46 protein-coding genes and 1 pseudogene are annotated in these 54,573 nt (G+C 67.0%); 31 read left to right on the top strand and 16 right to left on the bottom strand.

The genetic code is table 11. The annotated features are described in order from the left end of the window. Window positions 1–419: 419 nt before the first annotated feature. Entirely contained in the window at window positions 420–1,679 is a 1,260-nt protein-coding gene (gene fabV, locus ACVOME_RS13310) for an enoyl-ACP reductase FabV (RefSeq protein ID WP_053520465.1), read from the top strand. Window positions 1,680–1,828: 149 nt separating this feature from the next. Here fabV and ACVOME_RS13305 read toward each other — a convergent pair whose 3' ends face one another. The 3 genes from ACVOME_RS13305 to ACVOME_RS13295 form a co-directional block, all read right to left on the bottom strand. Then, window positions 1,829–3,898, bottom strand: coding sequence for an EAL domain-containing response regulator (locus ACVOME_RS13305; protein ID WP_128988965.1), 2,070 nt, complete (start codon window positions 3,896–3,898; stop codon window positions 1,829–1,831). 91 nt (window positions 3,899–3,989) lie between these two features. Beyond that, window positions 3,990–5,174: a BaiN/RdsA family NAD(P)/FAD-dependent oxidoreductase gene (locus ACVOME_RS13300; protein WP_481505179.1), complete on the bottom strand. Its 1,185-nt coding sequence runs from the start codon at window positions 5,172–5,174 to the stop codon at window positions 3,990–3,992. Then, window positions 5,171–5,719 (bottom strand): YaeQ family protein, encoded by a 549-nt coding sequence (locus tag ACVOME_RS13295; protein WP_053517781.1) that lies wholly within the window; start codon window positions 5,717–5,719, stop codon window positions 5,171–5,173. The genes ACVOME_RS13300 and ACVOME_RS13295 overlap by 4 nt, the downstream gene beginning before the upstream one ends. Before the next feature lie 124 nt (window positions 5,720–5,843). Between ACVOME_RS13295 and ACVOME_RS13290 the strand changes: the two genes are divergently transcribed. Next, a complete protein-coding gene (locus tag ACVOME_RS13290; protein ID WP_459040449.1) occupies window positions 5,844–6,725 on the top strand; it encodes a pseudouridine synthase in 882 nt (293 codons plus the stop codon). 13 nt (window positions 6,726–6,738) lie between these two features. Here ACVOME_RS13290 and ACVOME_RS13285 read toward each other — a convergent pair whose 3' ends face one another. Then, window positions 6,739–7,230, bottom strand: coding sequence for a YaiI/YqxD family protein (locus ACVOME_RS13285; protein WP_053517778.1), 492 nt, complete (start codon window positions 7,228–7,230; stop codon window positions 6,739–6,741). Between the two features lie 303 nt (window positions 7,231–7,533). Between ACVOME_RS13285 and ACVOME_RS13280 the strand changes: the two genes are divergently transcribed. From ACVOME_RS13280 to pcaC, 15 genes are all read left to right on the top strand, one after another. Further along, window positions 7,534–7,743 (top strand): cold-shock protein, encoded by a 210-nt coding sequence (locus ACVOME_RS13280; protein ID WP_005416210.1) that lies wholly within the window; start codon window positions 7,534–7,536, stop codon window positions 7,741–7,743. A gap of 148 nt (window positions 7,744–7,891) precedes the next feature. Next, window positions 7,892–8,581, top strand: a complete 690-nt coding sequence (locus ACVOME_RS13275; RefSeq protein WP_445394558.1) for a glutathione S-transferase — start codon at window positions 7,892–7,894, stop codon at window positions 8,579–8,581. Between the two features lie 31 nt (window positions 8,582–8,612). Next, the gene (locus ACVOME_RS13270; RefSeq protein WP_053517776.1) at window positions 8,613–10,178 is read left to right on the top strand and encodes a protein adenylyltransferase SelO; all 1,566 of its coding nucleotides are present in this window, start codon (window positions 8,613–8,615) and stop codon (window positions 10,176–10,178) included. A 273-nt stretch (window positions 10,179–10,451) separates the two neighbouring features. Beyond that, window positions 10,452–11,963 carry a NosD domain-containing protein gene (locus ACVOME_RS13265; RefSeq protein ID WP_481505178.1) on the top strand — a complete coding sequence of 504 codons (1,512 nt, stop codon included), beginning with the start codon at window positions 10,452–10,454 and terminating at the stop codon, window positions 11,961–11,963. Window positions 11,964–11,985: 22 nt separating this feature from the next. Further along, the gene (locus ACVOME_RS13260; RefSeq protein ID WP_065181319.1) at window positions 11,986–13,275 is read left to right on the top strand and encodes a carbohydrate porin; all 1,290 of its coding nucleotides are present in this window, start codon (window positions 11,986–11,988) and stop codon (window positions 13,273–13,275) included. Further along, on the top strand, window positions 13,275–14,162 hold the full coding sequence (gene aroD / locus ACVOME_RS13255) for a type I 3-dehydroquinate dehydratase (protein WP_481505177.1): 888 nt from the start codon (window positions 13,275–13,277) through the stop codon (window positions 14,160–14,162). The genes ACVOME_RS13260 and aroD overlap by 1 nt, the downstream gene beginning before the upstream one ends. 53 nt (window positions 14,163–14,215) lie before the next feature. Further along, a complete protein-coding gene (locus tag ACVOME_RS13250; RefSeq protein WP_481505176.1) occupies window positions 14,216–15,532 on the top strand; it encodes an MFS transporter in 1,317 nt (438 codons plus the stop codon). 169 nt (window positions 15,533–15,701) lie between these two features. Then, entirely contained in the window at window positions 15,702–16,382 is a 681-nt protein-coding gene (locus ACVOME_RS13245) for a 3-oxoacid CoA-transferase subunit A (protein WP_053517770.1), read from the top strand. Continuing rightward, the gene (locus ACVOME_RS13240) at window positions 16,379–17,026 is read left to right on the top strand and encodes a 3-oxoacid CoA-transferase subunit B (RefSeq protein WP_053517768.1); all 648 of its coding nucleotides are present in this window, start codon (window positions 16,379–16,381) and stop codon (window positions 17,024–17,026) included. Before ACVOME_RS13245 ends, ACVOME_RS13240 begins: the two co-directional genes overlap by 4 nt. Before the next feature lies 1 nt (window position 17,027). Beyond that, window positions 17,028–18,242 carry a 3-oxoadipyl-CoA thiolase gene (pcaF, locus tag ACVOME_RS13235; protein WP_481505175.1) on the top strand — a complete coding sequence of 405 codons (1,215 nt, stop codon included), beginning with the start codon at window positions 17,028–17,030 and terminating at the stop codon, window positions 18,240–18,242. A gap of 67 nt (window positions 18,243–18,309) precedes the next feature. Then, the gene (gene pcaH, locus ACVOME_RS13230) at window positions 18,310–19,020 is read left to right on the top strand and encodes a protocatechuate 3,4-dioxygenase subunit beta (protein WP_111185630.1); all 711 of its coding nucleotides are present in this window, start codon (window positions 18,310–18,312) and stop codon (window positions 19,018–19,020) included. A gap of 4 nt (window positions 19,021–19,024) precedes the next feature. Beyond that, entirely contained in the window at window positions 19,025–19,588 is a 564-nt protein-coding gene (gene pcaG, locus ACVOME_RS13225) for a protocatechuate 3,4-dioxygenase subunit alpha (RefSeq protein ID WP_111185632.1), read from the top strand. A 90-nt stretch (window positions 19,589–19,678) separates the two neighbouring features. After that, complete coding sequence (locus ACVOME_RS13220) at window positions 19,679–21,022, top strand: 3-carboxy-cis,cis-muconate cycloisomerase (RefSeq protein WP_481505174.1); 1,344 nt, start codon at window positions 19,679–19,681, stop codon at window positions 21,020–21,022. A gap of 26 nt (window positions 21,023–21,048) precedes the next feature. Beyond that, window positions 21,049–21,834: a 3-oxoadipate enol-lactonase gene (gene pcaD / locus ACVOME_RS13215; protein WP_481505173.1), complete on the top strand. Its 786-nt coding sequence runs from the start codon at window positions 21,049–21,051 to the stop codon at window positions 21,832–21,834. 24 nt (window positions 21,835–21,858) lie between these two features. After that, entirely contained in the window at window positions 21,859–22,245 is a 387-nt protein-coding gene (pcaC, locus tag ACVOME_RS13210; protein WP_481505172.1) for a 4-carboxymuconolactone decarboxylase, read from the top strand. Window positions 22,246–22,376: 131 nt separating this feature from the next. On the opposite strand, the gene ACVOME_RS13205 is transcribed toward pcaC, so the two are convergent. After that, a complete protein-coding gene (locus tag ACVOME_RS13205; protein ID WP_193396349.1) occupies window positions 22,377–23,234 on the bottom strand; it encodes an IclR family transcriptional regulator domain-containing protein in 858 nt (285 codons plus the stop codon). Between the two features lie 101 nt (window positions 23,235–23,335). After that, window positions 23,336–25,753 (bottom strand): membrane-bound PQQ-dependent dehydrogenase, glucose/quinate/shikimate family, encoded by a 2,418-nt coding sequence (locus ACVOME_RS13200; RefSeq protein WP_459040443.1) that lies wholly within the window; start codon window positions 25,751–25,753, stop codon window positions 23,336–23,338. A 296-nt stretch (window positions 25,754–26,049) separates the two neighbouring features. Between ACVOME_RS13200 and ACVOME_RS13195 the strand changes: the two genes are divergently transcribed. Further along, a complete protein-coding gene (locus ACVOME_RS13195; protein WP_053517758.1) occupies window positions 26,050–26,589 on the top strand; it encodes an adenine phosphoribosyltransferase in 540 nt (179 codons plus the stop codon). 118 nt (window positions 26,590–26,707) lie between these two features. On the opposite strand, the gene dbpA is transcribed toward ACVOME_RS13195, so the two are convergent. Further along, window positions 26,708–28,084, bottom strand: a complete 1,377-nt coding sequence (dbpA, locus tag ACVOME_RS13190; protein WP_481505171.1) for an ATP-dependent RNA helicase DbpA — start codon at window positions 28,082–28,084, stop codon at window positions 26,708–26,710. A gap of 69 nt (window positions 28,085–28,153) precedes the next feature. Beyond that, window positions 28,154–29,233: a YeiH family protein gene (locus tag ACVOME_RS13185; protein WP_481505170.1), complete on the bottom strand. Its 1,080-nt coding sequence runs from the start codon at window positions 29,231–29,233 to the stop codon at window positions 28,154–28,156. A 101-nt stretch (window positions 29,234–29,334) separates the two neighbouring features. Here ACVOME_RS13185 and ACVOME_RS13180 point away from each other — a divergent pair, with 101 nt between their 5' ends. Both ACVOME_RS13180 and ACVOME_RS13175 read left to right on the top strand, forming a co-directional pair. Further along, window positions 29,335–30,210, top strand: a complete 876-nt coding sequence (locus tag ACVOME_RS13180; RefSeq protein ID WP_065181327.1) for a LysR family transcriptional regulator — start codon at window positions 29,335–29,337, stop codon at window positions 30,208–30,210. 51 nt (window positions 30,211–30,261) lie between these two features. Beyond that, a complete protein-coding gene (locus tag ACVOME_RS13175; RefSeq protein WP_262218411.1) occupies window positions 30,262–32,142 on the top strand; it encodes an ATP-binding cassette domain-containing protein in 1,881 nt (626 codons plus the stop codon). Window positions 32,143–32,270: 128 nt separating this feature from the next. Here the strand turns inward: ACVOME_RS13175 and ACVOME_RS13170 are convergent, their stop codons facing one another. After that, window positions 32,271–32,732: a c-type cytochrome gene (locus ACVOME_RS13170; protein WP_481505169.1), complete on the bottom strand. Its 462-nt coding sequence runs from the start codon at window positions 32,730–32,732 to the stop codon at window positions 32,271–32,273. Window positions 32,733–32,741: 9 nt separating this feature from the next. Then, window positions 32,742–33,134 (bottom strand): c-type cytochrome, encoded by a 393-nt coding sequence (locus ACVOME_RS13165; RefSeq protein WP_053517750.1) that lies wholly within the window; start codon window positions 33,132–33,134, stop codon window positions 32,742–32,744. Between the two features lie 205 nt (window positions 33,135–33,339). On the opposite strand from ACVOME_RS13165, the gene ACVOME_RS13160 reads away from it, so the two are divergent. Genes ACVOME_RS13160 through ACVOME_RS13150 form a run of 3 tightly spaced genes read left to right on the top strand, consistent with a single transcriptional unit; the run spans window position 33,340 to window position 41,077 of the window. Beyond that, entirely contained in the window at window positions 33,340–34,482 is a 1,143-nt protein-coding gene (locus ACVOME_RS13160; protein ID WP_481505168.1) for an efflux RND transporter periplasmic adaptor subunit, read from the top strand. 59 nt (window positions 34,483–34,541) lie between these two features. Continuing rightward, on the top strand, window positions 34,542–38,003 hold the full coding sequence (locus ACVOME_RS13155; protein WP_253118852.1) for an efflux RND transporter permease subunit: 3,462 nt from the start codon (window positions 34,542–34,544) through the stop codon (window positions 38,001–38,003). Then, window positions 38,000–41,077 carry an efflux RND transporter permease subunit gene (locus tag ACVOME_RS13150; protein WP_065181330.1) on the top strand — a complete coding sequence of 1,026 codons (3,078 nt, stop codon included), beginning with the start codon at window positions 38,000–38,002 and terminating at the stop codon, window positions 41,075–41,077. Before ACVOME_RS13155 ends, ACVOME_RS13150 begins: the two co-directional genes overlap by 4 nt. Window positions 41,078–41,235: 158 nt before the next feature. Here ACVOME_RS13150 and ACVOME_RS13145 read toward each other — a convergent pair. From ACVOME_RS13145 to ykgO, 6 genes and pseudogenes are all read right to left on the bottom strand, one after another. Further along, window positions 41,236–42,453: pseudogene (locus tag ACVOME_RS13145) on the bottom strand (TraB/GumN family protein); the annotation flags it as partial. Between the two features lie 4 nt (window positions 42,454–42,457). Then, the gene (locus tag ACVOME_RS13140) at window positions 42,458–42,988 is read right to left on the bottom strand and encodes a GNAT family N-acetyltransferase (RefSeq protein WP_065175046.1); all 531 of its coding nucleotides are present in this window, start codon (window positions 42,986–42,988) and stop codon (window positions 42,458–42,460) included. 13 nt (window positions 42,989–43,001) lie between these two features. After that, a complete protein-coding gene (locus ACVOME_RS13135) occupies window positions 43,002–43,889 on the bottom strand; it encodes a carbon-nitrogen hydrolase (protein WP_053517744.1) in 888 nt (295 codons plus the stop codon). A 164-nt stretch (window positions 43,890–44,053) separates the two neighbouring features. Next, complete coding sequence (locus ACVOME_RS13130; protein WP_180877199.1) at window positions 44,054–45,091, bottom strand: agmatine deiminase family protein; 1,038 nt, start codon at window positions 45,089–45,091, stop codon at window positions 44,054–44,056. Between the two features lie 39 nt (window positions 45,092–45,130). Beyond that, entirely contained in the window at window positions 45,131–45,460 is a 330-nt protein-coding gene (locus tag ACVOME_RS13125) for a hypothetical protein (RefSeq protein ID WP_053517741.1), read from the bottom strand. A gap of 146 nt (window positions 45,461–45,606) precedes the next feature. Then, a complete protein-coding gene (gene ykgO / locus ACVOME_RS13120) occupies window positions 45,607–45,732 on the bottom strand; it encodes a type B 50S ribosomal protein L36 (RefSeq protein ID WP_005409283.1) in 126 nt (41 codons plus the stop codon). A gap of 197 nt (window positions 45,733–45,929) precedes the next feature. On the opposite strand from ykgO, the gene cmk reads away from it, so the two are divergent. From cmk to galU, 8 genes are all read left to right on the top strand, one after another. Next, window positions 45,930–46,607 carry a (d)CMP kinase gene (gene cmk, locus ACVOME_RS13115; protein ID WP_481505167.1) on the top strand — a complete coding sequence of 226 codons (678 nt, stop codon included), beginning with the start codon at window positions 45,930–45,932 and terminating at the stop codon, window positions 46,605–46,607. 199 nt (window positions 46,608–46,806) lie between these two features. Continuing rightward, window positions 46,807–48,486 (top strand): 30S ribosomal protein S1, encoded by a 1,680-nt coding sequence (gene rpsA / locus ACVOME_RS13110; protein ID WP_053517739.1) that lies wholly within the window; start codon window positions 46,807–46,809, stop codon window positions 48,484–48,486. An 85-nt stretch (window positions 48,487–48,571) separates the two neighbouring features. Further along, the gene (locus tag ACVOME_RS13105; protein WP_053517737.1) at window positions 48,572–48,877 is read left to right on the top strand and encodes an integration host factor subunit beta; all 306 of its coding nucleotides are present in this window, start codon (window positions 48,572–48,574) and stop codon (window positions 48,875–48,877) included. A 77-nt stretch (window positions 48,878–48,954) separates the two neighbouring features. Next, window positions 48,955–49,239 (top strand): lipopolysaccharide assembly protein LapA domain-containing protein, encoded by a 285-nt coding sequence (locus ACVOME_RS13100; protein WP_111185656.1) that lies wholly within the window; start codon window positions 48,955–48,957, stop codon window positions 49,237–49,239. Window positions 49,240–49,245: 6 nt separating this feature from the next. Then, window positions 49,246–50,424, top strand: a complete 1,179-nt coding sequence (lapB, locus tag ACVOME_RS13095) for a lipopolysaccharide assembly protein LapB (protein WP_053517734.1) — start codon at window positions 49,246–49,248, stop codon at window positions 50,422–50,424. Between the two features lie 3 nt (window positions 50,425–50,427). Beyond that, complete coding sequence (locus ACVOME_RS13090; RefSeq protein ID WP_065181335.1) at window positions 50,428–51,417, top strand: MraY family glycosyltransferase; 990 nt, start codon at window positions 50,428–50,430, stop codon at window positions 51,415–51,417. A 3-nt stretch (window positions 51,418–51,420) separates the two neighbouring features. Then, entirely contained in the window at window positions 51,421–53,331 is a 1,911-nt protein-coding gene (locus tag ACVOME_RS13085; protein ID WP_053517731.1) for a polysaccharide biosynthesis protein, read from the top strand. Then, window positions 53,331–54,209 (top strand): UTP--glucose-1-phosphate uridylyltransferase GalU, encoded by an 879-nt coding sequence (galU, locus tag ACVOME_RS13080; RefSeq protein WP_164152923.1) that lies wholly within the window; start codon window positions 53,331–53,333, stop codon window positions 54,207–54,209. Before ACVOME_RS13085 ends, galU begins: the two co-directional genes overlap by 1 nt. Window positions 54,210–54,573 lie beyond the last annotated feature (364 nt).

Genomic DNA, 54,573 nt, shown 5'->3' with positions numbered 1-54,573 from the left:
TTCTCTAGCATGCGGGGCGCCGTCGGGTTTGCGTGTGCAACCGGTTTCGCACCCCAAGAGCATTTCCGACAGATCGCAGAAAACTGTCGAAGGCGGGGTGGGTCCGGTTGCGGGGGCGTGAGCGCCATGGATGGCGCGACCGAGCCTACATGGACGTACTTGCGGCGTCCCCCGCAACCGGACCTGCCCCGCCATCCCGCAGATAGCTCGCTTCTGACGTTGACGTTGACGTTGACGTTGACGTTGACGTTGATTCGGCAGGTGCAGGGTGCAACCCTGCAAAACAAACACCACCCTACGGCAGCGTCGGTTGTGCATTCGGCTCTCGCGCACTACGATCCTGCGGTTCGCGCGCGCAGGCGCGCCCTCCGATTCCTGCTGAGCGCCCTGCGCGCCGCATCTGCCAACCCGAGGTATCCATGGTCATCAAACCGCGCGTCCGCGGCTTCATCTGCGTCACCACCCATCCGACCGGCTGCGACGCCGCCGTCAAGCAGCAGATCGACTACATCCGCGCCCGCCCGCCGATCCAGAACGGTCCCAAGCGCGTGCTGGTGATCGGCGCCTCGACCGGCTACGGCCTGGCCGCCCGCATCACTGCCGCGTTCGGCAGCGGTGCGGCGACCCTGGGCGTGTTCTTCGAGCGTCCCGGCAGCGAGACCAAGCCGGGCACGGCGGGCTGGTACAACTCGGCGGCGTTCCACCGCTATGCCGATGAGGCGGGCCTGTATGCCAAGAGCATCAATGGTGATGCGTTCTCGGATGAAGTGAAGGCGCGCACCATCGAGATGATCAAGGCCGATCTCGGCCAGGTCGACCAGGTCGTCTACAGCCTGGCTGCGCCGCGCCGCAAGCACCCAAAGACCGGTGAAGTGATCAGTTCCACGCTGAAGCCGATCGGTGAGCCGATCACGCTGCGTGGCCTGGATACCGACAAGGAAGTGATCACCGAGACCACTTTGCAGCCGGCGACGCCGGAGGAAATCGCAGGGACCGTCGCAGTGATGGGCGGTGAAGACTGGCAGATGTGGATCGACGCGCTGGCCGATGCCGGCGTGCTGGCCAACGGCTGCACCACCACCGCCTTCACCTACGTTGGCGAAGAAATCACCCAGGCCATCTACTGGAATGGCTCGATCGGCGCTGCCAAGAAGGATCTCGACACCAAGGTGCTGGGCCTGCGCGAGAAGCTGGCGAAGATCGGCGGTGATGCCCGCGTGTCGGTGCTCAAGGCCGTGGTCACCCAGGCGAGCTCGGCCATTCCGACGATGCCGCTGTACCTGTCGCTGCTGTTCAAGGTGATGAAGGAAAAGGGCACCCACGAAGGCTGCATCGAGCAGCTGGACGTGCTCTACGACATCCTCTACGGCGGCAAGGCCGACGGCGTGGCGATCGACCGCCTGCGTCACGATCTGGTCGATGGCGATGGCCATACCGTCGCGCTGGTCGATGAAGAAGGCCGCCTGCGTGCCGACTACAAGGAAATGGCGGCAGACGTGCAGGGCAAGGTGGTTGCGCTGTGGCCGCAGGTGACCAACGAGAACCTGTATGAGATCAGCGACCTGGCCGGCTACAAGGCGGACTTCCTGCGCCTGTTCGGTTTCGGCGTTGAAGGCGTCGACTACGAGGCCGACGTCGATCCGGATGTGAAGATCAACAACCTGGTCGATATGACCTGATCGAAAAGGCCGGCGAAAGCCGGCCTTTTCGCATAGGGCGTGCCGCTAGGCTCGCCGGGCATGGCCCGGCGCTACCAGGCTCGTCGTGCATGGGCCGGCGTTACCCCGGCGCCCCTTGGTAGCGCCGGGCCATGCCCGGCGATGCGGGATCACCCGAAGTCGAAACTCATCGTCGGCAGCGCCGGACCGACGAAGTCGCCCTGCACGTAGTCCACGCCTGCACTGAACAGCAGCGTCATGGAGTTGGCATCGCTGACGAACTCGGCGATGGTGCGGATACCGGCCTCCTGCGCGCGCGCCGTGATCTGGCTGATGCGGTCGATGTTCTCGCGGGTCGCCGCCAGGTCGCTGGTGAATCCACGGTCCAGCTTGAGGAACTGCGGCTGGAAGTGGGCCAGCAGTTGGAACGAATCCAGGCCGGACCCGAACTGTTCCAGGCCGATGCGGCAGCCCAGCGGGGCCACGGCGGCCAGGAACTGCTGGGCGCTGCGCAGGTGGGTGAACACCTTCGCTTCCGGCGCATGCAGCCACAGGCGCTCGCCCGGAACCCCGTGCGCTTTCAGTTCACCACGCAGGGTGGCAATCATCTGCGGGTCGTCGAACGATTCGGGGGTGACCTTCACCAGCATCTGGGTGGCGCTGCCTTCGCGCGCGCGCTGCCCCAGCACCGTGATGGCCTTGGACACCACCCAGCGGTTGATCTCGGCCAGCAGCCCGTGTTCCTCGGCGATGCCAAGGAAAGCGGTGGGACTGAGCAGTTCACCGTTGTGCTCCAGTCGCAGATAGGCTTCATACAGCTCCAGTGGCTCGCCCTGCAGGTTCAGGACCGGCTGGTAATGCAGCTGGAAGCCGTCGCCGTCCAGGGCTTCGCGGATGCGGCCGACCCATCGCTGCACACGTTCTTCCTCGACCCGATCGACCGCGGCCGGATCGAAGATGCGACAGGTGTTGCCCAGCTCGGCGGCCGCCTGCGTGCACTCGCTGGCACGCGCCAGGACCTGGCCGATACTGGCGATCTTCTCGCCGACCTGGACACCGCCGATGCTCACGGTGACCGTGGCCGAACGCGCGCCGATGCTGAACACATGGGCGGCATATGCCTCACGGATGCGTTCGGCCAGTGCCACGGTCTGCGCATAGGGGCCGGCCTGCAGCACGGCGAAGCTGTGTTCGCCGAAGCGCGCCAGCTGCGCGTCCTCCCCCACGACATCGGCCAGCAGGGAGGCCAGCGCGCCGATGAGGGTATCGGCCGAGGCCAGCCCGATGTCCGGCATCAGCCGCGCATAGTGGTCGGGCTCGACCAGCAGCAGGCCGAACTGGCCCTCGCTGCGGCCAGCCTGGGCGACCGCACTTTCGACCTGCAGCATGAAGGTCGGCCGGTTCAGCAGGCCGGTCACCTGGTCGCGCTGGCGAAGATCCTCGACCTCTCGGGCCAGTTCCGGGTCGAACTCGATCCGGCGGCGGAACACGACCTGCAGGCAGGATTCGCCCTCATAGGTGGCTGCGGTGAATTCCATCGTTGCCGGAAACGCACTGCCATCCTGGTGGCGTGCATCGAGCTGGTACTGCGGTGGTGGCGCTTCGCCGCGGCTGAGGCTCTTCAGCAGCTGCTTGAAGTCATCAACATGCTGGGCGGCCACCATGTCCAGCAGCGAGATGCCCTCGATGTCGTCGAAATGCTCGTAGCCGAACATGTCCAGATAGGCATCGTTGGCGCGGATGTGCATGCCTTCGTGCACATAGGCGATGGGTTCGCGGGAGGAGGCAATCAGCGCGTCGCAACGGCGCTCGGTCTCGCGCATCTGTGCCTCGATGCGACGCAGCCCGCGGCGCGCCTGCAGGTCGACCCACTGGTCGCGGACCACCGCCAGCAGATGCTCCGGCCGTTGACGGAGGGCAAGGGCGCGGATGCCATGGCTGCTGGCCTGGACCAGCTCATCCTCGTCGATGCGCTCGGCCAGCAGCACCAGCGGAATGTCCTTGCCGCTGGCCGCGATGTGCTGGGCCACCAGCGGCAGCGGGATGCCCTGCGAGGGCGAGGCCAGCACCAGATCGATGGCCTGGTTGGCCAGCACCTGCGACAGCTCGGCCGAATCCTGCGGGCGCCAGGGGCGCACGGCGATGCCGCTGTTGCGCAGCGTGCTGACGATGGCTTCCGCATTCTCGCCGCTGTCGTCGACGATCAGCAGGCGGATGGTGATGTCGTTCGCGTTCTGCATGCACTGCTCCCCAATCTGCGGATCTTGATACACGATGCACGGCGAGCCGTCCATGCGTGCAGGCATCCCGCACCCCGAACGGCGATGCGGTTCACACCACGCTGCCGGCGGCGTGGCCGCTGGCCCAGGCCCACTGGAAGTTGTAGCCGCCAAGCCAGCCGGTGACGTCCAGCACTTCGCCGACGAAATGCAGGCCCGGCACGCGCTTGGATTCCATCGTGGAGGACGAAACGTCGGCGGTGTCCACGCCGCCCAGCGTGACCTCGGCGGTGCGGTAGCCTTCGGTGCCACTGGCCACCAGCGGGAACGCACCCAGCAGCTGCGCAGCCTGGCGCAGCTGGGGCTCATCCAGCTGCCGTACCGGGCGGTCCGGCAGCCAGTGTTCGCACAGGCGCTGGGCCAGGCGCTTGGGCAGGGCCTCGGCCAGCACCGTGCGCAGTTCGGCGGCTGGCCGCTCCTGTTTCATCCGTCGCAGCCACTGGCCGGCATCCTGGCCGGGCAGCAGATCCAGTTCCAGTGCGTCGCCGGGTTGCCAGAAGGAAGAGATCTGCAGGATCGCCGGGCCGCTGACGCCACGATGGGTGAGCAGCATGGAATTCTGGAACTGCATGCCGTTGCAGCGCGCCTCGATCGGCAGGGCGACACCGCTCAGGTCGGCCAGGCGCTCCTGGTGCCTGCCGCTGAGGGTCAGCGGCACGAGTCCGGCGCGGGTCGGCAGCACGGCATGCCCGAACTGGCGTGCAATCTCGTAGCCGAAGCCGGTTGCGCCCAGGCTGGGGATGGACAGGCCACCGGTGGCGACCACCAGCGAGGCGCAGTGGAACATCCCCTGCGTGGTGTGCACCCGGAAGCCATCCGCCCCGTGCTCGATGCGCTCGACGCTGCAGTGGGTACGGATGTGCGCACCCGCTGCCTGGCACTCGTCCACCAGCATCTTCACGATCTGCTTGGACGAAACGTCGCAGAACAGCTGCCCCAGCTCCTTCTCGTGATAGGCGATGGCATGGCGCTCGACCATCTCGATGAAGTGCCAAGGCGTATAGCGGGCCAGCGCCGATTTGCAGAAGTGCGGATTGGCCGACAGGAAGTTGGCCGGGGTGGTGCCGGTGTTGGTGAAGTTGCAGCGGCCACCGCCGGACATCAGGATCTTCTTGCCGATCTTGTTGGCGTGATCGATCACCTGCACCTGGCGGCCGCGCCGGCCGGCGGTGATCGCGGTCATCAGGCCGGCGGCACCGGCACCGATCACCACGACGTCGCAGCGCGTCGTACTCATGCCTTGGCGCGCTTGCGCCAGGTGGGGATGATGTCGAGCTGGATCTGGTCGTTGAGGATCTGCACCTCGCCGTCCTGGATCAGCACGCTGAAGCGCATGGCACGCTGGATCTGCTGGCCCCACTGCTCGACGAAGGTGCCATCGAGGTCGATCACCGACAGGTTGTCGAAGCGCGCCAGGCCCTTGCCCTGCTTGCCCCACCAGATGTCGGACGCATTGCCGCCGTAGTTGACCACCTGCACCTGGCGGCTGCGGTTGCTGGCCTTGCGGATACGGGATTCATCGGGGTGGCCGAGGTCGATCCACTGCAGGATGTCGCCGGTGTAGTCGTGCTGCCACAGGTCCGGCTCGTCATCCGTACTCAGGCCCCGGCCGAATTCCAGGCGGTCGTCGGCGTTGAGGGCGAAGGTGAGCAGGCGCACCATCAGGCGCTCGTCGGTTTCCGACGGATGCTGGGCCAGGGTCAGGTTGTGGGTCGCGTAGTAGCCGCGATCCATGTCGCTGATCTGCAACTCGGCCTTGCGGATGGTGGCGGTGAGGGCCATGGGGGATCCGTCGACTAAAGAGGACAATGATAGAGGTTTGCTGCAGGGGTGTCCGTGGCCGGGGTGTCTGCCGCGCGTCAACGGTGGCACGCTTGCGGTTCCTGTTGCCGCCGGAGCGGACGCGATGACCCTGCCCAGCCGGCTGCAGCTGCCACCCGGCCATTGGCCGACCCTGCTCGACGGCCTGTGCGCACGCTTTCCGCGCATCGACCGCAGCCAGTGGCAGGACCGGTTCGCGCGCGGACGGGTACAGGATGCGCAGGGCAGGGCGCTGGCGGCGGACCAGCCGTGGCAGGTGGGGCTGGAAATCCTGTATTTCCGCGAGGTCAGCCACGAGCCGCGCATTCCGTTCAACGAGACGATCCTCTACCAGGACGAGCATCTGCTGGTGGTCGACAAGCCGCACTTCCTGCCGGTGACCCCGGCGGGTGCCCATGTCCGCGAAACCCTGCTGGCCCGGCTGGTGGCGCGGACCGGCAACGCGCAGCTGGCACCGCTGCACCGCCTGGACCGGCTCACCGCCGGGCTGGTCCTGTTCTCGCTGCGACCGGAGTCGCGCGATGCCTACCAGCGCCTGTTCCGCGAGCGCCGTATCGGCAAGACCTACGAAGCGCTGGCCCCGGCGCTGCCGGCGCTGGACTTCCCGTTCGAGCGCCACAGTCGCATCGGCCCGGCACAACCGTTCTTCCGCATGGGCGAAATGGAGGGCGAGCCGAATGCGAGTACCCGCATCGAGGTGATCGACGCGACAGGTCCGGTCTGGCGCTACCGCCTGCAGCCGAGAACCGGTCGCAAGCACCAGCTGCGCGTGCACATGGCGGCGCTGGGCGCGCCCATCATCGGAGACGACCTGTATCCGCAGCTGCGTCCGGCCGCGAGCGGGGCGCAGGCGCCGCTGCAACTGCTGGCGCGGGCGTTGTCCTTCGACGATCCCCTGAATGGGGAACGGCGGGTGTTCAGCAGCCAGCGTCAGCTGGGCCCGGAGCTGGGCCCAGCGGTGGCGTGAGCCGGGCCCCGCCTCATCGCGCCACGCGGATGCGGGCCAGCCAGCGGTCCAGCGCGCTGCCGAACGCCTGGCGGTCGCGCGCATGCAGGGGAGGCGGGCCCCCGGTCTGGACGCCGGCGCCGCGCAGCTCTTCCATGAAATTGCGTACCGACAGGCGCTGGGCGATGGTGTCGGCGGTGAACAGCTCCCCGCGCGGATGCAGGGCCAGCGCGCCTCGTTCGAGCACCAGCGCGGCCAATGGAATGTCCTGGGTGACAACCAGATCGCCGGCGGCGACCCGTTCGACGATGGCGCTGTCAGCAACGTCCAGGCCCTGCGGCACCTGGAGGGAGCGGATCCAGCGCGAGGGCGGGGTGCGGATCCACTGGTTGGCGACCAGGGTCAACTCCAGGCCGACCCGCTCGGCGGCCCGGAACAGGATGTCGCGGATGACAACGGGGCAGGCGTCTGCGTCCACCCAGATGCGGGGACGGGGCAGTTCAGCCGGGGTTTCAGCTTCAGTCATTTACCCAGTGTAGGGTAGGAAAAACCTGAATGGGTCCCCGGATCCGGGCCCGACCGACTGCCAGCCCTTGCCACGCCTAGCGGGGGCGGGGTGGCGATGAATGCCGGGGCTATCGCTTTTTGGGGAAAACACGCGTATCGTGCGACCCACTGTGTTTGCTAGGGTCACCGTGAATCGTGGCCTGGTGCAGTTGATCTCACGATCCACTCATCGATCCGCTTTACCAACGCCTGCAACTCAGTCTCGGCCCCGATACCCGGTGGCTGCGATTTTTTTCAACATGTGTTTCAGGAGTTAGTAAATATGTCTGAACGTCAGACCGGCACCGTCAAGTGGTTCAACGACGCCAAGGGCTTCGGCTTCATCACCCCGGAAAGCGGCCCGGACCTGTTCGTGCACTTCCGCGCCATCCAGGGCACCGGCTTCAAGACCCTGCAGGAAGGCCAGAAGGTCACCTTCATCGCCGTCCAGGGCCAGAAGGGTATGCAGGCTGACCAGGTGCAGGCGGTCTAATCCGTCTGCTGCCCTCGGGTAGCCAGAACGCCGGAAGCGCAAGCTTCCGGCGTTTTTTTTTTGCGTCGGCGGGAGCAGGCACGGATCGAATCCACAGGCGCATGCGTGCAGGCGCGTTACGATGCTTGCACCCCTCTGGAGTCCTTTCATGCGCATCGTCCATCACCTCGAGAATTCCCGTTCGCTGCGCGTGCTGTGGATGCTGGAGGAGCTGGGGCTGGACTACGAACTGCGCCGTTACCCGCGCGACCCCAGAACGCTGCTGGCACCGCCGGCACTGCGCCAGGTACATCCGCTGGGGAAATCACCGGTGCTGCAGGACGGCGAGCAGGTGCTGGCCGAATCCGGCGCCATTCTTGATTACCTGGCTGACCGCTACGACACGCAGCGGCAGGTGTCGCCGTCGCCGATACCGGCCGAAGGTGCCGAGCGCATGGCCTATCGCTACTGGCTGCACTACGCCGAAGGCTCGGCGATGCCGCCGCTGCTGCTGACGCTGGTGATGAGCCGCATCCGCAACGCGCCGGTGCCGTTCTTCGTGCGCCCGATCGCCCGCAGCATCGCCGACAAGGCCGAGAAGAGCTTCGTTGGCCCGCAGCGCCGCCTGCACCTGGACTGGATGGAGCGCCGCCTGGCCGAGAGCCCGTGGTTCGCGGGTGAGCGTTTCACCGCGGCCGATATCCAGATGAGCTTCCCGATCCAGGCCGCAGCGGCGCGCGGAGGCGGACTGGACGACAAGCCGGCGCTGCGCGCGTTTCTCCAGCGCATCGGTGAACGCCCGGCCTACCAGCGCGCTCAAGCGCACGGCGGATCGCTGCAGGCGCTGCGCGGCGATTGAGGTCGGCGGCGTCCATCCCCATGTCAGGGCCATGGACAGCCCCTTCCCGCGATTCGACAACCGTCTGCTGACCGTCCTGCCGGGCGACCCGGAAGCCGGGCCCCGCCGGCGTGAAGTCCGAGAGGCGGCCTGGTCGTCGGTGATGCCGACGCCGGTCGCCGCGCCGACCCTGCTGGCCTGGTCGCCGGAGGTCGCCGCGCTGCTCGGCATCGATGTGGCTGAAGTGTCGAGCGGCACGTTTGCCCAGGTATTCGCTGGCAACGCGTTGTATCCGGGCATGCAGCCGTGGGCCGCCAATTACGGCGGGCACCAGTTCGGTCACTGGGCGGGCCAGCTTGGCGATGGGCGGGCGATCTCGCTGGGCGAGCTGGTGGCGCCGGATGGCCGGCACTGGGAACTGCAGCTGAAGGGTGCAGGCCCGACCCCGTACTCCCGTGGCGCCGACGGTCGCGCGGTGCTGCGCTCGTCGATCCGTGAATTCCTGTGCAGTGAGGCCATGCACCACCTCGGTGTACCGACCACGCGTGCGCTGTCGCTGGTCGGTACCGGCGAGCACGTGGTGCGCGACATGTTCTATGACGGCCGTCCGCGAGCCGAGCCCGGCGCGATCGTATGCCGTGTGTCGCCCTCGTTCCTGCGTTTCGGTTCGTTCGAACTGCCGGCCTCGCGCGGTGAGACGTCACTGCTGCAGCAACTGGTGGATGCCTGCATCGCCCGTGATTTCCCCGAACTGGCGGGGCAGGGTGAGGCGCTGTACGGTGACTGGTTCGCGCAGATCGCGGTGCGCACCGCCGAGATGATCGCGCACTGGATGCGTGTCGGTTTCGTGCATGGGGTAATGAACACCGACAACCTTTCCGTGCTCGGCCTCACTCTCGACTATGGCCCCTATGGCTGGGTCGAGGACTTCGATCCAGACTGGACCCCGAACACGACTGACGCACAGGGCCGTCGCTACCGCTTCGGAACGCAGCCGCAGGTGGCGTACTGGAATCTGGGGCGGCTTGCGCAGGCGCTGTCGCCCTTGTTTGCCGACGTCGCGCCGTTGCAGGCGGGCCTTGCTGCCTATCAGGCCACCTTTGCCGCCTGCACGCGTCGCGATGCGGCGGCCAAGCTTGGCCTGGCAGCTGCCGATGATGCCGATCTGCAGCTCTACCAGCGCTGGCAGCAGCTGCTGCAGGACGGTGGCATGGACATGACCCTGTCCTGGCGCGCCTTGATGCGGATCGATCCGGCATCGCCCGATCCGGCGGCACTGGCTGAGGTCTACTACGACCGGGAGCGGCAGGAGGCCGTGCAGGTGCCGCTGCGGCAGTGGCTGCAGGACTACGCCGCGCGCTTGCGGGCGGATCCTCTTCCGGCCGCCGAGCGCCTGGCGAAGATGGGCGCGGCCAATCCGCTGTACGTGCTGCGCAACTGGTTGGCGCAGGAAGCGATCGACCGTGCGGAACAAGGGGACATGGGCGGCGTACACGCCTTGCAGGATGTGCTGCGCGATCCGTACACCCAACGCGCCGGACGTGAGCATTTCGCCAGCAGGCGCCCGGCCTGGGCCGACGACCGCGCCGGCTGCTCGATGCTGTCCTGCAGTTCCTGAGCGGTGCTACGGCGCAGCCGTGCGCTTCGCCCGGCAAGTGCCAGTGCAGCCTTCCCTACAACGATGGTCGTACCCATTCAGTGCGATATTCGCACGCGCAGTCGATTACCGCACTTGAATGGTGCAGTGCGATAAACCTAATTTCACTTCCGCAGATTCAAAGCAGTCCAAGCGATCCACCCCTGGCGGGGCGAGGGCAGCACCCGACCCGGTGCTGAAGCCAGGTGCAGGGGAAGACCGCAGGATTTCCCTTCACCTGTGCGGAGTGATCGCATGCGTCGTCGCTTGTCCGTTGTTTCTCTGTTCCTGCTCGCCCAGTTGCCGACGCTGGCGTTGGCCTACCAGGCCGAACCGCCGCGCGGGCCCCTGCAGGTGCTGCGCGTGGACCGCTACGCCGACGACACCCGTCCCGGCTCCCTGCGCTGGGCGATCACCACCGCCAACACCGCGCCGGGTCGCTATCGCATCGAGATCGACGCGGTGGGTACCGCGCCCCATGTGATCAAGCCGACCTCGCCGCTGCCGGAGATCAAGGGGCCGGTGCAGATCATCGGCACATCCTGGGGCCGCGATGGCCAGTTCGTCGCCATCGACGGTTCGGCCTACGTCACCGGCACCGGCACCGATGCCTGTCCGGGCGCCGAACCGGGCCAGTCGGGCACCAACGTGCGCACCACCACGCTGCCGGGGCTGGTCCTGCGGGATACCCAAGGCGTTGAACTGGCCGGTCTGGAGATCCGCAATTTCTGCATCGGTGTGCTGGTCAACCGCTCCAGCCACAACGAGATCCACGACAACCGCATCGTCGCCAACAAGGGCGGCGCCGGCATCATGCTCACCGGGGACGACGGCACAGGGCAGTCCACTGCCACCACCACCGTGCACAACCGCATCGTGCGCAATGAATTCCTCGACAACGGCGATGGACTTGAGCTGACCCGTGGCGCGGCCTGGAACCTGGTAGCCGACAACCTGTTCCAGTCCACCCAGGCCAACCCGGAACCGTCGCAGGGCATCGAAATCCTCTGGGGCAACGACAACAGCGTGGTACACAACCGCTTCGTCGATTACTCCGATGGCCTGCAGATCAACTGGGGCAACCGCAACTACATCGCCGCCAACACCTTCACCGGCAATTCGCTGGGCCTGAGCATCACCGGCAGCGGCAACGTGGTCGATGGCAACATCATCACCGGCAATGGCATCGGCATCGGCGTGCGCCCGCAGCCGGTCAGTGCGCCGAACCGCTTCACCGCCAACCGCATCTTCGGCAACGGCCTGCCGATCGAGCGCTGCGAGGCCGGCGGCGCCTGCGTGAAGGGCCAACCGCGCGGCGCCATCGTGTTCGGCGTGCCAGGCCTGGAACACGCCAGCTTCGTCGGTTCACGTGGTCGTGGTGTCGACAATGATCCGTCCAAGCGTGCGCGCATCTGCTCCGCTGCCGGCCAGACCGACTGCCAGCCGCTGCCGAACCTGGGCCAGGCGGCACCGCAGCTGACTGTCGTGCAGGGCAAGGGTACGCAGCGCCAGTTGATCGGTCGTTTCCAGGGCACGCCCGACAGCCGTTACCAGGTCGAAGTGTTCGGCAACCGCGCCGCCAGCGGCAGCGAGGCCGAGTGGGTGCTGGGCAGCGTGCAGGCGCGCACCGATGCGCAGGGGCAGGGCCGTTTCACCTTCCCGCTCGGCGCCGCGGCAGATGCTGCGGCTGCCGGCAGCCTGACCGCCACGGTCACCTCGGCGCAGGGCGCCACCTCCCCCCTGAGCGCGCCGCTGTCGCTGCGCTGATCATCTCCACGAGACCGCGATCATGAATCTTGCGAAACCCGTTTCCCTGGCCGTCCTGGCCACCGCGCTGCTGCCCTGCATCGCCAGCGCGCAGTCGAGCAACCGCTACGAAGGCAGGACCCTCACTGGCGACTGGGGCGGCACCCGCACCGATCTGTTCGAGCGTGGCATCGCCTTCCGCGGCGACTACGTGGGTGAAGCCATGGGTGTGGTCGATGGAGGCTACGGCGAAACCGGTGCGCGCTATGCGCAGCAGGTGCGCGTTGGCGTGGACCTGGACATGGGCACGCTGGCCGGCTGGAACGGCGGTGCCTTCCACTTCACCCTCAACGACCGTCGCGGCCGCAGCACCTCGGTGGACTTCGTCGGCAACCGCTTCCCCATCCAGGAAGCGTACGGCGGCCAGTACACGCGGCTGACCGAACTGAGCTACGACCAGACCTTCAACGCGGGGCAGTCGTACTACAAGCTGGGCTATTACGCGATGGGCAACCAGTTCGGACTGCACAGCCTGCTGACCCACTTCGTCAATGCGGCGTTCTGCGCGCACCCGCTGGCGATGTCGGGCAACAGCGGCTGGTACAACTACCCCGTGGCACGCTGGGGCGGTGAGTTCGCCCAGCAGGTCAGCCCGGCCGTCAACGTTCGCACCGGCTGGTTCCAGGTGAATCCGAACCTGGGTGGCAACATCGAACGCAACGCGTTCCGTCCGCTCGCTTCCGGTACCACCGGTTCGCTGTTCCCGGTGGAAGTGACCTGGACCCCGGCCAAGGGCAGCCGCTACGCGGGCGTCTACAAGTTCGGCGGTTACTACGACACCTCACGCGTGGACAAGCGCGGTCTGGATGCTTCGCCGACGACCGGGCGCCACGGCGCCTACGTGCTCGCCGAGCAGCGTCTGACCCGGGAATCGGCCGATCCCAGCCGCGGCCTGACTGCGTTCGCGCAGTACATGGTGTCCGACACCGACACCGCGCAGATCAAACGCTGGTATGCGCTGGGCGGGGTTTACCAGGGCATTGGCTCGCGCGCCCAGGACAGCATCGCGCTGGGCTACGTAGGCGCCGACATCAACAACCGGCTGGTCGATGCGCGCCGGGCCACGCTGGCCGCCGGTGGCGTGCCTGGCGATTCGCCGCTGTACAACCTCAGCCAGGCCGAGGAGCTGTTCGAACTGTCCTACAGCGTCCAGGTAAACCCGTGGCTGATGATCCGCCCGGATGTGCAGTACATCGTCAACCCGGGCACGTTCAACTACAGCGGTACCGACAACGCCTGGGCCGTGGGCGTACAGGCCAAGGTGACCTTCTGATGGCCATGCGCTCCTTCCATGCTCTGGTGACCGCCATGAAGTTCCCGCTCGCTCCGGTTGTGCTGGCCGGTGCACTGTGCGCCGTCCCGGCGCTGGCCCTGCCCGCACCGCCGCCGGCGGTACTGCAGGTCGGCCAGTTGCGTATTGGCGAGGGCCATCCCCGCACCATCGTGCCGATCACTGGCGCCACCGCTGACGTGGCCCTGCAGCAGGCGGCGGCCATCGCTGCCAGCAAGGCCACCGACATCGCCGAGTGGCGCATCGACTACCTGGACATCGCCACCGATGGCAAGGCGCTGGTCGCGCTGGGCAAGCGCATCCAGGCCACGCTGGGCGGCAAGCCGGTCATCGTGACGTTCCGCACCAAGGCCGAGGGCGGCGCCAAGCCGATCAGCGATGCCGACTACGGCGCGCTCTACGCGACGCTGCTGCGCGGCGGCGTGGCCCAGCTGATCGACGTGGAGATGTTCCGTGATCCGAAGGTGGTGCAGGCGCTGGTGGCGCAGGCGCACAAGGCCGGCGTGAAGGTGGTGATGTCCAACCATGACTTCCACGCAACGCCGCCCCGCGATGAGATCGTCGCGCGCCTGCTCAGGCAGCAGGCGCTGGGTGCGGACGTGCTGAAGATCGCGGTGATGCCGCGCGACGCAGGCGACGTGCTGGCCCTGCTCGATGCCACCTGGCAGGTGCGCCAGCAGAGCGACAGGCCGCTGCTGACCATGTCGATGGGGGGCACCGGTGTGGTCTCGCGCCTGGCTGGTGAAACCTTCGGCCAGGCGCTCACCTTCGGCATGATCGGCACCCCGTCGGCGCCGGGCCAGGTCGAAGTCGATCGCCTGCAGGACGTCCTGCAGGTCATCCATGCATCCAGCCAGGCCGGTCACTGAGACCTTCCCCGCCGGACGTTCCACCGCATCACGCTGTTGCAGGAAACCGCCCCATGAGCCACACCGCCCCCGTACCCTCGCTTGTCCTGGAACGGATGAGTCCCTTCCAGTGGACCGCCATCGCCATCTGCGTGCTGTTGAACATGCTCGATGGCTTCGATGTGATGGTCATGGCCTTTACCGCGCCGCATGTGTCGGCGGACTGGGAGCTGTCGGGCAAGGTGCTGGGGATGATGCTCAGCGCCGGCCTGGTCGGCATGGCGCTGGGCTCGTTCCTGCTGGCGCCGCTGGCCGATCGCTGGGGCCGGCGGCCGATGATCGTGTGCTGCCTGCTGATCCTGACCAGCGGCATGGCGCTGTCGGCGCTGGCTGCCAACGCCTGGCAGCTGGGCGCGCTGCGCGTGTACACCGGCATCGGCATCGGCGGCATGCTGGCCGGCGTGGGCGTGATCACCGCCGAGTACGCCAATGCCAAGTGGCGCAGTACGGCGGTCGCGCTGCAGGCCACCGGCTATCCGATAGGCGCCACCGCCGGCGGTCTGCTGGCGGCGTGGATGCTGGAACACTGGTCCTGGCACAGCGTGTTCCTGATCGGCGCCGTGGCGTCGCTGGTGTGCATTCCGCTGGTGCTCAGGTGCCTGCCCGAATCGCTGGATTTCCTGGTTGCGCGTCGCCCGACCGATGCGCTGCCGCGCCTGAACGCACTGCTCTCGCGCATGCGCATGCCGCAGCTGCAGGCGCTGCCGCCGGCGCCGCTGCGTGATGGCCAGCGGCAGGGCTATGCGGCGCTGTTCGTGGGTGACCTGCGGCGCGTCGCGCTGCTGATCGCGTTGGCCTTCTTCCTGCACATGTTCGCCTTCTACTTCGTGCTGAGCTGGACGCCGAAGCTGCTGGTCTCTGCCGGTGTCTCCGCCCAGCAGGGCATCACCGGAGGCGTGCTGTTGAATCTGGGCGGCATCGTCGGCGGCAGCCTGTTCGGCTGGCTGGCCTCGCGCTGGTCGCTGTCGAAGCTGACCGCCGGTGCGCTGCTGCTGGCGATGGTGTCGATGCTGGGCTTTGCCGCCTTCAACACGCAGCTGGGCATGGCCTTCCCGTTGGCGTTCGTGATCGGTGCAGCACTGTTCGCCGCGATGGCGGGCCTGTATGCCGCGGCGCCGGTGGTGTTCGCCGCGCAAGTGCGGACCACCGGTCTGGGCTGGGCCATCGGCATCGGCCGCGTCGGTGCGATCCTCTCGCCGCTCACGGTGGGTGTGCTGGTGGATGGCCACTGGCGGCCCTCCGCGTTGTATGTGCTGTGCGCGCTGCCGCTGCTGCTGGCGGCTTGGGCGTGCCTGGGTCTGCGCGTGGGCGTGGGCCGGAACCAGCGTTGAACCGCGAGGGAGTCGTTGACTCAATGTGCGATTATCGAATCATGAGTGCGAATATCGCATTGACCGGACGGAGTGCCATGGCGACCATGTTGAGGCCGTGTTTTCCCTTCGCAGTGGCTCTGAAGCGAGGCGGTGATGACCGCTGGCGCGCAGGGCAAGGAGCAATGCAGTGATCGACAAGACCGTGGCCAGCGTGGAAGCAGCGGTGGCCGATATCCATGATGGCGCCACCGTGATGATCGGCGGCTTTGGCACGGCGGGCATGCCCGACGAGCTGATCGACGCGCTCATCGCACAGGGTGCGCGCGAGCTGTGCATCATCAACAACAACGCCGGCAACGGCGATACCGGCCTGGCCGCGCTGATCAGGCACAAGCGCGTGCGTCGCATCGTCTGCTCGTTTCCGCGCCAGGCCGATTCGCAGCATTTCGACGCCGCCTACCGCGCCGGTGAGATCGAACTGGAGCTGGTGCCACAGGGCAATCTGGCCGCGCGCATCCACGCGGCGGGTTCCGGCCTGGGCGCGATCTTCACCCCGACCGGCTACGGCACCGAGCTGGCGCAGGGCAAGGAGACGCGTGAGATCGACGGGCGTCACTTCGTGCTTGAGTACCCGCTGCACGCTGATTTCGCGCTGATCAAGGCCGACCGCGGCGACCGTTGGGGCAACCTGGTGTACCGCAAGACCGCACGCAACTTCGGCCCGCTGATGGCGATGGCCGCGCGCTGCGCCATCGTGCAGGTGCGTGAGGTGGTGCCGCTGGGTGAACTGGACCCGGAGGCCGTGGTGACCCCGGGCATCTTCGTGCAGCGCGTGGTTCCGGTGGCCGCAGCGGGGGTGCAGGCATGAACAAGCTCAGCCGCGAACAGATGGCCGCGCGCGTGGCGCGTGACATTCCCGAAGGTGCCTACGTCAACCTGGGCATTGGCCTGCCGACCACGGTGGCCAATTTCCTGCCGGCCGACAAGGAGATCTTCCTGCAGTCGGAGAATGGCCTGCTGGGCATGGGACCGGCGCCGGCGCCTGGCCGGGAGGATCCGGATCTGATCAATGCCGGCAAGCAGCCGGTCACCCTGCTGACCGGGGGCTGCTATTTCCACCATGCCGATTCGTTCGCGATGATGCGTGGCGGCCACCTCGATATCTGCGTGCTGGGTGCCTTCCAGGTCTCGGTGCAGGGCGACCTCGCCAACTGGAGCACCGGGGCCCCCGATGCGATTCCGGCCGTGGGCGGCGCGATGGACCTGGCCATCGGTGCCAAGCAGGTGTTCGTGATGATGGACCTGTTCACCAAGAAGGGCGAGAGCAAGCTGGTGACCGAGTGCAGCTACCCGTTGACCGGGCTGCGCTGCGTGTCGCGCGTGTACACCGATGTGGCGGTGTTCGATCTGGGGGCTGATGGCGCGACCGTGCTGGAGATGGTGGAAGGGATGGATATCGGACAACTGCGTGAACTGACCGGCCTGCCGCTGGCACTGGCCGAGGGAGCCTGAGATGAGCCTGCACGAGACCTACATCGTCGATGGCATCCGTACCCCGATCGGTCGCTATGGTGGTGCGCTGTCCGGCGTGCGCGCCGACGACCTCGGCGCGATTCCGCTGAAGGCACTGCTGGCGCGCCACCCGCAGCTGGATCCGGCGCTGGTCGAGGACGTCTACCTCGGCTGTGCCAACCAGGCCGGCGAAGACAACCGGAACGTTGCGCGCATGAGCCTGCTGCTGGCCGGCCTGCCGGTGACGGTGCCGGGCAGCACGATCAACCGCCTGTGCGGGTCGGGCCTGGATGCGATCGGCACGGTGGCCCGTGGGATCGCCACGGGCGAGCTGGGTCTGGCCATTGCCGGTGGTGTCGAGTCGATGTCACGCGCGCCATTCGTGATGGGCAAGGCGACCTCGCCGTTCGCCCGCGACCAGCAGATTGAAGACACCACCATGGGCTGGCGCTTCATCAACTCCCGCCTGCGCGAGCTGCATGGCGTGGAGACCATGGGCCAGACCGCCGAGAACGTGGCGGAGCGCTACGCCATCAGCCGCGAGGACCAGGATGCGTTCGCGCTGCGCAGCCAGCAACGCACCGCCGTCGCGCAGGCGCGTGGATTCTTCGATGGCGAAATCGAGGCGGTGGAGGTGCCGGGCCGCAGGCGCGGCGAGACCGTGATTGTCGACCGCGATGAACATCCGCGCGGCGATACCACCGCAGACGCCCTGGCTGGACTGAAGCCGCTGTTCCGGCAACCCGGAACGGTGACCGCAGGCAATGCCTCGGGCATCAATGATGGTGCCGCGGCGTTGCTGCTGGCGTCCGGTGCGCAGGTCAAGGCGCTGGGCCTCACCCCGCGCGCACGCATTCTCGGCTTTGCCAGCGCCGGCGTGGAGCCGGCAATCATGGGCATGGGCCCGGTGCCGGCCAGCCAGAAGCTGATGACGCGCCTGGGCCTGACCATTGCCGATTTCGATGCCATCGAACTGAACGAAGCCTTCGCCTCGCAGAGCCTGGCCTGCATGCGCCAGCTGGGCCTGGCCGATGATGCCGCGCACGTGAACTCCAACGGCGGCGCCATCGCACTGGGGCACCCGCTGGGCATGAGCGGTGCGCGCCTGGCCCTGACCCTGCTGCGCCAGCTGGAAGCCACCGGGGGCCGGCGTGGCCTGGCCACGATGTGCATCGGCGTGGGGCAGGGTGTAGCCCTGGCCATTGAGCGCGTGTGAGCCCCAACGAACCCATGATCTGCACGACAGCCGCGGCCTGCGGGCCGCTCGCCAACAGGAGTACGCCATGAGCGATCCCACTCAACTGCGCGGCTACCGCACGCCGTATCCCGGCAGCCAGCCGCCGCGCATCCACCTGCCGTATGCCTCCACCGCGCTGCGTGGCCCGGGTACCGATCCGATCGCCATCCCGGTAACGCTCTCGGAAGTGACCGGCCCGAGCATCAACCGCATCACCCTGGGCGAGCACGCCGCGGACCTGACCGCAGGTTTCCCCGGCCAGCCGCAGGGCGAGCGCATCATCGTCAGCGGCCGCGTGCTGGACGAGAATGGCCGCCCGGTGCGCAACACCGTGGTCGAGGTATGGCAGTGCAACGCTGCTGGCCGTTACCTGCACAAGGGTGACCAGCACGATGCACCGCTGGATCCCAACTTCAAGGGTACGGGCCAGGTGCTGACCGACAGCGAAGGCCGTTACCGCTTCACCACCATCAAGCCCGGCGCCTACCCGTGGCGCAACCACTACAACGCCTGGCGCCCGGCGCACATCCATTTCTCTCTGCATGGCGATGGCATCGGCCAGCGGCTGGTCACGCAGATGTACTTCCCCAACGACCCACTGCTGGCGTTCGATCCCATCTACAACTGCGTGGACGATGCCAATGCGCGCGCGCGCATGGTGTCCTCGTTCGATTGGGAGAACACGGCCAATGAGTTCGCGCTGGGTTACCGCTTCGACATCGTGCTGCGCGGTCGCAAGATGACCGTCTGGGAGTAAGACCATGAGTTTCCAATCCACTCCGTGGCAGACCGTCGGCCCGTACTACCGCCTGGGCCTGGAACCGCTGTACCGCACCGACATCGCCCCGGCCACCGCGCAGGGCGAACGCGTGCACGTGCAGGGCCAGGTGTTCGATGGCAATGGCGTGCCGGTGTCCGATGCCGTGCTGGAAATCTGGCAGGCCGACGCACAGGGCATCTATGCCCATGGCGAAGACCCGCGCCGCGACGACCACGACCCGGCCTTCGATGGCTGGGGCCGCGTGCCGACCGATGAGCAGGGGCGGTTTGCCTTCAGCACCGTCAAGCCGGGCCGCGTGCCGGGCCTGCGCGGCGAGCCGCAGGCACCGCACCTGATCGTGCTGGTGTTCATGCGTGGCCTGCTGCAGGCTGTGCGGGGCCGCATCTACTTCAGCGACGAGACCAGCAATGGCGAGGACGGCATCCTCGCGCTGGTACCGCCCGAGCGCCGTCACACGCTGGTTGCGCAGGCGCAGGGCAAGGGTCTGTACCGGTGGGACGTGCGCATGCAGGGCCCGGATGAGACGGTCTTCTTCGCCTACTGATCGCGGCGCGCGCGACGCGCCTTCCGGCTACTCCACGCCCGCACGCAGCGGGCGCGGGTAAGCTGTGGCCACCCAGGATGGACTGCACCGATGAGCCTCTCCCCAACGCTGCTGGGCGGTCTGTTCGGCGATTCTGCCGTCGACGCCGTGTTCAGTGATCAAGCGCGCCTGCAGGCGATGCTGGACGTCGAGCGCGCGCTGGCACGCGCGCAGGTGCGGTGCGGGGTGATTCCCGCCACTGCACTGGCCCCGATCGAAGCGGCCTGCCGCGCCGATCTGTATGCGCTGCCGGCGCTGTCGGCCGCCACCGCGCTGGCTGGCAACCCGGCCATTCCATTGGTCAAGGCGCTCACTGCGCAGGTCAAGGCGAATGATGCCGAAGCCGCGCGCTGGGTGCACTGGGGTGCCACCAGCCAGGACATCATCGACACCGGCGCCGTATTGCAGCTGCGCACGGCGGTCGGTCACGTGCAGACGCGACTGCAGGCGCTGTGCACGGCGTTGGCGCGGCTGGCCGAGGCCGAGCGCGGCACCGGTCTGCCGGGACGCACGCTGCTGCAGCAGGCCGTGCCGGTAACCTTCGGGTTGAAGGCCGCCGGTTGGCTTGATGCCCTGCAGCGCAGCCAGCGGCGCCTGGATGCGCTGGCCGAAGACACTCTGGTGCTGCAGTTCGGTGGCGCCGCGGGCACGCTGGCCTCGCTGCAGACGCGCGGGTTGGACGTGGCCGAGGCCCTGGCTGCCGAGTTGCAGTTGCCGCTGCCGGCGCTGCCCTGGCACACCGCACGTGATCGTATCGCCGAACTGGGCAGCGTGTTCGCGCTGCTGACCGGCAGCCTCGGCAAGATCGCCAGCGATATCGTGCTGCTGATGCAGTCCGAGGTGGCGGAGGCCTTCGAGCCGGCCGGGGAGGGCAAGGGGGGCTCCTCGGCGATGCCGCACAAGCGCAATCCGGTGGGCTGCGTGGCGGCCATCGCCGCCGCCACGCGCGTGCCGGGCCTGCTGTCCACGTTGTTCAGCGCCATGCCGCAGCCGCACGAGCGCGCGGCCGGGCAGTGGCATGCCGAATGGGAGACCGTGCCGGAGATCGTCCGCCTGTGTGCGGGCAGCCTGGCCCAGGTTGAGATGGTGGTGCAGGGCCTGCAACTGGATCGCGCACGCATGCGCCAGCATCTGGACAGCCATGGCGGCCTGCTCTACGCCGAGGCCGTGGCGGTCACCCTGGGCGAGCGTATCGGCAAGTCGGCCGCGCACGCCCTGGTGGAGCAGGCCGCGAAGCAGGCGTTGGCGCAATCGCAGCATCTTCGCGACGTGCTGGCGCAGACGCCGGAGGTCACCGCGCAGCTTTCCGCTGCACAACTGGATGCCCTGTTCGCTGCCGACAGCTGGCGCGGCATGGCCGATACCTGGATCGACCGCGTGCTCGCGCGCGGCTGATCCCCACGTTCACCGCTGGAGCACGCATGTCCTTCCTCGACCTTCCGCAGCACCGCCTGCATTACCAGACCGAGGGCCGTGCCGACGCGCCATGGCTGACGTTCTGCAATTCGCTCGGTACCGACCTGGGCATGTGGCAGCCGCAGGTGGATGCGCTGGCCGCGCAGTATCGAATCCTGCGTTATGACCGTCGGGGCCACGGCCAGTCCAGCGCTCCGCCCGGCTTGTACACCGTGGCCGAACTGGGCGCCGACGTGCTGGCCCTGTGGGATCACGTGGGCGTCGAGCGCAGCCATTTCTGCGGTCTTTCGATCGGTGGTCTGACCGGGCAGTGGCTGGGCGTGCATGCGGGCAACCGGCTGCGCACGCTCACCGTGGCCGCCACCGCGGCGAAGATCGGCACGCTGGAGAGCTGGCAGGCGCGTATGGCCCAGGTCCAGCACGATGGCTTGTTGCCCCTCGTGGATGGCACCCGCGAACGCTGGTTCACCGCTGCCTTCGCACAGACCCATGCCAGCCAGGTGGAAGAGATCCTGCAGGTATTCCTGGCGACCCGCGTCGACGGTTACGTCGGCTGCTGCAACGCGGTGGCAACGGCCGACTTCCGCGATGTGCTGGGCCGCATCGGCGTGCCGCTGCTGGCCATTGCCGGTGATGATGATCCGGTGTGCGTGCCGACCGATCTGCAGGCAATCGCCGAGGGCGTGGCCCATGGCCACTACGCCGCTGTCCCGGGCCGCCACATCTGCAATCTGGAGTCGCCGCAGGCATTCACTTCCGCACTGGCTGCGCATCTTTCCGCGCAGCACTGACCCCCGCATAACAGGTAGACCACGATGGACGAACAGGAACGCTACGAAGCCGGCCTTGCGGTGCGCCGCCAGGTGCTGGGCGAGGCACACGTTGAACGCTCGCTGCAGGCGCGCAACGATTTCACCACCGAATTCCAGGACTTCATCACCCGCACAGCGTGGGGCACGGTGTGGACGCGTGAGGGGCTGCCGCGGCATACGCGCTCGCTGCTGACCATCGTGATGATGGTGGCGCTGGGCCACGACGAGGAGTTCAAGCTTCACATCCGTGCCGCCCGCAACAACGGCGTCACGCCGGAGCAGATCAAGGAAGTGCTGCTGCAGGCTGCGATCTACTGTGGCGTGCCTGCGGCCAACCACGCCTTCGCGCTGGCTAAGCCGATTCTGGAAGAGCAGGCCGCCGAGGGCTGATGCCGGTTCCGCCGGGCGTGGGGCGGGGGGGCCGGGCCCCCGGGGGGGGGGGGGGGGGGGGGGCCCCCCGGCCCCCGCCCGGGCGAGCGCAGCGGCCGACGATGACGCCGGGCCATGCCCGGCGGCGTGCCTCAATTCAACAACGTGCCCAATCGCTGCGCCGCTTCGCGCAGGCGCGGCAGCAGCTGGGTCTGCATCACGCCCAGACCGATACGGCCCGCCTGGGTGCCGATGTTCAACGCACCAACCACGTCACCGCTGCGCGAACGCACAGGCACTGCGATCGAGCGCAGGCCGATCTCCAGTTCCTGGTCGACCAGGGACACACCTTCGCGGCGCACCTTCTCCAGCGTGTCCAGGAAATCATCCATGCGGGTGATGGTGCGCTCGGTGCGCGGCCGCAGCGGATTGCGTTCCAGATAGCCTTCCAGCGTGTCGCGCGGCAACGCCGCGAGCAACACGCGGCCCATCGATGTGCAGTAGGCAGGCAGACGGCTGCCCGCGCGCAGTCCAATCGACATGATGCGCACGGTTTCCGCACGTGCCACGTACAGGATGTCGTCGCCGTCCAGCACGCCCAGCGAGCAGGATTCATGCACGTCGTCGCGCAGGGCGTCGAGCACCGGCTGCGCTGCGGCGGTCATCGACGACGACGCCACATAGGCACCGCCCATGCCCAGCACGCGCGGCAGCAGCACGTAGCCACGGCCCTGTTCGCCGACATAGCCCAGCTTTTCCAGCGTATACAGCACGCGCCGCACCGCGGCACGCGAGATGCCGGTATCGGTGCTGATCTGTGACATGGTCACTTCGCGCGGGTGCTGCGAGAACACGCTCAGCACGGCCAGACCGCGACCGAGCGATGTCATGAAGTCCGGGTCGCCCTGGTTGTCCTGGATCTGCTGCATCAGCTCATGGGCCAGGCCACGGTCCTGCGGCGGAGCAGGTGCGCGCTTGGGGCGACGGCTGGGAGGATCGGCGGCAGGCATGGCAGCAGCTTTCATCGGGTTCGACCTTGCATGGTAAGCGCTCGCACCAGCAACCGGTACCCGGGTAGCGCCGCCCGGCAGGCGACGCTGCGGGGCAGGGTTCACCTGCGCTCGGGCAGCGCGTAGGCAATCACGTAATCGCCGCGGTCCGGCGACTGGCGGGCGCCACCGGCGGAGATCACCACGTACTGACGGCCGGTCTTTGGCGAGACATAGGTCATCGGCGTGCCCTGGCTACCCACCGGCATGCGTGCTTTCCACAGCTCATCGCCGGTACGGCTGTCGTAGGCACGCAGGTAGTAATCCTGCGTGCCCGCGAAGAACAGCAGGCCTGACTGGGTGGCCAGCGAACCGCCCAGGGTCGGCATGCCGATCGGGATCGACAGGCCCATCTTGATGCCCATCGGACCGGTGTCCTTCACCGTGCCCACCGGTACCTGCCAGACCAGTTTGCGGGTCGCCAGGTTGATCGCCGACATAGTGCCGAACGGGGGCTTCTGGCAGGGAATGCCAAGCTTGGACAGGAAGCGGTCGCGCAGCGAACCATAGGGCGTGCCGGTCTGCGAGGCCGCGCCCATTTCCACGCCGCCGTCGCCGCTGCTCATCTGCGCGCGCGGAATCAGCTTGGTCCACAGGCCCAGGCGCATGTCATTGACGAACAGATAGCCCGTGGTCGGGTCGACCGAGGCGCTGCCCCAGTTCATGCCGCCCAGCGAACCCGGCCATTGCAGCGCCAGGTCTTCGCCCGGCGGCGTGTACATGCCGTCGTAGCGGAACTGCTTGAACTGGATGCGGCACAGCATCTGGTCGATCGGGGTGGCTCCCCACATGTCCGACTCGGTCAGCGTTTCCGCGCCGATCTGCGGCAGGCCCACCGACAGCGGCTGGGTGGCGGCGTAGCGCTCGCCCTCGGCGTTGCCCTGCGGCGCCGGAATGTCGCGCACTTCGCTGATCGGCACGCCGGTCTGCCGGTTGAGCATGAAGATCTGCCCGGCCTTGGTGACCTGCAGCAGCGCCGGCAATGTGCCGCCCTTGCCGTCGGGTACATCGATCAGGGTCGGCTGCGCGGGCAGATCGTAGTCCCACAGATCGTGGTGTACGGTCTGGTACACCCAGCGTTCCTTGCCGGTGGCGACGTCGAGCGCGACCACGGCAGAGCTGTACTTGTCGTCCTGCGGCGTGCGTTCGCCGGCCCACTGATCCGGCGTGGTGTTGCCGGTGGGCAGGTAGACCAGGCCCAGTTGCGGGTCGTAGGCCATCGACGTCCACACATTCGGCGTCGCACGGGTGTAGTGGATCGACGGATCCAGCGGCACGTCCGGGGTCTCCTTTGAAAGATCCCAGATCCAGACCAGCGCACCGGTGCGCACGTTGTACGCACGCACCACGCCGGACGGTTCACCCACTTCGATGTTGTCGGCCACCCGGCCGCCGACCACGATCAGCTCGCCCGCCACCAGCGGCGCGGCGGTGAGGGTGTAGAAACCGGGCTTGATCTCGCCCATGCCGACCTTCAGGTCGACCACCCCATTGCTGCCAAAGTCCGGGCAAAGGGCACCGGTGTTCGCATCCAGCGCGAACAGGCGGGCGTCGATGGAGGTCATCAGGATGCGCTTCCCGCACAGCGCCGGGCCGGTGCTCGCCACGTCAGTGGCTGGCACTGGTGCCGGTGCAGCCGTCGTCGCGGCGGCCGGTGCGGTAGTCGCATCGAAATAGCCCAGGCCCCGGCAACGCTGCCAGTTCGGTGCGGTGGCCTTGGGATCGAAGGCCCAGCGCTGCTTGCCCGAATCGGCATCAACGGCGATCACCTGGTTGTGCGGGGTGCACAGGTACAGGGTGTCGCCGATCTGCAGCGGGGTGTTCTGGTCTTCGGCGCCGAAGCCGTTGCTTTCCGGTACATCGCCGGTGCGCGCGGTCCAGGCCACCTGCAGCTCTTTCACATTGGCCGGGGTGATCTGGTCCAGTGCGGCAAAGCGGGTACCGGCGGTGGTATTGCCCCAGTGCATCCAGTCGCGCTGCTCAGCGCCCTTGGCCACGGGCACTACGGGGGGTGTGGTGCCCTGCGCCGCCTGCACGGGACGCGGCTGGAACGCTGCGAATGCAGTACCCAGCAGACCCACCAGCAGCACTGCAGCCACGCCATAGGCGCCGCGACCGGCCACCTGGCCGCGGCTGCGGCGCAGCACCGGCCAGGCCAAGGCGACCAGCAGGGCGAGCACGGCGGGCATCACCAGGCGCGAAACCAGCGGCCAGAAATTCCAGCCGGCATCCACCAGCGCCCACAGCAGCGTAGCCACGAACGCCAGGCCGTACAGCAGCGCACCGTTCGGCCTGCGCATCACCAGCAGCACGCCGGCCACGGCAGACGCCACACCCATCAGCAGGAAGTACCAGCTGCCCCCCAACTGCACCAGGCGTACGCCGCCGACCAGCAGAGCCAGGCCGAACAGCGTCACCAGGATGCCGAGCAGGATCACCAGCACACGGCACACGGCCGGAACCTTCGTCGTCTCGTCCACGTTGCATGAACCTCATTGCAGGAACCCGCGCGAAGGCGGGGAAGCCCCGCACGCGCCAGGCGTGGCGGGGGCCGACGGCATCCAGGGCGGCTGCGGGCCGTGACGGCGTGCAGGCGTCGATCTGCTTATGACGCAAGGCGGGTGAATGACCGATCACGGCGATTATCGCACGCGTGTGCGATTTTTGCGTGATGCTGTGGCGCCATTGATGGAACGCAGCGGCGCGAAGATGCCGGGAACGGGCAGCGTACGGACGAACCGGTTACCCTATGCCGCCATACAAGCTGGTAGCTGCAATGACCGACGCCACCGTGGCCGTCCCCGCGTGGGCCTCGCGCCTGCGCGACATCGCCGATTTCCCCAAGCCCGGCATCCTGTTCAAGGACATCATGCCGCTGCTCGCGCACGGCGAGGACTTCCGTGATGCCATCCGCGCGATGGCCGACCGCTGGCGCGACCAGAAGCTGGACGCGGTGGTGGGTATCGAATCGCGTGGTTTCATCCTGGGCGCCGCGATGGCACTGGAACTGGGCGTCGGCTTCGTGCCGGTGCGCAAGCCGGGCAAGCTGCCCGGCCAGGTGCTGCGCGAGGAATACACACTGGAGTACCGCAGCGACTGCATCGAAGTGCATGCTGATGCGCTGGCGGCCGGCGCGCGCGTGGCGATCATCGATGACGTGCTGGCGACCGGCGGCACGCTGGTGGCCGCATTGTCGCTGGTGCGCCGGCTGGGCGTGGACGTGGTCGGTGCTGGCGTCCTGGTCGAGCTGGATGGCCTGGGTGGCCGCGCCCGTTGGCAGGCGGACCTGCCGCTGCACACCGAGCTGGTGTTCTGAGACTGTCGCCGGGCATGGCCCGGCGCTACCGGATCTGGAACTGCCGCCGGGCATGGCCCGGCGCTACCGGATCTGGAACTGCCGCCGGGCATGGCCCGGCGCTACCTGTCGCTGGGCCTTACATCATCCGTACGCGGAAGCGGCGGCCCTTGATCTTGCCGGCCTCCAGTTTCGCCACGGCCTTGCTGGCCTGCTCGCGCGCGATCGCCACGTAGGAGCGGGTCGGGAAGATCGCGATCTTGCCGATGAACTTGCCCGACAGGCCGGCGTCGCCGGTCAAGGCGCCGAGGATGTCGCCCGGGCGCAGCTTGTCTGTCTTGCCACCGTCGATGCGCAGGGTGCGCATCGCTGCCTGCGGCAACTCGGCGGGGCGTGACGTCGCCAGCGGCGTTTTCTGCCAGTCCAGCGCGTGCCCCATCTGTGCTTCGATCGCTTCGGCGCGGGTCTTTTCGCGGCCCGCGACCAGGCTGATGGCCAGGCCGCTGGCGCCGGCACGGCCGGTACGTCCAACGCGGTGCTGGTAGCTTTCGACATCGGTCGGCAGCTCGTAGTTGATCACCGCCGCCAGCTCTTCCACGTCCAGACCGCGCGCGGCGACGTCGCTGGCGACCAGCACGTTGCAGCTGCGGTTGGCCAGGCGCAGCAGCACTTCCTCACGGTCACGCTGCTCCATGTCACCGTGCAGGGCCAGCGCCGAGAAGCCGAACTGCTGCAGCGAATGGGCGACCTCATCCACGTCCTTGCGGGTATTGCAGAACACCACTGCCGATTCGGGCGTGTACTTGAGCAGCAGGCCGGCCAGCGCCTTCTGCCGATGGGCCGGCTCGACCTCGCAGAACAGGTGGCGGATGGCCGGCGCCTGGTCAGCGCCTTCCACGGTGACTTCAACGGCATCGCGCAGCAGGTCACGGGCAATGGCACGGATGCTGTCGGGGAAGGTGGCCGAGAACAGCAGGCTCTGCCGGTCCTTGTGGGTGCGTCCGGCGATTTCGCGGATGGGCTCTTCAAAGCCCATGTCGAGCATGCGATCGGCTTCGTCCAGCACCAGCGTGCGCACCGCGCCAAGATTCAGCGCGCGCTTGCGTGCCAGCTCCTGCACGCGGCCAGGGGTGCCGACCACCACGTGCGGGTCGTGGCCTTCCAGCGAGGCGAGCTGTGGTCCCAGCGGTACGCCGCCGACCAGCAGCAGCAGCTTCAGGTTGGGGATGCCGGTGGCCAGCTTGCGGATCTGCTTGCCGACCTGGTCGGCCAGTTCGCGGGTCGGGCACAGCACCAGCGCCTGTACGCGGATCAGGCTCGGATCGATCGCCTGCAGCAGCCCCAGGCCGAACGCAGCGGTCTTGCCGCTGCCGGTCGGAGCCTGCGCGATCACGTCGCGGCCATCGAGGATGGCGGGCAGGCTCTGGGCCTGCACAGGGGTCAGGGTGGTGTAGCCGAGGGCATCCAGGCCGGGCTGCAGGGCCGGGCTCAGCGGCAGGGTCGAGAAGTCAGTCATGGCGCATTGTACCTGCGCGCGCGGCCGTCCCCGTCTCCCGGGGCAGCGGCCGTATCGGCAGACCTGCGCTCAGTGCAGCATCGCCAGCACGCCCTGGTGGATCGCCAGGCCACCGAACAGCAGCCAGGCGAACAGGAGCAGCGCCAGCAGCAGCGGCTTCAGGCCCGCCTGGCGCAGCGCGGAGACATGGGTGGTCACGCCCAGCGCCGCCATCGCCATCGCCAGCAGCACCGTGTCCAGCTGCACCAGCGCTGCGTGAAGTCCGGCGGGCAGCAGCTGCAGCGAGTTCATGCCGGCCACGGCGACGAAACCGAACGCGAACCACGGCACAACGATGCGGGCCTTGCTGCCCTCGGGCGTTGCCCTGCTGCCGCGTGCCAGCCAGAGCGACAGCACGACCAGGAACGGCGCGAGCAGCATCACCCGAACCATCTTGGTGATGACGGCGGTATCGGCAGCCGCCTCACCCACGGCACGGCCGGCAGCTACCACCTGCGCCACTTCGTGCACGGTCGCCCCGGTGAACAGGCCGTACTGCCGCGCGTCCATCGCCAGCCAGCCGTGCGACTGCAGCAACGCATACAGCGCCGGATACAGGAACATGGCAAGCGTACCGAACACCACCACGGTCGATACCGCCACCGTTACCTGTGCTGCACGACCACGCACCACCGGCTCGGCCGCCATCACTGCCGCCGCGCCGCAGATGGCACTGCCGGCGCCGATCAGCATCGCCGCCTCACGCTCCATCCTGAACACGCGCGTGCCCAGCCAACAGGCCAAGCCAAATGTGCTGGCGACCACCAGCACGTCCATCAGCACGCCGGCGACGCCGACATGGCCGATGTCCTGGAAAGTCAGGCGCAGGCCATACAGCACAATGCCGGCACGCAGCAGCCAGTGCTTGGCGAAGCCGATGCCTGCCGCGCTGCGCGGCGCCAGCCGCGGGTAGAGGGTATTGCCGACCGCGATACCGGCGACGATCGCCACGGTCAGCGCGCTCAGGCCATGCGCCTGCAGCCATCGCAGGTCCGCCAGATGAAGCGATGCCGCAGCGAGCAGGCCCGCCAGCAGCAGCCCGGGCAGGCGCGGCTGCCAGCGCTGCCGCAGAACGGGCAGGGACCAGGTGGAGGGGGCGGAGGTGCTCATCGCGGGACCGGTGTGGGGAACGATGAAAAGCGTCCGCCTGCGCCAATGACCTGTAAAACGAATAATATAAGTAGAATCTACCTGCTTTATAGGTAAATGCCATGCGCCTGACTCTGCGCCAGCTACAGGTCTTCGTCGCCATTGCCGACCACGGAAGTACCTCCGCGGCCGGCCAGGCCATCGCGCTCTCGCAGTCGGCCAGCAGTGCAGCCCTGCAGGAGCTGGAGGCGCATTTCGGCACGCCCCTGTTCGACCGTGTCGGTCGCCGCCTGGTGCTGAACGGCCATGGCCGCGCGCTGCTGGAACCGGCCCGCGCGCTGCTGGTCAATGCCGTTGATCTCGAGCGCCAGCTCGCTGCCGGCGGGGACCCCGCGCAGGGGGCACCGTTGCGGCTGGTGCTGGCGGCCAGCACCACCATCGGCAACTACCTGCTGCCGGCGCGCATCGCCGACCTGTTGCGGCAGGCGCCGCAGGCGGAAGTCGATCTGCGCATCGACAACAGCGCCGGCGTGGTCGCCGCCGTCCAGCGGCTGGATGTGGATGCCGGCCTGATCGAGGGGCCATGCCACGAGCGGGGTTTGCAGGTGACCGCGTGGCAGCAGGATCCGCTGGTGATCGTTGCCGCCGCCGACGCGGCGGCGCGCTGGTCGCTGGAGGATCTGCGCGCGGCGCGCTGGCTGCTGCGCGAACCCGGGTCCGGCACCCGCGAGGCCGTGGAGCAGGCGCTTCTGCCGCATCTGCGCGGCTTCGCGCAGACCCTGCAGCTGGGCAATACCGAGGCGATCAAGCAAGCCGCGATCGCCGGCCTCGGCGTGGCCTGCCTGTCACGTCACGCATTGGAGGAGCCGCTGGCACTGGGTCGCCTGCGTGTGCTGGATACCCCGCTACCCGCGCTGCAGCGCACGCTGTGGCTGGTGCGCCACCCCGGCAAGCAATGGTTGCCGGGTCTGCAGGCGTTGCTGGGGGAGGTGGGCTGATCGATCTCCGGGAGCAGCCCGGCCGGCGCCCCCAACCCGTACAATATCCGGATGCCTCTGATTACTCTGCAGAACGTCGACTTCAGCGTCGGCGGCCCGTTGTTGCTGGAAAAAGCCGAACTGTCGATCGAGCCGGGTGAACGCATCGCCCTGATCGGCCGCAACGGCGCCGGCAAATCCACCCTGCTCAAGCTCCTGTCCGGCGACCACAAGCCCGATGATGGCGAAGTACGCGTCCAGCAGGGCGTCCGTGTGACCCGCCTGGAACAGGAAGTGCCGCACGGCGCGGCCGGCTCGGTGTTCGACGTGGTGGCCGATGGCCTGGGTGAGCTGGGCCAGTGGCTGGCCGAGTTCCACCACCTCAGCCATGCCGACGAGTTCGACGGCGATGCACTCGGCCGGGTGCAGGCCAAGATCGACGCGGCCAATGGCTGGGGTCTGGACCAGCGCGTGGCCGAGACACTGACCAAGCTCGACCTGGATGGCGATGCGGAGTTCGCGCGCCTGTCCGGTGGCATGAAGCGCCGCGTCCTGTTGGGCCGCGCGCTGGTCTCCAGCCCGGACCTGCTGCTGCTGGACGAGCCGACCAACCACCTGGACATCGAAGCCATCGACTGGCTGGAAGCATTCCTGAAGGGCTGGAGCGGCAGCGTGGTGTTCGTCACCCATGACCGCCGCTTCCTGCGTGCGCTGGCCACCCGCATCGTCGAGATCGATCGCGGCCAGGTCACCAGCTGGCCCGGCGACTGGGCCAACTACGAACGCCGCCGCGAAGAGCGCCTCAACGCGCAGGCGCAGGAGAACGCGCGCTTCGACAAGCTGCTGGCACAGGAAGAAGTGTGGATCCGGCAGGGCATCAAGGCGCGCCGCACCCGCGATGAAGGTCGCGTGCGCCGGCTGAAAGCGATGCGCACCGAACGGTCGCAGCGACGCGAGCTGAGCGGCAATGTCCGGATGGAAGCGGCACAGGGCGTGAGCTCCGGCAAGAAGGTCATCGACGTGAAGGACATTTCGTTCGCGTTCGGCGACCGCACCATGGTCCGCGACTTCACCACCACCATCCTGCGCGGCGACCGGATCGGCCTGATCGGCCCCAACGGCAGCGGCAAGACCACCCTGTTGAAGCTGCTGCTGGGTGAACTGCAGCCGCAGAAGGGCGAGGTCAACGCCGGCACCAACCTGCAGGTGGCCTATTTCGACCAGTATCGTGCCGTGTTGCGCGAAGACTGGAGCGCCATCGAGAACGTGGCCGAAGGCCGTGATTTCCTCGAGTTCAACGGCAAGCGCAAGCACGTGCATGCCTATCTGCAGGACTTCATGTTCACGCCCGAGCGCGCGCGCGCGCCGATCACCCGGCTGTCCGGTGGGGAGCGCAACCGCCTGCTGCTGGCCAAGCTGTTCGCGCAGCCGTCCAACCTGCTGGTGATGGACGAACCTACCAACGACCTGGACGTGGAAACGCTTGAACTGCTGGAAGAGCTGCTCGGCGAGTACACCGGCACGCTGCTGCTGGTCAGCCACGATCGTGATTTCATCGACAACGTGGTGACGTCCACGCTGGTGATGGAGGGCGACGGCGTGATCGGCGAGTACGTTGGAGGCTATACCGACTGGCAGCGCTACGCGGCCAGTACCGCAGCGGCAGCAGTGCCCGCCGCTGCCAGGCCGGCGGCAGCGGCTGCGCCTGTGGCTGCCGCGGAACCTGCCGCGGCCAAGCGCAAGCTCAGCTACAAGGAAGCGCGCGAACTGGAGCAGCTGCCGAAGACGATCGAGAGGCTGGAAGGTGACGTCGAAGGCCTCACCTCAGCGATGAATGATCCCTCGTTCTACACCCGCAGCAGCGCCGAGGTGACGGCACACACGCAGCAGCTGGCCAAGGTGCAGGCCGAACTGGACGCCGCGTACGCGCGCTGGGAAGAGCTGGAAGGCTGATCGTTGACCGACGCTGACGGTGCAAGGGTAGCGCGGGGCCATGCCCCGCGAGCGCACAGCGCGGGCTTCTGGCGTTCCGCCGGGCATGGCCCGACGCTACGGATGCGGGGCGCCACGGCGCCCTGATCCTATTTGACCCCGTGCAGATCCCGCAGCTGGCTTGGCCGGCTGCCGAAGTACGCCGCCAGGTCGGCGATGTCCTGATCGCTCAGGTCCGTCGCCTGCGGCGTCATCAACGCGTGCTGGCGGTCGCCGGAACGGTAGGCCTGCAGCGCATGCGCGAGGTAATCACCGTACTGCCCACCCAGTTTCGGGTAGGTCGAATCGATCGGGGCGTTGCCGTCGGCACCATGGCAATCGATGCAGCTCTGGTTGGTGGCCTTGCCCTTCACCTTGGCCCGGGCTTCGCCGGCAGCCTCACGGCCGGTGGGCAGGCCTGCCGACGATGAAGAGCCGTGCTCGCCGCTGGCGTGGCCCGGATCGGCGGCGGATTTCTCGCTGTTCTCCACCTGTGACTGCGAGCAGGCCGCCAGCAGCAGGGCGACGGACAGGGCGATGGCATGACGCAGTGGATGCGCGGCTTTCGACATGGGCGGGCCTTACTTGACGGTGGACAGGTAAACAGAGAGATCGGCGATCTCCTGTTCGCTGAAACTCATCGACTGGGCCTGCATCGTCGGATGCCGGCGCTTGCCCTGGCGGTACTCGGTCAGGGCCTGGGTCAGGTACTGCTGGGTCTGGCCACCGATCTTCGGTACCCGGTAACTAGGGTAGGCGTTCTTGTAACCGGTGATGCCATGGCACCCCTGGCAGGTGTAGGCCAGCACCCGGCCATTGTCGTAATTGCCGGCAGGTGCGGCGGCGGCAGCAGCGGCGGGTGCCGGGGCTGGGGCGGGTGCTGCGGTCGTGGTAGCTGGAGCGGGCTGTGCGGCGGCCCCGAGGGGCAGGAGGACGGCCAGAGCGAGACAAGCGGCGAGCGGCTGCGGGCGCATGATGTCGTTTCCGGGGATTCGGGTCTGGTCGTTCCGGCGTGGGGTACGGAACGACCCGAGTATAGCCTCAGGTTTCATCTAGCTGAAATGGGGGTGGGCCGACCAGCGGCGTGAAGACACCATGACCTTTGGGATATGGTGTTGCCGTGAAGTGGTGCATTACTTTGCTACCACACCTGCCCACGCATCCTCCAGGGACCTGACGATGTCGCACCCAATCTTCCTGCATGGCCGCCGCAGCGGACTCTGCGCCGCCGCCCTGCTGATCTCCACCACGCTGATGCTGGGCGGTTGCGCCGCGGGCCCCAACAGCGAGGCCAAGGCCGCCGAAACCAAGGATGAGAAAAAAGTCGAGTCCGTGCCGGTCGAGGTCGCGGTGGCCAGCCGCCGCGCGGTGGCGGCCAGCTACACCGGCACCGCCGCGCTGGAGCCGCGCGCCGAGTCGCAGGTGGTTGCCAAGACCTCTGGCGTGGCGCTGGCGGTGCTGGTCGAGGAAGGCCAGCGGGTCAGCGCGGGGCAGCCGCTGGTACGGCTCGATCCGGACCGCGCACGCCTGGCGGTTGCCCAGAGCGAGGCACAGATGCGCAAGCTCGAGAACAACTACCAGCGCGCACAGAAGCTGGTCGGCCAGCAGATGGTCAGTGCCGCCGACGTCGACCAGCTGCGCTTCGATCTGGAAAACGTGCGCGCGCAGTATCGCCTGGCCACGCTGGAGCTGTCGTACACCACGGTGGTCGCACCGATCTCCGGCGTGATCGCCTCGCGCTCGATCAAGACCGGCAACTTCGTGCAGATCAACACGCCGATCTTCCGCATCGTCGACAACTCGCGCCTGGAAGCCACCCTCAACGTTCCCGAACGCGAGCTGGCAACGCTGCATGCCGGCCAGCCGGTGACCCTGTCGGCGGATGCACTGCCGGGCCAGAGCTTCACCGGCATCGTTGATCGCATCGCACCGGTGGTGGATTCGGGCAGCGGCACGTTCCGTGTTGTCAGTGCCTTCGACGGCACTGCCCATTCCCTGCAGCCGGGCATGTTCGGCCGGATCCGCATCGATTACGACCAGCGTGCCGACGCCCTGGTCGTGCCGCGCCTGGCGCTGCTCGACGATGGTGAGCCGGCGGTGTTCCGTGTGCGCGACGGCAAGGTCGCACGCGTTCCGGTCAAGCTGGGTTACGCGGAGGGGCCATGGGTGGAGATCCGTGATGGCCTGGCGGCCGGAGACCAGGTGGTCACCGCGGGCAAGGTCGCGCTGCGCGACGGAACCGCCGTGCAGGTGATCGCTGATCCAAAGGCGAAGACGGCGACGGCCTCGGCCAAGCCGGCAGACAAGGCCGGGAGCCGGTAATGAGCCATCCTGACCACGACCACGGTGCTTCGCCCCACGGCGAAAGCGCCGCCGCCGGCATGCGCGGCGGCCTGGTGGAGTTCGCTACCCGCCGCCGCGTCACCATTGCCATGTGCACGGTCACCCTGCTGCTGTTCGGCCTGATTGCGCTGGGCAGTCTCAAGGTCAACCTGCTGCCGGACCTGAGCTACCCGACGCTGACGGTACGCACCGAATACACCGGTGCGGCACCGACCGAGATCGAAACCCTGATCACCCAGCCGGTGGAAGAAGCCGTGGGCGTGGTCAAGAACCTGCGCAAGCTGAAGTCGGTCTCGCGCACCGGCCAGAGCGATGTGGTGCTGGAGTTCGCCTGGGGCACCAACATGGACCAGGCCAGCCTGGAGGTGCGCGACAAGATGGAAGCGCTGAACCTGCCGCTGGAGGCGAAAGCCCCGGTGCTGCTGCGCTTCAATCCGTCCACCGAGCCGATCATGCGCCTGGTGCTGTCCAGCAAGGCGGCGCCGTCCAGCGATGCCGACGCCATCCGCGAGCTGACCATCCTGCGCCGCTACGCCGACGAGGATCTGAAGAAGAAGCTGGAACCGGTCACCGGCGTGGCGGCGGTCAAGGTCGGCGGCGGCCTGGAGGACGAGATCCAGGTCGACATCGACCAGCAGAAGCTCGCGCAGCTGAATCTGCCGATCGATACCGTCATCAAGCGCCTGAAGGACGAGAACATCAACATCTCCGGCGGTCGGCTGGAAGAGGGCTCGCAGCGCTTCCTGGTGCGTACCGTCAACCAGTTCGCCGACCTGGAGGAGATCCGCAACCTGCTGGTCACCACCCAGGCGTCCAATGGCAGCGCGGCAGACTCCGCGCTGCAGCAGATGTTCAACATTGCCGCCTCCACCGGTTCCGCTGCGGCCATCGCCGCAGCCTCGGCCGCACAGAGCGCATCGTCCGGCGGTGGCTCCAGCGTGGTCGCCAATGGCGTTCCTGTCCGGTTGAAGGACGTGGCCACCGTGCGCCAGGGCTACAAGGAGCGTGAAGCGATCATCCGCCTGGGCGGTAAGGAATCGGTCGAGCTGGCGATCTACAAGGAAGGCGACGCCAACACCGTCGCCACCGCCGAAGCGCTGCGCAAGCGTCTGGAGCAGATCAAGGGCACGTTCCCCGGCGATGCCGAACTGACCACCATCGAGGACCAGTCGCGCTTCATCGAGCATGCGATCAGCGACGTCAAGAAGGATGCGGTGATCGGCGGCCTGCTGGCGATCCTGATCATCTTCCTGTTCCTCCGCGATGGCTGGAGCACGTTCGTCATCAGCCTGTCGCTGCCGGTGTCGATCATCGCCACGTTCTTCTTCATGGGCCAGCTGGGTCTCAGCCTGAACGTCATGTCGCTGGGCGGCCTGGCGCTGGCGACGGGCCTGGTGGTGGACGATTCGATCGTGGTGCTGGAGAGCATCGCCAAGGCGCGCGAGCGCGGGCTGGGCATCCTGCAGGCCGCGATCGAAGGCACCCGCGAAGTGAGCATGGCGGTGGTCGCCTCCACCCTGACCACCATCGCGGTGTTCCTGCCACTGGTGTTCGTCGACGGTATCGCCGGCCAGCTGTTCCGCGACCAGGCGCTGACCGTGGCGATCGCCATCGCCATTTCGCTGCTGGTATCGATGACACTGATTCCGATGCTCAGTTCGCTGAAGGGGCGGCCGCCGCTGGCGTTCCCCGAAGAGCCCGCCAGCGAGGCGTGGCAGCCGGAGCGTCGCTGGCAGAAGCCCGTTGCAGCCGGCCGTCGTGGCTTCGTCGCTGCGGTGCGCTGGACCTTCTATGCGCTGGCCTGGCTGGTGGTGCGTGCCTGCCGCGGCGTTGCCGCCGTGATCGGTCCGGTCATGCGCAAGGCCAGCGATATCGCGATGAAGCCCTATGCGGGGGCCGAACGTGGCTACCTGCGGCTGTTGCCGAGCGCGCTGGCGCACCCCGGCAAGGTGCTGGGCCTGGCCGCGCTGGCGTTTGCAGCCACCATGGCGCTGGTGCCGATGCTGGGCGCCGACCTCATCCCGCAGCTGGCCCAGGACCGCTTCGAGATGACCGTCAAGCTGCCGGCCGGCACGCCGTTGAAGCAGACCGATGCACTGGTCCGCGAACTGCAGCTGGCGCACGGCAAGGGCGAGGGCGTGGCCTCGCTGTACGGCGTCAGTGGCAGCGGTACCCGGCTGGACGCAAGCCCGACCGAGAGCGGTGAGAACATCGGCAAGCTGACCGTGGTGATGGAAGGCGGTGGGGATGCGCGCACCGAAGCGGCCATCACCGAGCGCCTGCGTGGCACCATGGCCGGGCACCCCGGCGCGCAGGTCGACTTCGCGCGGCCGGCACTGTTCAGCTTCTCCACGCCGCTGGAAATCGAACTGCGTGGTCAGGACATGGCCACGCTGGAGCAGGCTGGCCAGCGGCTGGCTGCCCTGCTGCGCGGCAATGCGCACTACGCCGACGTGAAGTCGACGGTGGAGGAGGGCTTCCCGGAGATCCAGATCCGCTTCGACCAGGAGCGCGCCGGTGCACTGGGCCTGACCACCCGCCAGATCGCCGACGTCGTGGTGAAGAAGGTGCGCGGCGATGTGGCCACCCGCTACAGCTTCCGCGACCGCAAGATCGACGTGCTGGTACGGGCACAGGAAGGCGACCGGGCCAGCGTGGAGAGCATCCGCCGCTTGATCGTCAACCCGGGCAGCACCCGTCCGGTCACCCTGGACGCCGTGGCCGACGTGGTGGCCACCACCGGTCCGAGCGAGATCCACCGTGCCGATCAGACCCGCGTCGCGGTGGTCTCGGCCAACCTGCGTGACATCGATCTGGGCGCGGCCATGCGCGAAGTGCAGCAGATGGTCGCCGAACAGCCGCTTGGTGCGGGCGTCGGCCTGCATATCGGCGGCCAGGGCGAGGAACTGGCGCAGGCGGCAACGTCGCTGATCTTCGCCTTCGGACTGGCGATCTTCCTGGTCTATCTGGTGATGGCGTCGCAGTTCGAATCGCTGCTGCATCCGTTCGTGATCCTGTTCACCATCCCGCTGGCGCTGGTCGGCGCGATCCTGGCGCTGATGCTGACCGGCAAGCCGATCTCGGTGGTGGTGTTCATCGGCCTGATCCTGCTGGTGGGACTGGTCACCAAGAACGCGATCATCCTGATCGACAAGGTCAACCAGCTGCGCGAGGCCGGCGTGGCCAAACACGAGGCGCTGGTGGAAGGCGCGCGCTCGCGCCTGCGTCCGATCATCATGACCACCCTGTGCACGCTGTTCGGCTTCCTGCCACTGGCGGTGGCGATGGGCGAGGGCGCTGAAGTACGTGCGCCGATGGCGATCACCGTGATCGGCGGCCTGCTGGTCTCCACCCTGCTGACCCTGCTGGTGATCCCGGTGGTCTACGACCTGATGGATCGCCGCGGCGACGCCTACTACCGCGAACGCGGCCGCAAGCACGCCGGCGACGGACTGCGAATCGCAGAAGGTGGCCGCGTCGGCGGCGAGGAGCCGGCATGAGTGTCGCCGAGTTCTCCATCCGCCGTCCGGTCACCACCATCATGTGCTTCGTATCGCTGGTGGTGATCGGCCTGATCGCTTCATTCCGGCTGCCACTGGAGGCTCTGCCGGACATCTCCGCGCCGTTCCTGTTCGTGCAGATTCCGTACACGGGCTCGACACCGGAAGAAGTGGAGCGGACCATCATCCGGCCGGTGGAAGAGTCATTGGCAACGATGACCGGGATCAAGCGCATGCGCTCCTCGGCCACGTCCGAAGCGGCGCTGATCTTCATCGAGTTCAGCGACTGGGACCGTGACATCGCCATCGCCGCTTCCGACGCGCGCGAACGTATCGATGCGATCCGCAGCGACCTGCCTGACGACCTGCAGCGCTACAACGTGTTCAAGTGGTCCAGCAGCGACCAGCCGGTGCTGAAGGTGCGCCTGGCCAGCACCACCGACCTGACGACCGCCTATGACATGCTCGACCGCGAGTTCAAGCGGCGCATCGAGCGCATTCCGGGCGTTGCGCGCGTGGACATCACCGGTGCACCGCCGAATGAAGTCGAGATCGCGATCGATCCCAACCGGCTCAACGCGCACGGGCTGAGCATCAACGAGCTGAGCGAACGGTTGCGCACGCTGAATTTTTCGATCTCGGCCGGGCAGATCGATGACAACGGCCAGCGTGTGCGCGTGCAACCGGTCGGCGAGATCACCGACCTGCAGGAACTGCGCGATCTGGTGATCAACGCCAAGGGCCTGCGGCTGGGTGACATCGCCGATGTGCGGCTGAAGCCGGCGCGGATGAACTATGGCCGCCGCCTGGATGGCAACCCGGCAGTGGGCCTGGACATCTTCAAGGAGCGCAGCGCCAATCTGGTCGACGTCTCGCGCGCGGCGCTGGCCGAAGTCGAAGCGATCCGCGCACAGGCCTCGATGCGCGATGTGCAGATCAAGGTCATCGACAACCAGGGCAAGGCGGTGACCTCCTCGCTGCTGGAGCTGGCCGAAGCCGGTGCGGTGGGCCTGATCCTGTCGGTGACGGTGCTGTTCTTCTTCCTGCGCCACTGGCCGTCCACGCTGATGGTGACGCTGGCCATCCCGATCTGCTTCACCATCACCCTGGGCTTCATGTACTTCGTCGGGGTGACGCTGAACATCCTGACCATGATGGGCCTGCTGCTGGCGGTGGGCATGCTGGTGGACAACGCCGTGGTGGTGGTGGAGAGCATCTACCAGGAGCGCGAGCGCATGCCGGGACAGCCACGGCTGGCCTCGATCATCGGCACCCGCAACGTCGCCATCGCGCTCAGCGCTGGCACCCTGTGCCATTGCATCGTGTTCGTGCCGAACCTGTTCGGCGAGACCAACAACATCAGCATCTTCATGGCACAGATCGCGATCACCATTTCGGTATCGCTGCTGGCGTCCTGGCTGGTGGCGGTCAGCCTGATTCCGATGCTGTCTGCGCGCATGGCCACGCCCAAGCTCGTGCACTCGCAGACCGGCCTGATCGCGCGCCTGCAGCGGCGCTACGCGCAGGTGCTGGACTGGTCGCTGCACCATCGTGGCTGGAGCCTGCTGGGCATCGTGCTGGTGGTGGCCGTCAGCCTGGTGCCGATGAAACTGACCAAGGTGGACATGTTCGGTGGTGAAGGTGGCAAGGACATCTTCATCGGCTACATGTGGAAGGGTGCCTACACCTACCGGCAGATGTCCGAGGAAGTGGCTCGGGTGGAGAACTGGATCGACGAGAACCGTGAGCGCCTGCACGTCAAGCAGGTGTACTCCTGGTACAGCGAGCAGGAAGGCAGCTCGACGGTTGTCACCCTGGACGAGAAGTACGCCAAGGACATCAAGTCACTGCAGGAGGAGCTGCGCAAGGGCCTGCCGAAGTCCGCGCGTACCGACTACTTCGTCGGCAACCAGGGCGGTGATGGTGGTGGCGGCAACCAGGGCGTGCAGGTGCAGTTGATCGGCGATTCCAGCAGCATGCTGCAGGAAATCGGCCAGGAAGTGCTGCCCCTGCTGGCCCAGCGTGCGGAGCTGCGCGACGTGCGCATCGACAATGGCGAGAAGGGCGGTGAACTCAAGGTGCGCGTCGATCGCGAGCGTGCCGCCGCCTTCGGCTTCAACGCCGAGCAGGTGGCCAGCTTTGTCGGCCTGGCATTGCGCGGCGCACCGATGCGTGAGTTCCGGCGAGGCGACAACGAGGTTCCGGTCTGGGTGCGCTTCGCCGGAGCCGAGCAGAGCAGTCCGGAGGACCTGGCCGGCTTCAGCGTGCGTACCGGCGACGGCCGCAGCGTGCCGCTGCTGAGTCTGGTCAGCGTCGATGTCGGTTCGTCCGCCACCCAGATCGGCCGAACCAACCGGCAGACCACGCTGACGATCAAGGCCAACCTGGCCGAGAAGATCACCGCACCGGACGGACGCAAGGCGATCGAGGCCGTACTCAAGCCGATGAGCTTCCCGGCCGGCTATGGCTACACCTTCGATGGCGGCGACTATGGCAACGATGACGAGGCGATGCAGCAGATGGTGTTCAACCTGCTCATCGCGCTGGTGATGATCTACGTGGTGATGGCGGCGGTGTTCGAATCGCTGCTGTTCCCGGCGGCGATCATGAGCGGCGTGCTGTTCTCGATCTTCGGCGTGTTCTGGCTGTTCTGGATCACCGGCACCTCGTTCGGAATCATGTCCTTCATCGGCATCCTGGTGCTGATGGGCGTGGTGGTGAACAACGGCATCGTGATGATCGAGCACATCAACAACCTCCGGCGCAGCGGCATGGGGCGTACCCAGGCGCTGGTGGAGGGCTCACGCGAGCGGCTGCGCCCGATCATGATGACCATGGGGACGGCGATCCTGGCGATGGTGCCGATTTCGCTGACCAACACGCAGATGTTCGGCGACGGCCCGGAGTACGCGCCGATGGCCCGAGCCATCGCCGGTGGACTGGCGTTCTCGACCGTGGTCAGCCTGCTGTTCCTGCCGACGATCTACGCGGTGCTGGACGACCTGCGCAATGCCGTGACGCGGCTGATCCGCCGCGCGCGCGGCCTGGAAAAGGTGGCGGCAACGGCCGCCTAGCGTCGAGCTTGCCCGACTACGGGGAACGACAACGTGTTGTGGTGTGGGGAGGCCGGTCGTAGTGGGGCGGCCTCCCTTTTTTTTCGCCGGGCATGCCCGGCGCCACCATCACCGCCACACGGTATCGCCGGGGCCAGCCCCGCCGGGGCGTTCAAAAAACCTGCGACCTTGCCCCACACCTGGAAGCCGGTCAGCCACAGGCCGAGCATGCTGCCGAGATTGGTCAGCATGAACGTCAGCACCACGCGGGTGACCCGATTGCGGTACCAGCCCTTCAACGACTGTGCATCGTCGCGCAGCTGCAGGAAATCCTGGTACGCCGGCTTGCGCAGGCGTGCCTCGACCAGCGCCGAGAACGCGCCGGTGGGAATGCTGAGCCGGAACGGCTTGAACGGGGCGACCACGATCGCCGTGAGAATGCTCAGCGGGTGACTGCCGGCCAGCAGACAGCCGAGGCCGGCCAGGCCGCCGGTGTACATCGCCCACGTGGCCAGCAGTTCGGTGCCCACGCCCAGGCCTCCGCGGTAGAAGCCGACGGCGATGCCGGTGATGACGATGGCAAGGATGCCCAGCGTGAACCACGGGATGTTGCGCTTCTTCGGCACGGCTTCGAGTTCGGCGCGCAACGGTGCCGGTGCATCGGTATCCGTTTCGAGGTATCGCGCCAGGCCTGCCAGATGGCCGGCGCCGACCACCGCCAGCACTTCGCGCTGCCGCGGGTCGTGTTCTTCGCGCAGGCGCGTGGCCATGTAGCGGTCGCGCTCGCCGATGATGGTTTCGTACAGCGCGGGATTCTCGGTCGCGAACTCGCCGAAGCTCGACTCCAGCATGTCGCCCTGCTTGAGCTTCTCGATTTCGTTTTCGCCCACCTCTTCCGATGAGAACAGGCCGGCGCCCAGGCCCGCAACCAGCTTCAGCTTGCCGAAGAAGCCCAGCCGCTGCGAGGCGCGGCGGAAGGTCAGGCCCACCTCGCGGTCGATCAGGTGGACGGGCAGGCCGCGCTCACGCCCCAGTTCGACGGCGCGCTTCAGTTCCGCACCCGGCTCGATGCCGAGCTGTTCGGCCAGACGACGCTGGTAGGCGGAAAGCGCCAGGTTGGCGGCGAACAGGGCAACGCGACCCTTGCGGATCACCTCGACCAGGTCCAGCTTGGCCAACGTGTCCGGATCGCTCAGGGCCTGCAGGCGCTGGGGGTCCAGTTCGACCGCGACGGCATCGAAGCGGCCGCTGTTGATTGCTTTCTCCACCGCCTCGACGCTGGCGTGGGAAACGTGGGCGGTGCCCAGCAGGGTGTAGCGCACGCCGTCGCGTTCAACGACGCGCACCGGCTGGCCGGCGAACAGATCGTCGCCGGTCTCGGGAAGGATTTCGGTCATGGAGTCATTCATTGGAAGGTGCGGTGTCGGCGCCGTCGCCGAGCGCGCGTTGCATCTGCACGGTGTCCAGCCAGCGGCCGTGCTTGCGGCCGAGGCCGCGGAACACGCCGACCAGCTCGAAGCCGAAACGCTCGTGCAGCCTGATCGAAGCGGTATTGGTCGGTTCGCCGATCACCGCCACCATCTGCCGGAAGCCACGTGCGACGCATGCGTCGATCAGCGCCTGCAACAGGCCGGTGCCGACGCCCTGGCCCTGGAACCGTGCATCGACATAGACCGAGTTCTCCACGGTCCACTGGTAGGCAATGCGCGTGCGGTAGGTGTTGGCGTAGGCGTAGCCGGCGACCTGGCCGTCGATCTCGGCGACCAGATAGGGAAAACCGCGGTCGATGATGTCGCGCATGCGGCGCAGCATCTCGGCCTGGTCCGGGATGTCGTACTCGTACGTGTTGACGAAGTCGGTCACTTCGACCGCGTAGATCGCGGTGATCGCGGCGATGTCGGCCGGGCCGGCATCACGGATGAGGACGGCCATGCGCGGCTCCGGTTCAGTCGATGTAGCGCTTGAGCAGATCGCCGTAGGCATCGATGCGGCGATCGCGCAGGAACGGCCAGATGCGGCGCACGTGCTCGCTGCGCTGCAGGTCGACGTCGCATACCAGCACAGCGGCATCGGTGCCGGCTTCGGCCAGGAACTCGCCCTGCGGGCCGAGCACGTGGCTGTTGCCCCAGAACTGGATGCCCGACGCGCCCAGCGGCGAGGCCTCATGGCCGACGCGGTTGCAGCTCAGCACCGGCAGGCCGTTGGCGACGGCATGGCCACGGTGGCTCAGTACCCAGGCATCGCGCTGGCGGGTCTTCTCGTCCTGCACGTCGTCCGGGTCCCAGCCGATCGCAGTCGGGTACAGCAGCAGCTCGGCGCCGGCAAGCGCCATCAGGCGCGCCGCCTCCGGATACCACTGGTCCCAGCACACCAGCACGCCCAGGCGGCCCACCGAGGTGTCGATCGGGGTGAAGCCGATGTCGCCCGGGGTGAAGTAGAACTTCTCGTAGAAACCCGGATCGTCCGGGATGTGCATCTTGCGGTACTTGCCGAGCAGGGTGCCGTCCTTCTCGAACACCACCGCGGTGTTGTGGTACAGGCCGGCGGCGCGGCGCTCGAACAGCGAACCGACCAGCACCACGCCATGCTTCTTCGCCAGCGCACCCAGGCGCTCGGTGCTCGGGCCCGGGATCGGTTCGGCCAGATCGAACTCGTCAACCGACTCGTGCTGGCAGAAGTAGGGGCCGTTGTGCAGTTCCTGCAGCAGCACCAGCTTGGCGCCCTGCGCTGCCGCTTCGGCCACGCGTGCCTCGATCACCGCCAGATTGGCGGCGGCATCGCCGTGGTTGCGCTCCTGGATCAGGGCGACGGTAAGCGGGCTGCGCGAGTTCATGCGGGTGTTCCTGCGGGGGAAAACCCGCATGTTAGCGCGTATGCGATGCCGCAGCGTGTCGGCCGCTGAACAGGTGCACGCAGCCGGTATCGCCGGGCCATGCCCGGCGTACGAACCGAATGCCGCTGTGCTCGCCGGGCGTGGCCCGGCGCTACCGCATCGTGCTACGCCTTCAGCAGGCCTTCCGGCAGCTGCATGGTGATGCAGTGCAGGCTGCCGTTCTGCCAGATCAGCGAGCGGCAGGGCACCTGGACGATCTCGCGGCCCGGATGGGCCTTGGCCAGCACGTCGCGGGCCAGATCGTCGGCCGGATCACCGTACGCCGGCATCAGCACCGCGCCGTTGACGATCAGGTAGTTGGCGTACGAGGCCGCCAGGCGGCGGCCTTCGTCGATCACCGGCTGTGCCCACGGCAGCGGGAACAGGCGGTATGGCTGACCGTCACGGGTGCGCAGCGCAGCCAGCTCCCTGCCCATCGCCTGCAGCTCGGCGTAGTGCGAGTCGTTCTCGTCGTCGCAGGCCTGGTAGACGATGCTGTCCGCCGAGGCGAAGCGGGCGAGGGTATCGATGTGGGCATCGGTATCGTCGCCTTCCAGGTAGCCGTGGTCGAGCCACAGCACGCGCTCCTGCTGCAGCCAGTCGGCGAGGTCGGTGCTCAGGCTGGCGCGGTCACGGTCCGGGTGGCGTTCGTGCAGGCACTTCCAGGTGGTCAGCAGGGTGCCTTCACCGTCGGTTTCGATGGCGCCGCCTTCCAGCGCGAACGGGATGCTGCGCACCGGCGCGTCGTTGAAAACGCCGGCCTGGTCGAGCGCGCCCACCAGCTGATCGTCGAGGGTGGCATCGAACTTGCCGCCCCAGCCGGTGAAGCGGAAGTCCAGCAGCTGGAAACCGCCGTCGGCACGTCGCAGGGTGATCGGGCCCGAGTCGCGCAGCCAGGTGTCGTCGTAGGCCGCCGTGGTGAAGTGCACCCTGTCCATGTCGATGCGGTTGGAGCGCAGCCGCATTTCGGCATAGGTCTCCACATCGTCATCGGCCACGCAGATCAGCACCGGCTGGAAGCGGGTGATCGCTGCAACCAGTGCGATATAGGTTTCCTCCACCTGTCCCAGGCGGTCGGCCCAGTCGGTATCGGCGGTGGGCCAGGCAATCAGGACGCCGCTCTGGGCTTCCCACTCGGCAGGAAAACGAAGGGTCTGGTTCATGGTCTCGCTACACAGGCCCGCCCGGGGCGGGTAAAGGGGTCAACGGATCGGCGGTTTCGGGCCGATTTCGTTCGGGTCCGCCTGGTTGGCCACCACGTCGATCACCTTCTGCTTCTCGAAGTAGACAGTGAACTGTGGGTACACCCAGCGGTTGATGGTCGGCCATTGCCGCTTCTGCCCGCCGCGCGGCTGCAGCTGCTCGCTGGGCGCACCGAACTGGCTCTGCACCTGCTGCATGGACTGGCCACGAAGGGGCAGGGCGCCGGCCGGCTTCTCTCGGGCGCGGTCGACAAGCAGAGTGTCGGCCAGGGCCGGCGTGGCGGCGGCCAGAGTGGCCAGCACGGCCAGGGTGGACAGGTAACGCTTCATCTCGATCTACTCCCCAGTGGTCAAGAAAGGCGATTACAGCAAAATCGGCAGGAAAAAGCCGCATAAACAAAAAACCGCCCGAAGGCGGCTTTTTGCATCGGGTCGGTCCCGCGCGGGACCAGCCGCAGCCACGAAGGCTGTTGGGCTCAGCGCTGACGCGCCTTGAAACGCGGGTTCGACTTGCAGATCACGAAGATCTTGCCACGGCGACGGACGACCTTGCAGTCACGGTGACGGGCCTTCGCCGACTTCAGGGAGGACAGGACTTTCATGGCATACCTCGGCGTAAACAGTAGTTGTTCGGGTGGAGCGTGGCCGCGATATGCGAAAGACAATCGGCAGTTGACGCTCGTTCAAGCCCGCCATTCTACCGGGCTTTTCCTCATGGTTTCAAGTGGTTGCACAAAAGATCCGTCGCGGGGTGTCTGGCAGGGGCTAGAATGCCCCCTTCACACGTACTGGGACCCCCATGAATCCACTCGCTCCCGTCCTGACCATCGACGGCCCATCAGGGGCCGGCAAGGGTACCATCAGCCGCATCGTGGCGCGCCGGATGGGCTGGCATTACCTGGATTCAGGCGCCCTGTACCGGGCGGTGGGCGTGGCCGCCAGCTGGGCCGACATCGATACCTCCGACGCCTCGGCACTGGTGCGGTGCACGTTCGATACCCGTGTTCAGTTTGTTGAACAGGGTGATGCGATGCGGGTCCTGGTCAATGGCAGCGATGCCACCGACGAACTGCGGCTGGAGACCACCGGCGCGCTGGCGTCGGCCATCGCGGCCATTCCCGAAGTCCGGGCGGCCCTGAAAGAGCGGCAGCGCGCATTCAGGGAGCTGCCGGGCCTGGTCGCGGACGGTCGCGACATGGGTACGGTGATCTTCCCGGATGCCCCCTACAAGGTGTTCCTGACCGCCAGTGCCGAAGAGCGCGCCGAGCGCCGGCATAAGCAGTTGAAAGACAAGGGGGTTTCTGTTAACTTTGATGACCTCCTGCGCGAGATCATGGCCCGCGACGCCCGTGATGCTCAGCGTACCGTGGCGCCCCTGAAGCCGGCAGACGATGCCGTCCTCATCGACACCACAGGCATCGGCATCGCAGATGTCGTTGCCCGAGTGATGGATCTGCTTCCGGTTCCGGCTGCCTGATCCGTTCGCGCGGGAGCACTGCCAGCCGCATCGGTGGTGGTCGCGCAATAGCAGTGCTGTACAAGCTCCGTCGCGCAATGATGCGTGGCGGTTTTCCTACTTCACACACGACCTGCTTTTCCGGGGTCGACCAACAGGCGGGCGGTCGCCCATCCCCGAAGGGACGCCACCGACCCATGTGTCCAACAGAGTAAATCTAATGACCGAATCATTTGCCGAACTGTTTGAAGCCAGCCAGGCCAATCTGGCCAAGCTGAAGCCGGGCGCCATCGTCAGCGGTACCGTTGTTGAAGTCCGCGGCGACGTCGTGGTGATCAACGCTGGCCTGAAGTCCGAAGGCATCGTGCCGATCGAACAGTTCCGTAACGACGCTGGCGAGATCGATGTCGCCGAAGGCGATATCGTCAAGGTCGCCCTCGACTCCATCGAGAACGGCTTCGGCGAAACCGTCCTGTCGCGCGAGAAGGCCAAGCGCGCGATGGTGTGGGACGAGCTGGAAGAAGCGTTGGAAAAGAACGAAACCATCACCGGCCGCATCAGTGGCAAGGTTAAGGGTGGTTTCACCGTGGACATCAAGGATGTCCGCGCCTTCCTGCCGGGTTCCCTGGTCGATGTGCGCCCGGTGCGCGATCCGGCCTACCTGGAAGGCAAGGAGCTGGAATTCAAGCTCATCAAGCTGGACCGCAAGCGTAACAACGTCGTGGTCTCGCGCCGCGCTGTCGTCGAAAGCGAGCACTCGGAAGAGCGCGAGCAGCTGATGGACAAGCTGCAGGAAGGCGCGATCCTGAAGGGTGTCGTCAAGAACCTGACCGACTACGGCGCGTTCGTGGACCTGGGCGGTATCGACGGCCTGCTGCACATCACCGACATGGCATGGAAGCGCGTGCGCCATCCGTCCGAAGTCGTGAACGTCGGCGACGAGCTGGACGTGCGCGTGCTGAAGTTCGACCGCGAGCGCAACCGCGTTTCGCTGGGCCTGAAGCAGCTGGGCGAAGATCCGTGGGACAACATCGCCCGTCGTTACCCGGCCAACAGCCGCGTCTTCGGCAAGGTCTCCAACGTCACCGATTACGGCGCGTTCGTCGAGATCGAGCCGGGCGTCGAAGGCCTGGTGCACGTCTCCGAGATGGATTGGACCAACAAGAACGTCAACCCGTCCAAGGTCGTGCAGGTCGGTGACGAAGTCGAAGTGATGGTGCTGGACGTCGACGAAGAGCGTCGCCGCATCTCGCTGGGCATGAAGCAGGTTGCCGCCAATCCGTGGGAAACCTTCGCTGCCACCCACAAGAAGGGTGACAAGGTGTCCGGCCAGATCAAGTCGATCACCGACTTCGGCATCTTCATCGGCCTGGACGGCGGCATCGATGGCCTGGTCCACCTGTCCGACATCAGCTGGAACACCACCGGCGAAGACGTCGTTCGCAACTTCAAGAAGGGCGATACCCTGGACGCCGTCGTCCTGGCCGTCGACCCGGAGCGCGAGCGCATCTCCCTGGGCGTGAAGCAGCTGGAGCAGGATCCGTTCGGCCAGTACATGGCGGCCAATCCGAAGGGCTCCAAGGTCGAAGGCGTGGTGAAGGAAGTCGACGCCAAGGGCGCCGTGATCGAACTGGCCGACGGCATCGAAGGCTACGTTTCGGCTCGCGACATCGCCAACGAGCGCGTTGACGACGCCACCCAGCACCTGAAGGTCGGCGACAAGGTCGAAGCCAAGTTCGTGGGCATGGACCGCAAGGGCCGTACCCTGCAGCTGTCGATCAAGGCCAAGGACGACGCGGAAATGCGCGAAGTGCTGGAGGAATACCAGTCCGCTTCGGGTGGCACCACCCAGCTCGGCGCGCTGCTGCGTGCCCAGCTGAACGGTAGCAAGTCCGAGTAATCGGGCCCGTTGTTCGTTGTTTCCTGGACGGCCCGGGCACTGCCCGGGCCGTTTCAGGCTGAAATGCCCCTGATGTGAGCCGGTGATGACCAAATCCGAACTGATCGAAATCCTTGCGCGCCGTCAGGCGCACCTGAAGGCCGATGATGTCGATCTGGCGGTGAAGTCGTTGCTGGAAATGATGGGCGGTTCCCTCTCTGTCGGGGATCGCATCGAAATCCGCGGTTTTGGCAGCTTCTCGCTGCACTACCGCCCGCCGCGCCTGGGTCGCAATCCCAAGACCGGCGAATCGGTCGCCCTTCCGGGCAAGCACGTTCCCCATTTCAAGCCGGGCAAGGAACTGCGCGAGCGGGTCAGCAGCGTGCTGCCGCTGGACGCCGATCCCGCCTGAGCGTCCCGTCGCGCCACCGCGTGCGAATCCAGCCGCGAGTCGGATAAGCTACGGTCTCCCGCCCCTGGAGCTGTCGCATGAAGGTCTTTCGTCTGCTGGTCCTGCTGGCGGTGCTGATCCTTGGATTGATCATCGGTGCGGTCAACATGACCGCGATGTCGATCAACCTGCTGTTCACCGAGCTGCATACCTCCGTCGGCGTGGCATTGATCGCCGCCCTGCTGGTGGGCGTGGTGGTCGGCGCCGGCCTGGTGCTGGTGAGCGTGGTCGTTCCGCTCTACAGCCAGCTGCGCCGCGCCAACAAGTCCGCTGCCGCGTCGCCGGCACCGGCCGCTTCCCCCCAATCTTTTGACGGACGTTGATCGAAGATGGATTTCGTCACCGAGTGGTTCTGGTTTTTCCTGTTCGTGCCGCTGGCCGCCCTGGCCGGCTGGGTGATCGGACGGCGTGGCGGTCAGCGCCACGGTGACAACCAGGTCAGCCGACTGTCCAGCACCTACTTCCGTGGCCTGAACTACCTGCTCAACGAGCAGCCGGACAAGGCCATCGAGCTGTTCCTGCACATCGCCGAGCTCGACAAGGAAACCTTCGAGACCCAGGTCGCGCTGGGCCATCTGTTCCGTCGCCGCGGCGAAGTGGACCGCGCCATCCGCCTGCACCAGGGCCTGGTCAACCGCAACGATCTGAGCGATGCGCAGCGCGTGCAGGCGCTGCTGGCGCTGGGCGAGGACTACATGAAGTCCGGCCTGCTGGACCGCGCCGAAACCGTGTTCACCGAGCTGGCCCAGCTGGACCAGCGTGCGCCGCAGGCGCTCAAGCACCTGATCGGGATCTACCAGGCCGAGCGCGACTGGGAGAAGGCGATCGACAACGCCACCCGCTTCGAGGACGTCACCGGCGAGCCGATGGGCAAGCTGATCGGGCAGTTCGAGTGCGAGCTGGCCGAACGCTTCCGTGGCGCCGGCAAGCTGGAAGAGGCGAGGGCGGCCATTGCCCGTGCCTACCAGGCCGATGCGATGTCGGTGCGCGCCGGCATCATCGAAGGACGCCTGGAGAGCGATGCCGGCAATCCCGAAGCGGCGGTGCGAGCCTTCGAGCGCGCTGCGCGCAATGACCCGGAGTATCTGCCGGAACTGCTGCCGGCGCTGATGCAGAACTACCGCAAGGTCGGCGACCTGGGCGGCGCCCGCGCCTTCCTTTCGGAAATGACCGAGCACTACCGCGGTATCGCGCCGGTGCTGGCGCTGACCCGGCTGATGGAGGAACAGGAAGGTGTCGCCCCTGCGCGCGCCTATCTGGGCCGCCAGCTCAAGGACCGCCCCTCGGTGCGCGGCGAATCGGCGTTGATCGACCTGACCCTCGCCGAAGGTGCCGATTCCACGGCCACCCTGCACGATCTCAAGCACATCACCGACCAGCTGCTGGTGCGCAATCCGGCCTACCGCTGCACACGCTGCGGCTTCGGTGCGCGCACCCACCACTGGCAGTGCCCGAGCTGCAAGGAATGGGGTACGGTCAAGCCGCTGCTGAACTACGCGGTGCTCTGAATCATGCCCTGGCTCGTGATGGGCGCGCTGCTGGCGTTGGCCCTGCTGAGCGCCGCCCTGACCTGGGCGGCGCGCGGCTACGCGCTGCGCCGGCAGCTGATGGACCACCCCGGGGAACGCCGCAGCCATAGCGTCGCCACGCCACGCGGCGGCGGCATCGCCATTGTCATCAGCCTGCTGGCCACCGCAGCCGTGGCCATGTGGGCGTGGCCGCAGGCCATGCCGAGCCTGCTGGTCGCCGCTGCCGGCCTGCTGCTGGTCGCGGGCATCGGCTGGTGGGACGACCATCGCCCGCTGCCGGCCATGCGCAGGCTGCTTGTTCATTTCATCGCTGCCGGCCTGCTGGCCGGGCTGGTGAAGATCCACGGCGGCAGCTGGCTGCTGGCCCTGCTGGTGCTGTTCTTCACCGCCTCGTTGATCAACATCTGGAACTTCATGGATGGCATCAACGGCATTGCCAGCAGCCAGGCCATCGTGGTCGCGCTGGGGTTCGCTCCGGTGCTGCCCTGGCCGTGGTCATTGCTGGCCATCGCCCTCGGGCTGGCCTGCGTGGGTTTCCTGCCCTTCAACTTTCCGCGCGCACGCATCTTCCTCGGGGATGTCGGCAGCGGAGCGCTGGGCTACGCGGTGGCGGCCGTTGTGGCCGTGGCCAGCCTGCGCACGGACATCAACTGGATCCTGCTGCTGGTGCCGCTGTCACCGTTCCTCGTGGACGCGGGCTTCACACTGCTGGCGCGCATCATTTCCGGACAACGCTGGATGGAACCCCACACCCAGCACGTCTATCAGCGCGCTGTGCAGGCAGGAGCCAGCCACGCCCTGGTGACAGGGATGTACTTTGTTTTGGGCCTATTCAGCATTACAGTGTTCAATGTCAGTTCGAATCTGCAGCCGAGGTGGGAGGCTGTCGTGGCAATTGCTTGGTTCATCACGCTGAGCATGCTGTGGCTCCTCCTGCGCAATGGAATGCGCCTCCGACAAGGAACTCCTTGAAATATGTCTTCACCCTGGCGGGATAGAATCCTCGGCCTGTTGCCGCGTACGGCCATTGTCTGCCACGACCTGTTCATGGTCTGGGCATGCTGGCAGCTGCTCCACGCCGGTCGTTACTCGATCCTGCCGGACGCGCCTGCGCTGCCGTTGTGGAATGTCGATACCACCCTGGTCCTGCTGCTGCAGGGACTGGTGTTCTGGCGCGTCGGCCTGTATCGCGGCCTGTGGCGGTTTGCCAGCGTCAGCGACCTGCTGAACATCTTCAAAGCCAGCTTCATCGGCATGGTCGCCATTGTCCTGGTGCTGATGTGGAAGCGCTTCAACGGCGTGCCGATGTCGGTGCTGGTGATCTATCCCTTCGCGCTGTCGGCCCTGCTGGGTGCCCCGCGCCTGCTGTATCGCGCATGGAAGGACTACCAGGCGCTGCAGTCCGATTCGAGCGCGCGCAGGGTGCTGATCCTGGGTGCTGGCCAGGCCGCCGAAACGCTGGTCCGCGATCTGCGCCGTTCCGGCAATTTCGAGCCGGTCGGCCTGCTCGATGACGCCCCGCACCTGCGCGGCGCGAAACTGCAGGGCCTGCCGATCCTGGGCACGCTGGACGATGCGCCGGCCGTGGCCCGCGAAACCGCAGCCAAGCTGCTGGTCATCGCCATTCCGTCGCTGGACGCCGCCGGCATGCAGCGCGTGGTCGCCATCTGCGAGAGCACCGGGGTTCCGTTCCGCACCGTGCCCAAGCTCAGTGACATCCTGCAGGGGCAGTCGCTGCCGGGCCAGCTGAAGGAAGTGGCGATCGAGGATCTGCTCGGCCGCAAGCCGATCATGCCGGACTGGAACCTGATCCGTGGCTGGCTGGGCGGGCGCACCGTGATGGTGACCGGCGCCGGTGGATCGATCGGTTCAGAACTGTGCCGCCAGTGCGCGCGCCACGGCGCAGGCCGCATCGTCCTGCTGGAGATCAGCGAGCTGCTGCTGTTGACCATCGAAGGCGAACTGCGCCGCAGTTTTCCCGACATCGAGATCGAAGCCGTGCTGGGTGACTGCGGTGACCCCGCAGTGATCCGCCATGCGCTGTCGCTGCACCCGGTCGATACGGCCTTCCATGCTGCCGCCTACAAGCATGTGCCGGTACTGGAACGGCAGCTGCGCGAGGCGGTGCGCAACAACATCCTGGCCACGGAGAACGTCGCCCGTGCCTGCCTGGAGGCACACGTCGAGCACTTCGTGTTCATCTCCACCGACAAGGCGGTCGATCCGGTCAATGCGCTGGGTGCCAGCAAGCGCTACGCCGAGATGATCTGCCAGAGCCTGGACCAGAAATCCACGCATACCCGCTTCGTCACCGTGCGCTTCGGCAACGTGCTGGCGTCGGCGGGCAGCGTCGTGCCGTTGTTCCGCGAGCAGATCCTCAAGGGCGGGCCGGTCACGGTCACCGACCCGGAGGTCAGCCGCTATTTCATGACGATCCCCGAGGCCTGCCAGCTCATCCTGCAGGCGGCCGCCTCGGCGTCGCATGGCGCCATCTACACGCTCGACATGGGTGAGCCGGTGCCGATCCGGGTGCTGGCCGAGCAGATGATCCGGCTGGCCGGCAAGCAGCCGTACAAGGATATTCCGATCATCTACACCGGGCTGCGCCCGGGTGAGAAGCTGCACGAGACGCTGTTCTATTCCGACGAGGACTATCGTTCGACCGCGCACCCCAAGATCCTCGAAGCCGGCGTGCGCGCGTTCTCGCGTGACATGGTGCTCGGCAACGTTCCGAAGCTGCGCGAAGCGATCAGCAGCTACGACATCGACACCATCCAGGAGATCCTGTTCGCGACGATGCCGGAGTTTTCTCCAATCGAACAGGATGCTTACATCTCATCCGCTAAAGTCGTGCCGTTTCCGACACGCGAGGCCAACAGGCACTAATGAGCAAGCGAATTCGTAAAGCAGTTTTTCCCGTGGCAGGGCTCGGGACGCGCTTCCTGCCGGCGACCAAGACGGTGCCGAAAGAAATGCTGCCGATCATCGATCGTCCGCTTATCCAGTACGCTGTTGATGAGGCCATAGAAGCCGGCTGTGACACGCTGGTGTTCATCACCAACCGCTACAAGCACGCCGTCGCCGACTATTTCGACAAGGCGTATGAGCTGGAACAGAAGCTCGAGCGCGCCGGCAAGCAGGAGCAGCTGGAGATGATCCGCCACGTGCTGCCCAACGGCGTGCGTGCGGTCTTCGTGACGCAGGCCGAAGCGTTGGGTCTGGGCCACGCGGTGCTGTGTGCCAAGGCCGTGATCGGTGACGAGCCGTTCGCCGTGCTGCTGCCGGACGATCTGATCTGGAACCGCGGCGACGGTGCGTTGAAGCAGATGGCCGATCTCAATGAGGCCAGCGGTGCCAGCGTGATCGCCGTCGAGGACGTGCCGCACGACAAGACCGCCAGTTACGGCATCGTGGCCACCGAGGCCTTCGATGGCCGCAAGGGCCGTATCTCGCAGATCGTGGAGAAGCCGAAGCCGGAGGACGCCCCCAGCGATCTGGCGGTGGTCGGCCGCTATGTGCTGAGCCCGAAGATCTTCGATCTGCTGGAGCAGACCGGCAGTGGTGCCGGTGGCGAGATCCAGCTGACCGATGCGATCGCGCAGCTGCTGAAGACCGAGCAGGTCGATGCCTACCGTTTCGAGGGCACCCGTTTCGACTGCGGCACGCACCTGGGGCTGGTCGAGGCGACGATCCGCTTCGCGCTGGACAACCCGAAGCTGGCGGGCCCGGCGCGCGAGAAGCTGACGGCGATGCTGGCGGAATAAGGTTTATCAAGCGCTCCGTTCGCGGCGCCTTGATTGATACGTGGTGGGCGGTACGGGTGGGCCTTTGCAGGACACGCCGTAAACCCATCCATGGGGGCTCGATGGCGCCTTGCTCGTGTGCGCTGTCCTGCGCACACGGCAAGACCGGGGTTGGGCGTCCTGCCCAACCCGCCCGAGGCATGCCTCGGGCCCATGGCGCCAACGGTCCTGCAAAGGCCCACCCGTACCGCCTGTCAGATTTCCTGCGGGCGCGGACGGGAGGGGCGGAATCAAAGACAAGAGCAAAAGCAAAAAGGCAGCCATCGGCTGCCTTTTTGCTTGTTGGGGTGAACTACCATTTGCCCCCGAAGGGGTCGGTCCGCCC

This window comes from Stenotrophomonas sp. STEN008 (assembly GCF_056760435.1).
The sequence above is the reverse complement of the archived record's forward strand: the minus strand, read 5'-3'. Positions and strand labels throughout refer to the sequence as shown.

Bases quoted from the DNA above. Each gene is read 5' to 3' on its own strand.
- fabV (WP_053520465.1), top strand. From the start codon at position 420: ATGGTCATCAAACCGCGCGTCCGCGGCTTCATCTGCGTCACCACCCAT.
- ACVOME_RS13305 (WP_128988965.1), bottom strand. From the start codon at position 3,898: ATGCAGAACGCGAACGACATCACCATCCGCCTGCTGATCGTCGACGAC.
- ACVOME_RS13300 (WP_481505179.1), bottom strand. From the start codon at position 5,174: ATGAGTACGACGCGCTGCGACGTCGTGGTGATCGGTGCCGGTGCCGCC.
- ACVOME_RS13295 (WP_053517781.1), bottom strand. From the start codon at position 5,719: ATGGCCCTCACCGCCACCATCCGCAAGGCCGAGTTGCAGATCAGCGAC.
- ACVOME_RS13290 (WP_459040449.1), top strand. From the start codon at position 5,844: ATGACCCTGCCCAGCCGGCTGCAGCTGCCACCCGGCCATTGGCCGACC.
- ACVOME_RS13285 (WP_053517778.1), bottom strand. From the start codon at position 7,230: ATGACTGAAGCTGAAACCCCGGCTGAACTGCCCCGTCCCCGCATCTGG.
- ACVOME_RS13280 (WP_005416210.1), top strand. From the start codon at position 7,534: ATGTCTGAACGTCAGACCGGCACCGTCAAGTGGTTCAACGACGCCAAG.
- ACVOME_RS13275 (WP_445394558.1), top strand. From the start codon at position 7,892: ATGCGCATCGTCCATCACCTCGAGAATTCCCGTTCGCTGCGCGTGCTG.
- ACVOME_RS13270 (WP_053517776.1), top strand. From the start codon at position 8,613: ATGGACAGCCCCTTCCCGCGATTCGACAACCGTCTGCTGACCGTCCTG.
- ACVOME_RS13265 (WP_481505178.1), top strand. From the start codon at position 10,452: ATGCGTCGTCGCTTGTCCGTTGTTTCTCTGTTCCTGCTCGCCCAGTTG.
- ACVOME_RS13260 (WP_065181319.1), top strand. From the start codon at position 11,986: ATGAATCTTGCGAAACCCGTTTCCCTGGCCGTCCTGGCCACCGCGCTG.
- aroD (WP_481505177.1), top strand. From the start codon at position 13,275: ATGGCCATGCGCTCCTTCCATGCTCTGGTGACCGCCATGAAGTTCCCG.
- ACVOME_RS13250 (WP_481505176.1), top strand. From the start codon at position 14,216: ATGAGCCACACCGCCCCCGTACCCTCGCTTGTCCTGGAACGGATGAGT.
- ACVOME_RS13240 (WP_053517768.1), top strand. From the start codon at position 16,379: ATGAACAAGCTCAGCCGCGAACAGATGGCCGCGCGCGTGGCGCGTGAC.
- pcaF (WP_481505175.1), top strand. From the start codon at position 17,028: ATGAGCCTGCACGAGACCTACATCGTCGATGGCATCCGTACCCCGATC.
- pcaH (WP_111185630.1), top strand. From the start codon at position 18,310: ATGAGCGATCCCACTCAACTGCGCGGCTACCGCACGCCGTATCCCGGC.
- pcaG (WP_111185632.1), top strand. From the start codon at position 19,025: ATGAGTTTCCAATCCACTCCGTGGCAGACCGTCGGCCCGTACTACCGC.
- ACVOME_RS13220 (WP_481505174.1), top strand. From the start codon at position 19,679: ATGAGCCTCTCCCCAACGCTGCTGGGCGGTCTGTTCGGCGATTCTGCC.
- pcaD (WP_481505173.1), top strand. From the start codon at position 21,049: ATGTCCTTCCTCGACCTTCCGCAGCACCGCCTGCATTACCAGACCGAG.
- pcaC (WP_481505172.1), top strand. From the start codon at position 21,859: ATGGACGAACAGGAACGCTACGAAGCCGGCCTTGCGGTGCGCCGCCAG.
- ACVOME_RS13205 (WP_193396349.1), bottom strand. From the start codon at position 23,234: ATGCCTGCCGCCGATCCTCCCAGCCGTCGCCCCAAGCGCGCACCTGCT.
- ACVOME_RS13195 (WP_053517758.1), top strand. From the start codon at position 26,050: ATGACCGACGCCACCGTGGCCGTCCCCGCGTGGGCCTCGCGCCTGCGC.
- dbpA (WP_481505171.1), bottom strand. From the start codon at position 28,084: ATGACTGACTTCTCGACCCTGCCGCTGAGCCCGGCCCTGCAGCCCGGC.
- ACVOME_RS13185 (WP_481505170.1), bottom strand. From the start codon at position 29,233: ATGAGCACCTCCGCCCCCTCCACCTGGTCCCTGCCCGTTCTGCGGCAG.
- ACVOME_RS13180 (WP_065181327.1), top strand. From the start codon at position 29,335: ATGCGCCTGACTCTGCGCCAGCTACAGGTCTTCGTCGCCATTGCCGAC.
- ACVOME_RS13175 (WP_262218411.1), top strand. From the start codon at position 30,262: ATGCCTCTGATTACTCTGCAGAACGTCGACTTCAGCGTCGGCGGCCCG.
- ACVOME_RS13170 (WP_481505169.1), bottom strand. From the start codon at position 32,732: ATGTCGAAAGCCGCGCATCCACTGCGTCATGCCATCGCCCTGTCCGTC.
- ACVOME_RS13165 (WP_053517750.1), bottom strand. From the start codon at position 33,134: ATGCGCCCGCAGCCGCTCGCCGCTTGTCTCGCTCTGGCCGTCCTCCTG.
- ACVOME_RS13160 (WP_481505168.1), top strand. From the start codon at position 33,340: ATGTCGCACCCAATCTTCCTGCATGGCCGCCGCAGCGGACTCTGCGCC.
- ACVOME_RS13155 (WP_253118852.1), top strand. From the start codon at position 34,542: ATGCGCGGCGGCCTGGTGGAGTTCGCTACCCGCCGCCGCGTCACCATT.
- ACVOME_RS13150 (WP_065181330.1), top strand. From the start codon at position 38,000: ATGAGTGTCGCCGAGTTCTCCATCCGCCGTCCGGTCACCACCATCATG.
- ACVOME_RS13140 (WP_065175046.1), bottom strand. From the start codon at position 42,988: ATGGCCGTCCTCATCCGTGATGCCGGCCCGGCCGACATCGCCGCGATC.
- ACVOME_RS13135 (WP_053517744.1), bottom strand. From the start codon at position 43,889: ATGAACTCGCGCAGCCCGCTTACCGTCGCCCTGATCCAGGAGCGCAAC.
- ACVOME_RS13130 (WP_180877199.1), bottom strand. From the start codon at position 45,091: ATGAACCAGACCCTTCGTTTTCCTGCCGAGTGGGAAGCCCAGAGCGGC.
- ACVOME_RS13125 (WP_053517741.1), bottom strand. From the start codon at position 45,460: ATGAAGCGTTACCTGTCCACCCTGGCCGTGCTGGCCACTCTGGCCGCC.
- ykgO (WP_005409283.1), bottom strand. From the start codon at position 45,732: ATGAAAGTCCTGTCCTCCCTGAAGTCGGCGAAGGCCCGTCACCGTGAC.
- cmk (WP_481505167.1), top strand. From the start codon at position 45,930: ATGAATCCACTCGCTCCCGTCCTGACCATCGACGGCCCATCAGGGGCC.
- rpsA (WP_053517739.1), top strand. From the start codon at position 46,807: ATGACCGAATCATTTGCCGAACTGTTTGAAGCCAGCCAGGCCAATCTG.
- ACVOME_RS13105 (WP_053517737.1), top strand. From the start codon at position 48,572: ATGACCAAATCCGAACTGATCGAAATCCTTGCGCGCCGTCAGGCGCAC.
- ACVOME_RS13100 (WP_111185656.1), top strand. From the start codon at position 48,955: ATGAAGGTCTTTCGTCTGCTGGTCCTGCTGGCGGTGCTGATCCTTGGA.
- lapB (WP_053517734.1), top strand. From the start codon at position 49,246: ATGGATTTCGTCACCGAGTGGTTCTGGTTTTTCCTGTTCGTGCCGCTG.
- ACVOME_RS13090 (WP_065181335.1), top strand. From the start codon at position 50,428: ATGCCCTGGCTCGTGATGGGCGCGCTGCTGGCGTTGGCCCTGCTGAGC.
- ACVOME_RS13085 (WP_053517731.1), top strand. From the start codon at position 51,421: ATGTCTTCACCCTGGCGGGATAGAATCCTCGGCCTGTTGCCGCGTACG.
- galU (WP_164152923.1), top strand. From the start codon at position 53,331: ATGAGCAAGCGAATTCGTAAAGCAGTTTTTCCCGTGGCAGGGCTCGGG.